Annotated in this window: 51 protein-coding genes (1 of these 51 only partly in view); 17 read left to right on the plus strand and 34 right to left on the minus strand. The window is 61.5% G+C overall.

What is annotated here, in order from left to right; genetic code table 11:
* The 5 genes from ACFOFO_RS10635 to ACFOFO_RS10655 form a co-directional block, all read right to left on the minus strand.
* Positions 1 to 532, minus strand: the 5' portion of a protein-coding gene (locus ACFOFO_RS10635) for a DJ-1/PfpI family protein (protein WP_390327730.1). 110 nt of this gene lie to the left of the window's left edge; only the first 532 of its 642 coding nucleotides appear in the window; the start codon lies at positions 530 to 532; its stop codon lies beyond the left edge, outside the window.
* Positions 533 to 629: 97 nt separating this feature from the next.
* Positions 630 to 1487 (minus strand): Rossmann-like and DUF2520 domain-containing protein, encoded by an 858-nt coding sequence (locus tag ACFOFO_RS10640; protein WP_390327732.1) that lies wholly within the window; start codon positions 1485 to 1487, stop codon positions 630 to 632.
* Between the two features lie 202 nt (positions 1488 to 1689).
* Complete coding sequence (locus tag ACFOFO_RS10645) at positions 1690 to 2283, minus strand: DUF924 family protein (protein ID WP_390327734.1); 594 nt, start codon at positions 2281 to 2283, stop codon at positions 1690 to 1692.
* A 385-nt stretch (positions 2284 to 2668) separates the two neighbouring features.
* Positions 2669 to 4483 carry an aminopeptidase P family protein gene (locus ACFOFO_RS10650; protein WP_390327736.1) on the minus strand — a complete coding sequence of 605 codons (1815 nt, stop codon included), beginning with the start codon at positions 4481 to 4483 and terminating at the stop codon, positions 2669 to 2671.
* 374 nt (positions 4484 to 4857) lie between these two features.
* Entirely contained in the window at positions 4858 to 5544 is a 687-nt protein-coding gene (locus ACFOFO_RS10655; RefSeq protein WP_390327738.1) for a Crp/Fnr family transcriptional regulator, read from the minus strand.
* A gap of 242 nt (positions 5545 to 5786) precedes the next feature.
* Here ACFOFO_RS10655 and ACFOFO_RS10660 point away from each other — a divergent pair, with 242 nt between their 5' ends.
* The 8 genes from ACFOFO_RS10660 to ACFOFO_RS10695 all read left to right on the plus strand — a co-directional run bounded on the left by ACFOFO_RS10660 (position 5787) and on the right by ACFOFO_RS10695 (position 16477).
* Complete coding sequence (locus tag ACFOFO_RS10660; protein WP_390327740.1) at positions 5787 to 7748, plus strand: AMP-dependent synthetase/ligase; 1962 nt, start codon at positions 5787 to 5789, stop codon at positions 7746 to 7748.
* Positions 7749 to 7916: 168 nt separating this feature from the next.
* Complete coding sequence (locus ACFOFO_RS10665) at positions 7917 to 8705, plus strand: ABC transporter ATP-binding protein (RefSeq protein ID WP_390331521.1); 789 nt, start codon at positions 7917 to 7919, stop codon at positions 8703 to 8705.
* A 219-nt stretch (positions 8706 to 8924) separates the two neighbouring features.
* Entirely contained in the window at positions 8925 to 9839 is a 915-nt protein-coding gene (locus ACFOFO_RS10670; RefSeq protein ID WP_390331522.1) for a branched-chain amino acid ABC transporter permease, read from the plus strand.
* Between the two features lie 780 nt (positions 9840 to 10619).
* Positions 10620 to 11696, plus strand: a complete 1077-nt coding sequence (locus ACFOFO_RS10675) for a branched-chain amino acid ABC transporter permease (protein ID WP_390327745.1) — start codon at positions 10620 to 10622, stop codon at positions 11694 to 11696.
* 58 nt (positions 11697 to 11754) lie between these two features.
* The gene (locus ACFOFO_RS10680; protein ID WP_390331523.1) at positions 11755 to 13077 is read left to right on the plus strand and encodes an ABC transporter substrate-binding protein; all 1323 of its coding nucleotides are present in this window, start codon (positions 11755 to 11757) and stop codon (positions 13075 to 13077) included.
* Positions 13078 to 13428: 351 nt separating this feature from the next.
* The gene (locus ACFOFO_RS10685) at positions 13429 to 14232 is read left to right on the plus strand and encodes an ABC transporter ATP-binding protein (protein WP_390327746.1); all 804 of its coding nucleotides are present in this window, start codon (positions 13429 to 13431) and stop codon (positions 14230 to 14232) included.
* Positions 14233 to 14437: 205 nt separating this feature from the next.
* Positions 14438 to 15703: a phenylacetate--CoA ligase family protein gene (locus ACFOFO_RS10690; protein WP_390327748.1), complete on the plus strand. Its 1266-nt coding sequence runs from the start codon at positions 14438 to 14440 to the stop codon at positions 15701 to 15703.
* Positions 15704 to 15904: 201 nt separating this feature from the next.
* Entirely contained in the window at positions 15905 to 16477 is a 573-nt protein-coding gene (locus ACFOFO_RS10695; protein WP_390327749.1) for a hypoxanthine-guanine phosphoribosyltransferase, read from the plus strand.
* A gap of 219 nt (positions 16478 to 16696) precedes the next feature.
* Here ACFOFO_RS10695 and ACFOFO_RS10700 read toward each other — a convergent pair whose 3' ends face one another.
* The 3 genes from ACFOFO_RS10700 to ACFOFO_RS10710 form a co-directional block, all read right to left on the minus strand.
* Positions 16697 to 17662: an NAD(P)H-dependent flavin oxidoreductase gene (locus ACFOFO_RS10700; RefSeq protein ID WP_390327750.1), complete on the minus strand. Its 966-nt coding sequence runs from the start codon at positions 17660 to 17662 to the stop codon at positions 16697 to 16699.
* A gap of 177 nt (positions 17663 to 17839) precedes the next feature.
* Positions 17840 to 18799, minus strand: coding sequence for an MBL fold metallo-hydrolase (locus ACFOFO_RS10705; RefSeq protein ID WP_390327751.1), 960 nt, complete (start codon positions 18797 to 18799; stop codon positions 17840 to 17842).
* A 5-nt stretch (positions 18800 to 18804) separates the two neighbouring features.
* A complete protein-coding gene (locus ACFOFO_RS10710; RefSeq protein WP_390327752.1) occupies positions 18805 to 19032 on the minus strand; it encodes a DUF1289 domain-containing protein in 228 nt (75 codons plus the stop codon).
* Between the two features lie 468 nt (positions 19033 to 19500).
* On the opposite strand from ACFOFO_RS10710, the gene ACFOFO_RS10715 reads away from it, so the two are divergent.
* Both ACFOFO_RS10715 and ACFOFO_RS10720 read left to right on the plus strand, forming a co-directional pair.
* Positions 19501 to 20949, plus strand: a complete 1449-nt coding sequence (locus ACFOFO_RS10715; protein WP_390327753.1) for a S41 family peptidase — start codon at positions 19501 to 19503, stop codon at positions 20947 to 20949.
* Complete coding sequence (locus tag ACFOFO_RS10720; RefSeq protein ID WP_390327754.1) at positions 20946 to 21344, plus strand: hypothetical protein; 399 nt, start codon at positions 20946 to 20948, stop codon at positions 21342 to 21344. The genes ACFOFO_RS10715 and ACFOFO_RS10720 overlap by 4 nt, the downstream gene beginning before the upstream one ends.
* 128 nt (positions 21345 to 21472) lie before the next feature.
* Here ACFOFO_RS10720 and ACFOFO_RS10725 read toward each other — a convergent pair whose 3' ends face one another.
* The 19 genes from ACFOFO_RS10725 to ACFOFO_RS10815 all read right to left on the minus strand — a co-directional run bounded on the left by ACFOFO_RS10725 (position 21473) and on the right by ACFOFO_RS10815 (position 42467).
* Positions 21473 to 21961, minus strand: a complete 489-nt coding sequence (locus ACFOFO_RS10725; RefSeq protein ID WP_390327755.1) for a YbaK/EbsC family protein — start codon at positions 21959 to 21961, stop codon at positions 21473 to 21475.
* Positions 21962 to 22876 carry a hydroxymethylglutaryl-CoA lyase gene (locus ACFOFO_RS10730; protein ID WP_390327756.1) on the minus strand — a complete coding sequence of 305 codons (915 nt, stop codon included), beginning with the start codon at positions 22874 to 22876 and terminating at the stop codon, positions 21962 to 21964.
* Between the two features lies 1 nt (position 22877).
* Positions 22878 to 23813: a 2-hydroxyacid dehydrogenase gene (locus ACFOFO_RS10735; RefSeq protein WP_390328312.1), complete on the minus strand. Its 936-nt coding sequence runs from the start codon at positions 23811 to 23813 to the stop codon at positions 22878 to 22880.
* A 317-nt stretch (positions 23814 to 24130) separates the two neighbouring features.
* The gene (locus tag ACFOFO_RS10740) at positions 24131 to 26152 is read right to left on the minus strand and encodes an acetyl/propionyl/methylcrotonyl-CoA carboxylase subunit alpha (protein ID WP_390327758.1); all 2022 of its coding nucleotides are present in this window, start codon (positions 26150 to 26152) and stop codon (positions 24131 to 24133) included.
* Positions 26153 to 26270: 118 nt separating this feature from the next.
* Entirely contained in the window at positions 26271 to 27311 is a 1041-nt protein-coding gene (bioB, locus tag ACFOFO_RS10745; protein ID WP_390327759.1) for a biotin synthase BioB, read from the minus strand.
* A 30-nt stretch (positions 27312 to 27341) separates the two neighbouring features.
* Positions 27342 to 28070 (minus strand): dethiobiotin synthase, encoded by a 729-nt coding sequence (bioD, locus tag ACFOFO_RS10750; protein WP_390327760.1) that lies wholly within the window; start codon positions 28068 to 28070, stop codon positions 27342 to 27344.
* Positions 28067 to 29305, minus strand: a complete 1239-nt coding sequence (bioF, locus tag ACFOFO_RS10755) for an 8-amino-7-oxononanoate synthase (RefSeq protein WP_390327762.1) — start codon at positions 29303 to 29305, stop codon at positions 28067 to 28069. The genes bioD and bioF overlap by 4 nt, the downstream gene beginning before the upstream one ends.
* A gap of 1 nt (position 29306) precedes the next feature.
* Complete coding sequence (bioA, locus tag ACFOFO_RS10760) at positions 29307 to 30662, minus strand: adenosylmethionine--8-amino-7-oxononanoate transaminase (protein WP_390327763.1); 1356 nt, start codon at positions 30660 to 30662, stop codon at positions 29307 to 29309.
* A 243-nt stretch (positions 30663 to 30905) separates the two neighbouring features.
* Positions 30906 to 31289 (minus strand): endonuclease domain-containing protein, encoded by a 384-nt coding sequence (locus ACFOFO_RS10765; protein WP_390327764.1) that lies wholly within the window; start codon positions 31287 to 31289, stop codon positions 30906 to 30908.
* 34 nt (positions 31290 to 31323) lie between these two features.
* On the minus strand, positions 31324 to 32109 hold the full coding sequence (locus ACFOFO_RS10770) for an enoyl-CoA hydratase/isomerase family protein (RefSeq protein WP_390327766.1): 786 nt from the start codon (positions 32107 to 32109) through the stop codon (positions 31324 to 31326).
* 31 nt (positions 32110 to 32140) lie between these two features.
* Complete coding sequence (locus tag ACFOFO_RS10775) at positions 32141 to 33763, minus strand: carboxyl transferase domain-containing protein (RefSeq protein WP_390327767.1); 1623 nt, start codon at positions 33761 to 33763, stop codon at positions 32141 to 32143.
* A gap of 92 nt (positions 33764 to 33855) precedes the next feature.
* Positions 33856 to 34260 carry a YchJ family protein gene (locus ACFOFO_RS10780; RefSeq protein ID WP_390327769.1) on the minus strand — a complete coding sequence of 135 codons (405 nt, stop codon included), beginning with the start codon at positions 34258 to 34260 and terminating at the stop codon, positions 33856 to 33858.
* Positions 34261 to 34375: 115 nt separating this feature from the next.
* Positions 34376 to 34981 carry a 2-hydroxychromene-2-carboxylate isomerase gene (locus tag ACFOFO_RS10785; RefSeq protein ID WP_390327771.1) on the minus strand — a complete coding sequence of 202 codons (606 nt, stop codon included), beginning with the start codon at positions 34979 to 34981 and terminating at the stop codon, positions 34376 to 34378.
* 229 nt (positions 34982 to 35210) lie between these two features.
* A complete protein-coding gene (locus tag ACFOFO_RS10790) occupies positions 35211 to 36353 on the minus strand; it encodes an acyl-CoA dehydrogenase family protein (protein WP_390327772.1) in 1143 nt (380 codons plus the stop codon).
* 194 nt (positions 36354 to 36547) lie between these two features.
* On the minus strand, positions 36548 to 37729 hold the full coding sequence (locus tag ACFOFO_RS10795; RefSeq protein WP_390331524.1) for an acetyl-CoA C-acetyltransferase: 1182 nt from the start codon (positions 37727 to 37729) through the stop codon (positions 36548 to 36550).
* Positions 37730 to 37743: 14 nt separating this feature from the next.
* On the minus strand, positions 37744 to 39633 hold the full coding sequence (gene aceK / locus ACFOFO_RS10800) for a bifunctional isocitrate dehydrogenase kinase/phosphatase (RefSeq protein WP_390327773.1): 1890 nt from the start codon (positions 39631 to 39633) through the stop codon (positions 37744 to 37746).
* A gap of 7 nt (positions 39634 to 39640) precedes the next feature.
* Positions 39641 to 40567, minus strand: a complete 927-nt coding sequence (locus ACFOFO_RS10805) for a pyridoxal-phosphate dependent enzyme (protein WP_390331525.1) — start codon at positions 40565 to 40567, stop codon at positions 39641 to 39643.
* Positions 40568 to 40663: 96 nt separating this feature from the next.
* Positions 40664 to 41848 (minus strand): isovaleryl-CoA dehydrogenase, encoded by a 1185-nt coding sequence (locus ACFOFO_RS10810; RefSeq protein ID WP_390331526.1) that lies wholly within the window; start codon positions 41846 to 41848, stop codon positions 40664 to 40666.
* Positions 41849 to 42035: 187 nt separating this feature from the next.
* Entirely contained in the window at positions 42036 to 42467 is a 432-nt protein-coding gene (locus ACFOFO_RS10815; RefSeq protein ID WP_390327777.1) for a MerR family transcriptional regulator, read from the minus strand.
* A gap of 131 nt (positions 42468 to 42598) precedes the next feature.
* On the opposite strand from ACFOFO_RS10815, the gene ACFOFO_RS10820 reads away from it, so the two are divergent.
* Together ACFOFO_RS10820 and ACFOFO_RS10825 are read left to right on the plus strand one after the other, a co-directional pair.
* Complete coding sequence (locus tag ACFOFO_RS10820) at positions 42599 to 43663, plus strand: MBL fold metallo-hydrolase (RefSeq protein ID WP_390327779.1); 1065 nt, start codon at positions 42599 to 42601, stop codon at positions 43661 to 43663.
* 138 nt (positions 43664 to 43801) lie between these two features.
* Positions 43802 to 44167, plus strand: coding sequence for an antibiotic biosynthesis monooxygenase family protein (locus ACFOFO_RS10825; RefSeq protein ID WP_390331527.1), 366 nt, complete (start codon positions 43802 to 43804; stop codon positions 44165 to 44167).
* 288 nt (positions 44168 to 44455) lie between these two features.
* On the opposite strand, the gene ACFOFO_RS10830 is transcribed toward ACFOFO_RS10825, so the two are convergent.
* Positions 44456 to 44821: an IS1/IS1595 family N-terminal zinc-binding domain-containing protein gene (locus tag ACFOFO_RS10830; RefSeq protein ID WP_390331528.1), complete on the minus strand. Its 366-nt coding sequence runs from the start codon at positions 44819 to 44821 to the stop codon at positions 44456 to 44458.
* A gap of 15 nt (positions 44822 to 44836) precedes the next feature.
* On the opposite strand from ACFOFO_RS10830, the gene ACFOFO_RS10835 reads away from it, so the two are divergent.
* Positions 44837 to 45250: a hypothetical protein gene (locus ACFOFO_RS10835; protein ID WP_390331529.1), complete on the plus strand. Its 414-nt coding sequence runs from the start codon at positions 44837 to 44839 to the stop codon at positions 45248 to 45250.
* 196 nt (positions 45251 to 45446) lie between these two features.
* On the opposite strand, the gene ACFOFO_RS10840 is transcribed toward ACFOFO_RS10835, so the two are convergent.
* On the minus strand, positions 45447 to 46046 hold the full coding sequence (locus ACFOFO_RS10840; RefSeq protein ID WP_390327785.1) for a glutathione S-transferase: 600 nt from the start codon (positions 46044 to 46046) through the stop codon (positions 45447 to 45449).
* 167 nt (positions 46047 to 46213) lie between these two features.
* Between ACFOFO_RS10840 and ACFOFO_RS10845 the strand changes: the two genes are divergently transcribed.
* The 4 genes from ACFOFO_RS10845 (at position 46214) to ACFOFO_RS10860 (ending at position 48881) form a co-directional block, all read left to right on the plus strand.
* Positions 46214 to 46813 (plus strand): cytochrome b/b6 domain-containing protein, encoded by a 600-nt coding sequence (locus ACFOFO_RS10845; protein ID WP_390327787.1) that lies wholly within the window; start codon positions 46214 to 46216, stop codon positions 46811 to 46813.
* 8 nt (positions 46814 to 46821) lie between these two features.
* Positions 46822 to 47592 (plus strand): molybdopterin-dependent oxidoreductase, encoded by a 771-nt coding sequence (locus tag ACFOFO_RS10850; protein WP_390327788.1) that lies wholly within the window; start codon positions 46822 to 46824, stop codon positions 47590 to 47592.
* Positions 47593 to 47652: 60 nt separating this feature from the next.
* Positions 47653 to 47952: a pentapeptide MXKDX repeat protein gene (locus ACFOFO_RS10855; RefSeq protein ID WP_390327790.1), complete on the plus strand. Its 300-nt coding sequence runs from the start codon at positions 47653 to 47655 to the stop codon at positions 47950 to 47952.
* 584 nt (positions 47953 to 48536) lie between these two features.
* Complete coding sequence (locus tag ACFOFO_RS10860) at positions 48537 to 48881, plus strand: DUF805 domain-containing protein (RefSeq protein WP_390327791.1); 345 nt, start codon at positions 48537 to 48539, stop codon at positions 48879 to 48881.
* A 36-nt stretch (positions 48882 to 48917) separates the two neighbouring features.
* Here ACFOFO_RS10860 and ACFOFO_RS10865 read toward each other — a convergent pair whose 3' ends face one another.
* The 5 genes from ACFOFO_RS10865 to argS all read right to left on the minus strand — a co-directional run bounded on the left by ACFOFO_RS10865 (position 48918) and on the right by argS (position 54183).
* On the minus strand, positions 48918 to 49736 hold the full coding sequence (locus ACFOFO_RS10865; protein ID WP_390327793.1) for a helical backbone metal receptor: 819 nt from the start codon (positions 49734 to 49736) through the stop codon (positions 48918 to 48920).
* A complete protein-coding gene (locus tag ACFOFO_RS10870; RefSeq protein WP_390327795.1) occupies positions 49723 to 50556 on the minus strand; it encodes an SDR family oxidoreductase in 834 nt (277 codons plus the stop codon). Before ACFOFO_RS10870 ends, ACFOFO_RS10865 begins: the two co-directional genes overlap by 14 nt.
* A gap of 110 nt (positions 50557 to 50666) precedes the next feature.
* Complete coding sequence (locus ACFOFO_RS10875) at positions 50667 to 51401, minus strand: thiol:disulfide interchange protein DsbA/DsbL (protein WP_390331530.1); 735 nt, start codon at positions 51399 to 51401, stop codon at positions 50667 to 50669.
* Positions 51402 to 51429: 28 nt separating this feature from the next.
* Positions 51430 to 52110, minus strand: coding sequence for an SPOR domain-containing protein (locus ACFOFO_RS10880; protein WP_390327797.1), 681 nt, complete (start codon positions 52108 to 52110; stop codon positions 51430 to 51432).
* A gap of 282 nt (positions 52111 to 52392) precedes the next feature.
* Complete coding sequence (argS, locus tag ACFOFO_RS10885; RefSeq protein ID WP_390331531.1) at positions 52393 to 54183, minus strand: arginine--tRNA ligase; 1791 nt, start codon at positions 54181 to 54183, stop codon at positions 52393 to 52395.
* Between the last annotated feature and the right edge of the window lie 386 nt (positions 54184 to 54569).

Here is a 54569-nt window from a genome sequence, read left to right on the forward strand (position 1 = left end):
GCAGCGCCTCCTTGGCTTCTGCCAATCCCTTCAATCGGGCAATCATCCATGCGGAAATGTATTGAGCGGATAAACATCCCCCTGCGGTTGCTAGATTGCCGTGCGCAAAAAACGCTTGATTCAAGATATTTACCCCAGCAGCCTGCACCCAAGGCTTGCTGGATGAGTCTGTGCATGCTGGAGTTTGGCCTATGAGCCCAAGCTTAGCGAGCAAAAATGTTCCGGAGCACTGCGCCGCTATTAGCTGCCTTTCCGGATTGAGCTGTAGTTGACTCAGGATGGATGAATCATTGGCGACTTCACGTGTTTTCATTCCGCTGCCTATCAATACGGCATCCGCCTTATTCGCGTCTTTCAGGTTGATGTGCGCGTCGATTGTCAACCCGTTCATTGACGTTACGCGTGCAGTTGGACTGGAAATACTTACCTTCCAATTGGCATCACCGAGCAATGAAATTCGGCTCAACATTCCATAGGCAATTAATGAATCCAGTTCGTTGAATCCGTCGAATGTCAGGATGGCTATGTGCATGAATACACTCCAAGTTTTGGTTAAAAAGAAAGCCTAACAACAAGGTGGGTGCTACGGATTCCGACGCGGTCGATCAGGCGGCCGATCGTGTGGCCGATCAGGCGCCCCCGCCGGCCAAGCCCGCTTTGCGCCGCGCCAGTTCCGCGGTCAGCTCGGCCATCAGCTCGTATAGCGCGCCCGCTTGCGGATCCCAGCTGTCGACCGCGCGCTGCTGTTTGGCGACCGTGGCCCAGTCGCCGCGCGCGATCGGGCCGCTCAAAGCCTGGGCCGGGCCGAGCCGGAAAACGTTGGCGACGGTTTCGGTCACCAGCGGCTGTGCCAGCTGGCGCGCCGCGTCGTCGGGGATGCCGGCCGCCGCATAGGTGCGCAGCGCGACATCCATCAAACTGACCAGATAATTGCAGGCAAACACTGACGCCGCGTGGTACAGCGTCTTGGCACTGGTGTCGATCGCGATCACCTGCGCGCCGCTGCGCTCGAGCGCCGCGCGCAACGCGTCGACCGCCGGCGCGTCGCCTTCGACGCTGCAAAAGGTGCCGGCGAACTGCGCGGCGACCTGCGCGACATCGGCAAAACTGCGCACCGGATGCACGCTGGCCAGCACCGCGCCGGGTTCGCGCGCGGCGGCCAGATCATGGGACGACAGCGCGCCGCTGCAATGAAATACGATGCTGCCCGCGCCAAGCAATCCGGCTTGCACCAGCTGGGCACAGCCGGCGACGATCTGGTCGTCCGGCACGGCCAGCATGGTGACGCCGGCCGGCCGCATCTGCGCGAGGGTGGCCACCGCGCGGCCGCTGCCGATGAAGTCGACCGCGTCCTGCGCGCTGGCCAGCGTGCGATTGCAGACATCCTGAATCCGGAACGCGCCAGCGGCCGCGAACTGGCGCCCCAGCACCTTGCCGACATGGCCGCCGCCGACGATATTCAGACTTGATTGCTTGGTGTCGCCCATCTACGCTCTTTCAGGCTCGGTGATAATTCAATACTGGTAGTACTTACGCTAACAAGAAAAATATCGCTTATCCGTTCGCCCTGAGTAGGGGCGCAGCACCGTATCGAAAGCTCGCCGAGGTCTGGGTATGCTTCGATACGCCCTAAAGGGCTACTCAGCACGAACGGTATTTTTTAGCTGGATAAGTTTGCGGAAGTCCTAACTAAAAACCGGAACCCGGCAAGCGCAGAAAGGCATCTTCTTCCGGCGTCGATACGCGGCCCAGCACCGCGTTGCGGTGCGGGAAGCGGCCGAAGCGCTGCACCACGTCGCGATGCCGGATCGCGTAATCGAGCGGGCCGGCGAATTGGTCGTCCTGCTCAGTATGCCCGTGCAGCGCGGTAAACAGCGCGACCGCCTGCTGCTGCAGCGCGCGGTCTTCGGCGTGCTCGAACGGCATGTAGACGAACCAGCGCTGGATCGGCGCCAGCTGCAGATGCGCGCCGCTGGCCACCAGCGCCTGCGCCGCCACCACCGCCAGCGCGTCGCCCGCGAACGCACGCGGCGTGTCGCGATAGGCGTTGCGGGACAATTGGTCGAGCAACAGGATGCGCGCCAGCGTGGCCAGCGGGTTCGAAGTCAGATCAGGTTCAGGCGCCGTCAGCGCCGCCTCGATCATGTCGTGGAAGCGGCTGCGGATTTCGCCGTCGAAGACCTTGTTCTTGCGGAACCATTCCGGACGCGCGCTGCCGTGGCCGAGGTTGCCGGCCGGCAGAAACCAGAAATCGAGTACCGCCTGCCATGCTGGGATGATCATCGGACCTCCTGTTGGTTGTTACTGCGTAATAAGGCAAACCCTGACGTAACTGTTCAGCCCGCTATGGTCCGCAGTGCCAGTTGCAGGCAGCAGACCCGTTCGCCCTGAGTAGCCCGAAGGGCGTATCGAAGGGTCTGCCGACCCGAGCAATCCTTCGATATGCTCCCTTCAAAACGCTCCCTTCGATACGCTTCGCTACTCAGGGCGGACGGACCTACTCAGGGCGGACGGACTTACTGAGGGCGAACGGACCTGCTCAGGGCGACCCGACCTACTCCGGACGAACAGCCTTTTGTGCATCATTCATTCAACCCACCACTGCGGACTGAACGGTTACAGCCTGCCTAACCCCGTCGCAAATCCGTCGCGCGCGGTCACGCTCCTCTTACAGCGCCTCGGTGCGTTGTTCCAGCCACGCCTTGGCGTCGCCGCTGACATGCGGCAGCAGCCGCTCGCGCACCGTCGCATGGTACTGGTTGAGCCAGACGATCTCGTCCGGCCGCAGCAGGGTCAGGTCGACGCAGCGGGTGTCGATCGGGCACAGCGTCAGTGTCTCGAAGCGCAGGAATTCGCCGAATTCGGTGCTCTCGGCAGGCTGGTTCAGCACCAGGTTTTCGATCCGCACGCCCCAGCGGCCGGGCCGGTAGATACCCGGCTCGATCGACGTGATCATGCCCGGCTCCATCGCGGTGTGCGCTTCCGGCATCGCGCTGGCGGCGATCACCTGCGGGCCTTCGTGCACGTTCATGAAGTAGCCGACGCCGTGGCCGGTGCCGTGGCCGTAATCGATGCCGGCGGCCCAGATCGGCGCGCGCGCGATCGCGTCCAGCATCGGGCCCTTGGTGCCGCGCGGAAAATGCGTCGCCGACAGCGCCATCATGCCCTTCAGCACCAGCGTGAAGTCGCGCTTCTGCGCTGCCGACGGGCTGCCGACCGGCATCACGCGCGTGATGTCGGTGGTGCCGCCCAGATATTGGCCGCCGGAGTCGATCAGCAGCAAGCCGTCGCCTGCGATGGTGGCGTGCGCCTCGGCAGTCGCATGGTAATGCGGCAGCGCACCGTTGGCATTGAAGCCGGCGATGGTGCCAAAACTGGGGCAGACGAAGCCGGGGCGGCGAGCCCGCGCGGCGCTGATTTTTTCATCGATGGTCAGCTCGGTGACGGTTTCCTGCTTGCCATCGAGCGCCTGCTGCAGCCACGCGAAAAATTCGCACAGTGCGGCGCCGTCCTGCTCCATCGCGGCGCGTACATGGGCCACCTCGGCGTCATTCTTCTTCGATTTGGCGAAGGTGGTCGGATTGATCGCCTCCACCACCTTGACCGCGGCCGGCACTGCCTGGCGCAAGCCGAGCGTGACGCGGCGCGGATCGAGCAGCAGCGTGACACCGGCCGACAACGCCGCCAGCCCTTGCGCCGCTTCTGCATACGGCGCCAGGTCGACGCCATCGGCCGCCAGAATCGCGCGCAACGCATCCGGCACCTTGCCCTCGGCCACGAACAAGGTGGCGCGCTGCGGTCCGACCAGTGCATGCGCGACAAACACCGGGTTGAAATTGACGTCGGCGCCGCGCAGGTTGAACAGGTAGCCGATATCGTCCAGCGTCGACATGAAATGCCAGCCGGCGCCATGGGCGCGCATCGCGTCGCGCAGGCTGGCCAGCTTGGCGGCGCGGCTGACGGTGGCATGCGGCGCCACGTGTTCATAGATCTTTGGTGTCGGCAGCGTGGGCCGCTCCGGCCAGATCTCGGTCAGCAAATCGGCATCGGTGCGCAAGTGCACGCCGGCGGCGTCCAGTGCCTGCTGCAACAGGCGCGCGCCGGCCAAGCCAAGCACCGCGCCATCGGCGGCCACGGTCTGGCCGGGCTTCATGTTGGCGGCCAGCCAGTCAATATGCTGCGGCACATTGGCGGCGATCTTCATCAGCACGATGCCGGTACCGGCCAGTTCGGCCTCCGCTTGCGACCAATAGCGACTGTCGGCCCACAGACCGGCGGAATCGGCGGTCACGATCAGGGTGCCGACCGAGCCATTGAAGCCGGACAACCATTGCCGCCCCTTCCAGCGCCCCGGCAGGTATTCCGAAAGATGCGGGTCGGCCGACGGCACGATATAGGCGTCGATTTGCTGGCGCTGCATCGCAGTGCGCAGCAGTTGAATGCGGGAACGAATGGTGGCGAGGTGGTTAGTCAGAGTGTCCATAGATCGGAGGGTGGTTGATCGGGATGATTGGGTTTGCCAGGACGGTAGTCTGGGCAAAGTGACATCATACAGCGCAGCGACGGGATCGTGGGACGCCGCCGGCGATTTTGGCTTTGGTGGGAGTATTGGCAAAAATCGGCCAATTGCGCCCTATTTCATTGCGGGAATTAAAATACAGGGGCCAGTATATTATTGCGTTCCGGGCGGGGAAATGCTCGTGCCGCGCTCGCCAGACCGGTTGCCGCGTGCAACGCAGCGACCACGCCGGCAATTTGCACGGCGTCCGGAGACCGGAGACCGGCTTCGATACGCCAGCGGCTACTCAGTCCGAACGAAGAACCGGACTTTGAGCGTGGGCTAATCGGCAACCGCGGTCAGGCACGGAACTGCCGCAAGCCATCCAGATCGAGAATCGTGATGCCGCCATAGTCGAGCTTCAGCAAGCCTTCCTTCTCCAGCACTTGCAGCGCCTGGTTGGCGCGCTGGCGTGAGGTGCCGGACAGGTAGCCGACTTCTTCCTGGGATATCTTCAGATGCATGCCATTGCCCGGATACAGGTGGGCGTTGAACAGGCCGGCCAGGCAGCTGGCGACGCGCGCATCGACGTCGAGCAGGCGATGGAATTCGACGGTGGCGATGAACTGGCCGAGGCGTTCGTTGAGCTGCATCAACAAGAATCGCGTGAACGGCAGGCTGGTGTCGAGCAGCCACATGAAGGTGGCGCGCGGCATGCGGGCGATGCGGCTGTCGCGCAGCGCGATCACGTCGTATTTGCGCAGCTCGTTCTTGAGTAAGGATCCCTCGCCGAACCAGCCGCCGGTCGGCACGCCGGTGAAGGTCACCGACTTGCCTTCCGGCGATAGATTATTGATCTTGACCAGACCGTCGATCACGCCCAGCCAGGCGTCGACCTCCTCGCCTTTGCGGCAGACGAATCCACCTTCCTGCACGATTTGCTCGGCGATATCGGCTTCCACCCTTTGCATCTGGACCGGTGTCAGCGTCTGCGCCCAGATGGTCTGGCGCAGCATGTCAATGAAATTGGAATGGGTGGTTGGCATGGTGCGGCGCAATATCGATAATTGATCAATTGTCCTTACGATGACAGAAGTTAAGGACCGGACGCACTAGTATCATCCACAACAGCTGATCGGTGTAAAAAGCATTACGCTAGTACACAGGCCAGCAGTCTGACCTTCAGCACCGATCGCAAGCCATACTTAGCGCAGACTAAGTGCACCTGGCTGACAATAAGAAACCATAATAAGAAAATCAGAACCATCACCTATCACCTAAAGGTTGGATGATTGTGGAGACGACACAAGCTAGCGCGGCGCAGACCTTCCCCAGATTGCTGCTGCAACACGCGCAGACGCGCCCGCAGCGCCCGGCGTTTCGCGAAAAGGATCTCGGCATCTGGCAGAGCTGGAGCTGGGCCCAGGTGAATGACGAAGTGCGCGCGCTGGCCTGCGGGCTGGCGGCGCAGGGCTTCCAGCGCGGCATGAATCTGGCGATCATCGGCGACAACCGGCCGCGGCTGTACTGGGCGATGATGGCGGCGCAATGCCTGGGCGGCGTGGCGGTGCCTTTATATCAGGACGCACCGGCGGCCGACATGGCTTTCGTGCTCAGCAATGCCGAAGTGGCGTTCGCGGTGGTCGAGGATCAGGAACAGGTCGACAAGCTGTTCGAGCTGAAGGCACTCTACCCCGGCATCGCACACATCACCTATGACGATGAGCGCGGCATGCGCCATTACCAGCAGCCGGAGCTGAACTCCTACGCCAGCCTGCAGGAAATCGGCCGCGCCTACGACCGCGCCCATCCCGATTTCTTCATGCAGCAGGTCAATGCCGGCCGGCCGGCCGATACCGCCGTCATCTTGTATACCTCCGGCACCACCGGCAAACCCAAAGGCGTGTGCCAGTCGCACGCGGCCCTGATCGCGGCGGCCACCGGCTGCGTCGGCTTCGACCATCTGACTGACCACGAAGACATCCTGTCCTATCTGCCGATGGCCTGGGTCGGTGACAACCTGTTCTCGTACGCGCAGGCGCTGGTGGCGGGCTTCACCGTCAACTGCCCGGAGTCCGGCGACACCGTGATGACCGACCTGCGCGAGATCGGACCGACCTATTATTTCGCCCCGCCGCGAGTGTTCGAGAATATCCTGACGACCGTGATGATCCGGATGGAGGACGCCGGCCGCCTGAAACGCAACATGTTCCGCCACTATATGGAGGTGGCGCGGCGGGTCGGCGCCGACATCCTCGACGGCAAGCCGGTCGGGCTGATCGATCGCCTGCAATACCGGCTCGGCCAGTTGTGCGTGTTCGGACCATTGAAGAACGTGCTCGGCCTGTCGCGGGTGCGCGTGGCCTACACCGCCGGCGCCGCGATCGGGCCCGATCTGTTCCGTTTTTACCGCTCGATCGGCATCAACCTGAAGCAGTTCTACGGCGCCACCGAAACCTGCGCCTATGTCTGCCTGCAGCCGGACGGCCACATCAAGTTCGACAGCGTCGGACCACCGGCGCCGGGGGTCGAGGTCAAGCTGGCCGACAACGGCGAAGTGCTGGTGAGGTCGCCCGCGATGCTGACAGAGTATTACAAGCGTCCCGATGCCACTGCCGAAGTGATCGATGCCAACGGCTATTTCCATACCGGCGACGCCGGCATCTTCGACAGCGAAGGCCATCTGCGGATCATCGACCGCGCGGCCGATGTTGGCAAGCTGGTCAGCGGCGACATGTTCGCGCCGAACTATATTGAAAACAAGCTGAAGTTCTTCCCCTTCATCAAGGAAGCGGTCGCGTATGGCAATGGTCGCAACGAGGTGTGCGCCTTCATCAATATCGATATCGGGGCGGTCGGCAACTGGGCCGAGCGGCGCGGCATCGCGTATTCGGGCTACACCGACCTGGCCGGCAAGGAAGAGACCGGCGAGCTGGTGGCCGAGTGCATCGAAAAGGTCAACGCCGATCTGGCCAGCGAAGCGCTGATGGGCGGCACCCAGATCCACCGCTTCCTGGTGCTGCACAAGGAGCTGGATCCGGACGACGATGAACTGACCCGCACCCGCAAGGTCCGCCGACCGTTCATCGCCGACAAATACGCGGCGCTGATCGAAGCGCTGTACAGCGGCAAGCGTTCCCAGTACATCGAGACCCTGGTCAAGTTTGAGGACGGACGGCAAGGCATGGTCAGCGCGGACCTGAAGATACGCGAGGCGAAAACCTTTGCCGCGGTCCGGCACGCCGCATGACGGGCCAGGATTGTCGACCGCCGCGTGGTGAAGGAATGGGCGGCACCGGCGAGCGCTGTTCCGGAACCGCTTGCGGCGCAGATACCGCAGATACTCATCACATCGGCGCCGAATTCCGTAATGAAATATTGGACACTTTCACAATACTGGCAATAATTCAAAGAATTTATGGCTGACACTCGACAAATCGGTGATGTGATCCTCGACCTGCAGAACATCTCGCTGGCGTTCGGCGGGGTCAAGGCGCTGACCGATATTTCCTTCAATGTGCGCCAGCACGAGATCCGCGCGATCATCGGGCCGAATGGTGCCGGCAAGAGCTCGATGCTGAACGTGATCAACGGCGTGTATCACCCGCAGCACGGCAACATCGTGTTCCACGGCGAGAAGCGGCGCGAGATGAATCCGACCAAGGCCGCGCGCCAAGGCATCGCGCGCACCTTCCAGAACATCGCGCTATTCAAGGGCATGACTGTGCTCGATAACATCATGACCGGCCGCAATACCAAGATGCGTTCCAGCGTGCTGGCCAATGCGCTGTGGTGGGGTCCGGCGCGCAATGAAGAAGTCGCACATCGCGCCAAGGTCGAGCAGGTGATCGACTTCCTCGAAATCCAGCACATCCGCAAGACCCCGGTCGGACGCCTGCCGTATGGCCTGCAGAAACGGGTCGAGCTGGCGCGCGCGTTGGCGGCCGAACCGAGCATGCTGCTGCTGGACGAGCCGATGGCCGGCATGAACGTCGAAGAGAAACAGGACATGTGCCGTTTCATCCTCGACGTCAACGACCAGTTCGGCACCACCATCGTGCTGATCGAGCACGACATGGGGGTGGTGATGGATATCTCGGACCGCGTGGTGGTGCTCGATTACGGCAAGAAGATCGGTGACGGCACGCCGGATGAGGTCAAAAACAATCCCGAGGTGATCAAGGCTTATCTGGGGACAACGCATTGATTTTCTCCTCCCTCTTCAAGGGGAGATTTGTGGGGTTTCGCAAAGCATGCTTTGCGCCACAAATATCTAAGCCGCTTGCAAGCGGCGCAGTGGAATGACCGGGTGGGGGATGGGTTTCCGTTGAGCGACTGCCGTATGCGCAAGCAACCCATCCCCACCCTACCCCTCCCCTTGAAGGGGAGGGAATTAGTTAGTCGCTTTACGCGAGGAGTCAGTAACATGCAATTCTTTTTCGAAATCGCGATCACCGGCCTGCTGTCCGGCCTGATGTATTCGCTGGTCGCGCTCGGCTTCGTGCTGATCTACAAGGCGTCCGGCGTGTTCAATTTTGCCCAGGGCGCGATGGTGTACTTTGCCGCGCTGGCGGTGGTCGGCCTGATGGACCAGGGCCTGCCGATGTGGGCCGCGATCGTCGGCGCGTTCGGCGTGATGCTGGTGGTCGGACTGGCCACCGAGCGCTTCGTGCTGCGCAAGCTGGTCAATCAGCCGCCGATCACCTTGTTCATGGCGACCATCGGCCTCGCGTTTTTTCTCGAAGGCCTGGGCCCGCTGCTGTTCGGCAACGCGGTGCGCCCGATCAATCTGGGCATCGTCGACGAGCCGATCATGGCGATCATGGACAAGATCGGCATCGGCATCTCCAAGTTCGATCTGTTTGCGTCCGGCACCGTGATCGTGCTGGTCACCTTGCTGGCACTGTTTTTCCAAAAGACCAAGGTCGGCCGCGCCTTGCGTGCGGTGGCCGATGATCACCAGGCCGCGCTATCGCTCGGTATCCCGCTGCAGCACATCTGGGCCATCGTCTGGGGCGTGGCCGGCTTCGTCGCGCTGGTCGCCGGCCTGCTGTGGGGTTCGCGCAACGGCGTCCAGTTCGCGCTGACCATGACCGCACTGAAGGCGCTGCCGGTATTGATACTGGGCGGTTTTACCTCGGTGCCGGGCGCGATCGTCGGCGGCCTGATCATCGGCGCGTCCGAAAAGCTGGCCGAAATCTATATCCCGCCGGTGATGCAGGACCTGTTCGGCGGCAACTTCGGCGGCATCGAAGGCTGGTTCCCGTATGTGTTTGCGTTGTTGTTCTTGTTGGTAAGGCCGGAAGGCTTGTTCGGCGAAAAGCATATCGACCGCGTGTAATGAATTGCAGCAGAAACCTGGTTTGATCCGTTGGACGCTGCCGCAGAATGGAAGTGCAAAGCAGCTTCGGTCTTTACATTTCATTTTTGCGGGGACCCGCGAAGGCGGCGTCTTTGGCGCTGGGGCGGTGCCTCAGCGTTTTTTTCCCGAATTCTTGGTGACCAGTAACTGGTAGTGCGGGTGGTTGAATCTGTTGTTGAACGTGTTTTTGAATTTGCTTTTGACTTTGCCGTAAAAGCCGCTTGAGACGCTGCCGTTTGCGCGCCGCAGAAAATGGATCAGAAATGTCCGTTGTTTGAGCCGAAGGCGAGTTTCGGACATTTCCCATTTTTTGCGGCGCGCAAACGGGCACCCGAAGGGCAAGTCTGCGCGGTCGCCTTTCTTTTGCTTACTTTTCTTTGGCGAAGCAAAGAAAAGTAAGTGGCCGCCGGGCCACCCCCGGCTTGGTAGCAAGAACGAAGACCGTAGCATGCGACGAAAGCCACTGGGTCCCAGCGTTCGCTGGGACGACAGAGTTAAGGGTGGCTGGAAAAATGTCGGCTTTCCAGCAGTTAAGAAGAACACTTAAGAAGAACAGTTAAGACGAACCGTTAAGAAGAACCATTAAGAAGAACCATTAAGAAGAACCATTAAGAAGAACAGTTAAGACGAACCGTTAAGAAAAGCGGGTAAGAGAAGCAGTTAAGAATTGCAGAAATTTGATCGAACAACATCAATCACCGTGACCCGATGCGTGCAGACCACCGCAAAGCCGCAGCAGATTGATCAGGAGAAGAATCCATGTTTTACCGTGAAGCCGGACAATTCAAGACCACCTATGTCGCCGACAGCCAGATTTTCCCGATCCGGCAAGACCGCGTCGGCATCGTCACGACGCTGGCGATCGCCTTCGTGCTGGTGCCGCTGATCGGCAGCGAATACTGGTTCTCGGCGATCCTGATCCCGTTCCTGGTGTTTGCACTGGCCGCGCTCGGGCTCAACATCCTGACCGGTTACGCCGGCCAATTATCGCTCGGGTCGGCCGCGTTCATGGCGGTCGGCGCCTACGCCGCCTACAACTTCCAGCTGCGCATCGACGGCATGCCGATCCTGCTGTCCTTCATCCTGGCCGGCCTCTGCGCGGCGCTGGTCGGCGTCATGTTCGGCCTGCCATCGCTGCGCATCAAGGGCTTTTATCTGGCGGTGGCGACACTGGCGGCGCAATTTTTCGTGGTGTGGGCGCTGACCAAATTTCCATGGTTCTCCAACAACAGTTCGTCCGGCGTGATCAGCGCCCAGAAACTGGAAATATTCGGCTACGCCATCCACACGCCGATGCAAAAATACCTGTTCGTGCTGGTGATCGTCTGCGTGATGGCGCTGCTGGCAAAAAATCTGGTGCGATCGTCGACCGGCCGCGCGTGGATGGCGGTGCGCGACATGGACGTGGCGGCCGAAGTGATCGGCATTCCCCTGATGAAGACCAAGCTGCTGGCGTTCGCGGTCAGTTCGTTCTACTGCGGCGTGGCCGGTGCGCTGTACGCGTTCTGCTACCTCGGCTCGGTCGAACCGGACGGCTTCTCGCTCGATCTGTCGTTCCGCATCCTGTTCATGATCATCGTCGGCGGCGTCGGCAGCATCCTCGGCGCCTTCCTCGGATCGGCCTTCATCCTGCTGCTGCCGATTTTTCTCGACAACTTGCTGCCGCCGCTGGCTGCCTTGCTGCATCTGCCGTTCACCAACGCCGCCGTGTCGCATATTCAGCTGATGGTGTTTGGCGGGCTGATTATTTTTTTCCTGATCGTCGAACCACACGGACTGGCGCGCCTGTGGCAAATCGGAAAAGAGAAGTTGCGCCTGTGGCCGTTCCCGCATTAGGTTTTACCGGTAGCACCTATAACAATGATTTACCCCGCATAACACGGAGACAAATACCATGAAACTGATCACACAACTGATGTTGACTGCCGCCACAGCCGCCGCGCTGCTGGCGCCGGTCGGCCAGGCACTGGCACAGGCGGATACCCAGTTCATCGCACTGCCGAGTTACCGCGTCGGTCCTTATGGCGCCAACGGCCAGGCGTTCTATGGCGGCTACGTCGATTACCTGAACTACGTCAACATGAAGGAAGGCGGCATCAATGGCGTCAAGTTGTCGTGGGAAGAGTGCGAAACCGAATACAACAACGCCAAGGGCGTCGAGTGCTACGAACGGCTGAAGGGCAAGAACCTGGTCACCAAGGGCACCGCCTACAACGTGATGGCGACCGGCATCGCTTACGCGCTGATCGACAAATCGGCCGAAGACAAGGTGCCACTGATGATGGTCGGCTATGGCCGCACCGACGCGGTCGACGGTTCCGTATTCCCGTACGCGTTCCCGCTGGTCACCACTTACCAGATGCAGGTGTCGGCGATCGTCAAATACCTGGCGTCGAAAAACGGCGGCACCCTGGCCGGCAAGAAAATCGCCTACCTGTATCACGATTCAGCCTACGGCAAGGAACCGATCGTGGCGCTGGAAGCGGAATCGAAGATCGGCAAGTTCAACCTGATCCAGATTCCCGTGGCCCATCCGGGCAACGAGCAAGGTGCGCAATGGCTGCGTATCCGTCAGGAAAATCCCGACTACGTGATTTTCTGGGGCTGGGGCGTGATGAACCAGACCGCACTGAAGGCGGCGCAAAAGGTCGGTTACTCGCGTGACAAGATGATCGGGTCCTGGTGGGCCGGTTCGGAAGAAGACACGGTGCCGGCTGGCGAAGCGGCCAAGGGCTATATGAGCGCCACCTGGAACGTCGCCGGCGACAAGGTGCCGGTGATCGCCGACATCGAGAAGGTCGTGTACGGCGCCGGCAAGGGCAACATGCAAGACAAGACCAAGGTCGGCACCATCCTGTACAACCGCGGCGTTTCGGTCGCGATCGCCACGGTCGAAGCGATTCGTACCGCCCAGGCCAAATACGGCAAGGGCAAAGTGATCAGCGGCGAACAGATGCGCTGGGGCCTGGAAAACCTGAACATCACCAATGCCCGTCTCGCACAGCTCGGTGCGACCGGTTTGCTGCCGGAGATCAAGACCTCATGCGACAACCATGAAGGCTCGGGCAAGATCAAGATCCAGCAATGGGATGGCAGCAAGTGGACCGTGATTTCGGACTGGATCGAAGGTAACAAGACGCTAATCCACCCACTGTTCAAGGCCAACGCGGCGAAGTTTGCCAAGGAAAAGGGCATTACGCCGGCTTGCATGAAGTGAGTTCGGTTTTTGCTTTTATCTTGACCAAGGTGTTCGGTAAAAGTAGCCGGGAATCCCCTCCCCCCTTGCAGGGGGAGGGTTAGGGGCGCAGCAGGGAATTCGGGAGGCATGCCTCCTGCCTGCGTAGCGGTATCCGCTTGCAAGCGGATACGCGCACTGCAAGTGGGGGTAGAGTCGTCGACAAACAGCATTCGTTGTCTAGCGACCACCCCACCCCCATCCTAACCTTCCCCCTGAGGGGGAAGGGACTAACAACCACATTCGTCCGTAATCACGAATCACGGACGATTTTCTTAAACCCATTTGCGCAATAAACGGCTTTAAGAAAATGGAAAACATGGCGGAGCAAACATGAGCCCAGCACTGAGCATCAACAATATCGAAGTGATCTACGACCATGTGATCCTGGTCCTGAAAGGCGTGTCGCTGGAAGTGCCGGAAGGCAAGATCGTGGCCCTGCTGGGCGCCAACGGCGCCGGCAAGAGCACCACGCTGAAGGCGATTTCGAATCTGCTGGCAGCCGAGCGTGGCGACGTCACCAAGGGCAGCATCGAGTACCGCGGCGAGCGGGTCGACCGGCTGACGCCGAACGACCTGGTCAAGCGCGGCGTGATCCAGGTGATGGAAGGCCGCCACTGCTTCGCCCACCTGTCGATCGAAGACAACCTGCTGACCGGCGCGTATACCCGCAATATCAGCCACGCCGAAGTGAAACACGCGCTGGAAAAGATCTACGCCTACTTCCCGCGCCTGAAGACCCGGCGCAAGTCGCAGGCCGGCTACACCTCCGGCGGCGAGCAACAGATGACCGCGATCGGGCGCGCGATGATGGCGAAGCCGTCGATGATCCTGCTGGACGAGCCGTCGATGGGCCTGGCACCGCAGATCGTCGAGGAGATCTTCGAGATCGTGAAAGACCTCAACAGCAAGGAAAAAGTATCGTTCCTGCTGGCCGAACAAAACACCATGGTCGCGCTGCGCTACGCCGACTTCGGCTACATCCTGGAAAACGGTCGGGTCGTGATGGAGGGCGCCGCCAGCGAGCTGGCCAGCAACGAGGACGTCAAGGAATTCTATCTGGGCGTGTCGGGCGCCGAGCGCAAGAGCTTCCGTGACATGAAGTTCTACCGCCGCCGCAAGCGCTGGCTGGCTTAAGAATGAATCCGCAACATCCATGCGCCTCGCAAGCCATTTTTGCGCTGCAAAGCGCATGGATAATGCGGTTTTTTGTAGGATGGGTAAAACCCATCATCGACGGCACGCTATACATGGCGGGTTTCACCCACCCTACGCGCCTTCATCCCGACGCCGCCGACCAAGAAGCTCCAAAGAGAAATAGGTTAAATCTGAAAGCACGACCATGAGCCATCAGCCTGAATATCTGGATACCCTGGAAACCCGCGACCCGCACACCCGTGAGCGGGACTTGATGGCGCGCCTGCCGCAGCTGATCGCGCACGCACAAAGCGCCAGCGGCTGGGCCCGCATCCTGAGCGGCGTGCACGCGGCCGACATCAACAGCCGCGCAGCGCTGGCGCAACTGCCGGTGACGCGCAAATCGGACCTGAAGGATCTGCAAAAACTCGACACCCCGTTCGGCGGCCTGACCACCACACCGGTGCGGCAACTGGGGCGGCTGTTCATGTCACCGGGACCTATTTTCGATCCCGAAGGGCGCGCACAGGACTGGTGGCGTTTCGCGCGGCCGCTGTATGCGGTCGGCTTGCGCGCCGGCCACATCGTGCAGAACTGCTTCTCGTATCACTTCACGCCGGCCGCCTTCATGGTGGAAGGCGCTTGCGCCAGGCTCGGCTGCGCCGTGATCCCGGCCGGCGTCGGTCAGACCGAATTGCAGGTGCAGGCGATGCTCACGCTAAAGCCGGACGCCTACGTCGGCACGCCGTCCTTCCTGAAGCTGATCATCGAGAAGGCAGCCGAGATGGGCGCCGACATTTCCAGCGTGCAGCGCGCGGTACTGGGCGCCGAAGCGCTGCCGCCGTCGCTGCGCACATGGCTGCAGGACCATGGCGTCGCGCACGTGGTGCAGATGTATGCGTCGGCCGACATCGGCAACATCGCGTATGAATCAGAGACCAATGGCCAGCTCAATCCCGGCATGATCGTCGATGAAGACATCCTGCTCGAGATCGTGCGTCCCGGCACCGGCGACCCGGTCGCCGCGGGTGAAGTCGGCGAGGTGGTCGTGACCTCGTTCAACCCCGACTATCCGCTGATCCGCTTCGCCACCGGCGACCTGTCGGCCACCCTGCCCGGCATCTCCCCCTGCGGCCGCAGCAATACCCGCATCAAAGGCTGGGTGGGACGCGCCGACCAGACCACCAAGGTGCGCGGCATGTTCGTGCACCCGTCGCAAGTGGCCGAAATCGCGCGCCGCCATCCCGAAATCCTGAAGGCGCGGCTGGTCGTGACCGGCGAAATGGCGAACGACGCGATGACGCTGCGGTGCGAAGTCGCCGATCCGGACGCCCACAGCGATCTGCTGATCGATAGCATCCGCGACAGCATACGCGACGTCAGCAAACTGCGCGGCGAGGTGCAGTTCGTGGCGCGCGGCAGCCTGCCGAACGACGGCAAGGTGATCGAGGATGCGCGCAAGTACGAATAGGTGGTCAAACGATAGCCAGCTCAGCGCGGTGGTCGGGCTGCCGCCCGGCGCCGCCAGCGCTCGACAACGGCGACCTTGGCCCGTCGGGTTGAGGCTGCTCCGGCAAAATTCCGGTGCCGTCGTGTGGCGAAAAACCAACGACCTCGACATCGGCGGCGCGCTTGCCCGATAATGGTGCAAACCCATTACCGATTGCATGACATGCTAGATTTTCACGCCGAACGCGCCCGCAGCCTGCTGGGCAAGGCCGAACTGATCCACGACCACGATGCAGTGCAGGCGGCCGTCGCCCGTGTCGCCGCCGCCTTGAACCAACGCTTCAACCAGCCGGACAGCCCGCCGTTTCCGCTGGTGCTGGGCGTGATGGGTGGCGCGGTGGTGTTCACCGGCCAGTTGCTGCCGCAACTGGCATTCCCGCTCGAATACGATTACATCCACGTCACGCGCTACGGCGACGACGCGCAAGGCGGCAAGGTGGTCTGGAAAGTAATCCCGCGTTCCAATGTCAAGGACCGCATCGTGATCGTGGTCGACGATATTCTGGATGAGGGCGAGACCCTGGCCCATGTCAAACAGCGTCTACTCGACATGGGTGCGGCCGAAGTGTTGTGCGCGGTGTTTGCCGACAAGGCAATCGGGAAACCAAAGCCGATCACGGCCGATTATGTCGGCGTCACGGTGCCGAATAAATTTGTGGTCGGTTTCGGCATGGATGCGCACAGTTACTGGCGCAATCTGCCGGAGATCTGGGCGCTGCAGTCCGAAGAGGAGTGAGACTGTTGCCGTGCAAATTGCGCTCGCTGCATAAACCGGCGCAATAAACTACGGGTCGTCCCAGCCCTTCGACACGCTCAGGATAAACTGGCCTGCGGCCACGCTGGGACCCAGCGGCGTTCGTGATGACGCGATATCGTTTGCAATCTGGCAATCCAAAAAATCCGGATTTCTGCAGTCAAGGAATGACTTTCAAGTTGGGCGCGCGCCATTTCCCCTTCAAATGCCGCAGATGCGCCGTTTGGCGACGTCGTATTCCGCCTTCAACCGTGCCACCATTTCTGCCACGCTGGGCACGTCTTCCATCATGCCAACGCCCTGCCCTGCGCCCCAGATGTCGCGCCAGGCTTTGGCCTTGCTGCTACTGCCGGAGCCGAAGTTCATCGCGCTCTTGTCGGCCACCGGCAGATTGTCGGGATCGAGCCCGGCCTGCACGATCGATTTCTTCAGATAATTGCCGTGCACACCGGTAAACAGATTGGTGTACACGATATCGGACGCCGCCGACTCGACGATCGCCTGCCGGTACGCGTCGTCCACATTCGATTCCTTGGTCGCCAGCCAGCGCGAACCGATGTATGCAAAATCGGCGCCCATGGCCTGCGCCGCCAGCACCGCGTCGCCGGTCGCGATCGAGCCTGACAGCGCAATCGGGCCGCTGAAAAACTTGCGCACCTCACCCACCAGCGCGAATGGCGACAGGGGACCGGCGTGACCGCCGGCGCCCGAAGCCACCAGGATCAGGCCGTCGACGCCGGCTTCCAGCGCTTTCTGCGCATGGCGGATCGAAATCACGTCGTGCAGCACGATCCCGCCATAGCCATGGATCGCGTCCAGCATCTCCTTCGGCGGCGCGCGCAACGATGAAATGATGATCGGGATCTGATGTTTGACGCACATCTCGACGTCGTGCTGCAACCGGTTATTCGATTGGTGCACGATCTGGTTGACCGCGATCGGGCCGACCTTGGCATCTGGATTGGCAAGTCGATAAGCGGCCAACTCGGCCTTCAGGTCGGTCAGCCAGGTGTCGAGCAGGTCCGCCGGGCGGGCATTGAGCGCAGGGAACGCACCGACGATACCGGCCTTGCACTGGGCCGCGACCAGCGCCGGTCCGCTGGCGATGAACATTGGTGAACCGATCACTGGAATACTCAGGTTTTGCAACGCAACAGGCAATGTCATGACAAGCTCGCGAAGTGGGTGGGACAGCGAAGAGGCTTGATTATAAGAGAAAAAAGAACGAGCGTGCTAGATTGTCAGCTCTAGTCGCGCAGCCGAGCGCCCGCCGTCGCGTCGGCGCTGCGCCTTGCATGACGCCGGTCCCGTGCGCCGTCAGTGTGATCGATTCCGCTGCGCCGATCAGCCGCGGTCGACCAGCTTGCCGTCCACCAGCTCGGCCGCGCCGGCCCTGACCAGTTGTGCCACCACCCATTGCGCCAGGTCCGGCATCGAATGGCCGAGATAGCGCCGGTTCGATTCGGCGATCAGGCGGATTCCGGACAGCAGTTGCGGCAGTTCCGTGACGGCGATGACCTGGCGCTCCAGCAGCAGGAACTTGAGCAACACCTTGACCGCATTCTGGGCGTTGCGCACCGGGTCCGCCGCCAGGTAGTCGAGACGCGAGCGTGCCCGCTCGAGTGCCGCCTCGATCCCGGCAAACGGCGCGCCATGGCCCGGAATCACCAGCCGCACGTCGAGCCCTGCAATCAAGTCCAGCGTGGCGCCGGTCTCGGCGAAACCGGACTCACCCTCCAATTCCGGAAAAATCACGCCGAAGCCGTTTTCCCACAGTGCATCGGCCGAGATCAGGATGCGTTCCTGAGGGCAATACAGGATCAGCGAATGCGGATCGTGGCCCGGCGCGCCCAGCACTTGCCAGTCCAACTCGCCCAGCACGATCGCGTCGCCCGATGTGAGCGTGTCGTCGAAACCGAAGCGCGGACACTGCTGGCCGGTCGCCGCGAAACTGAGCGCGTCCGGATCCCAGTCCCGCACCTTGGCGGCCTCGGCGGCCGGGATCGTGGTGCGGCACCCGTATGCGGCCTGCAGCGCCGCATTGCCGCCGCAATGATCCGAATGCAGATGGGTGTTGATCAGCCGGTCCAGCCGCCGCCCCTGCAAGCCGAGCCGCACCAGGGCCAAGGTCTGCGGCGCATGCGACGCATAGCCGCTATCGACCAGCGCGGTCTGTTGGCGGCCGAGAAACAGGATATTGTTGGCGGACAGCCAGCCGCGCTCCAGTACGCGCATGGTTGGTGGCAAGTGCAGCGACAAATACGGCGCCAGATTCGTCGCAGGAAGATTCGTAAAATCAGCCATACTGGTTAGCCACCCCGCTTGTTGTCGCCGTAACGGCGCTTGATCTCGCGCCATACTGCCAGTTTTTTGTCTTCTGTCGCGGCGCTCCAGGCAATGATCTCGCCGATGTTGCGGTAACAACCGATGCACAGACCGCTGTGCGCATCCATCTGGCAGATGTTGACGCAGGGCGAAGGCAAGGGACCCCGATGCGCATCGGGGTCGAACGAGTGGATCCGGATTTGCTGTGTCATATTTTCGCTGCCGTATTTAGCTGCGGCACGGTGGCGCGCGGCGGGACCGTGTAACGCCATTCGAACTGGATGCCGGCTTGCAGGTCTGGGCGCATGTGGTGGGTGTCGGGAAAACCCACATTATGCCGTCTGTTCGGCCGTCCTGTGGCTTGCCGCATCTGCCATTGTCGCGGCAAGCGCCAGCACCGCGGCCACCCATGTTTCAGAAAAGCATTGACCCTGGTGGTGCAACTTGGTGTAATTCAGTCGGCCCGTCTGCGCCTCATGGGCAGCCCGGCAGCGTCTGAATGGTGAACCAAATAGGCCGAAACATTAATGCTAGTGATTATGAGAATGCGCGCTGAAAAGTTGCAATAAATGTATTATCGCAGCACAAACATTGCTAGTGATTGCTAGTGCCCGAAAAGTTTGGGATGGGCACGAATGATACGTTCGGTCGACCTGACTCTGAAATTAACCCGGCTACCCATGAAAAAAATCATCTTGTTCAGCGCTGCAGTCCTGTCGCTCGCCAGCTGCGGCGGCGGTGGCTCCGACAGCGCAGTCGTCGCGCCGGTGTCGACCTTGGCGGCCTCCAGCACCCTGCAAAATCTGTGTGCGGCGCCGCGCCCCGGCAGCGTCGACACCCAGGGCACGCTGGACAATGAAAAAGCCTATCTGCGCTCATTCACCGATGAAACTTATCTCTGGTACAAGGAAGTGCCAACCACCCTCAATCCGGCCGACTATGCGACCCCGGCGGCCTATTTCGACGTGCTGAAAACCGCGGCCAAGACGGCGTCCGGCCGCCTCAAGGATCAATTCCACTGGTCGGTGACCCAGAAGGAATTCGACCAGCAGACGTCCGGCATCACCGAGGATTATGGAATTCAATGGGCGGCCCAGGCCAGCGCGCCGCCGCGCAAGTGGATCGTCGCCTCGGTGGTGCCGGCATCGCCGGCGGCGCAGGCTGGCATCAGGCGCGGCGACTTGCTGACGTCGGTCGATGGCGTCGACTTTGTCAGCGGCAGCGACATTACCACGCTGAACAATGGCTTGTTCCCGTCGGCCATCGCGCCGCATAGCTTCGGGTTCACCAGCCAGGGCATCGCGGTGACCGCCACGCTGACGCCGGCCACCATCGATCATGTGCCGGTGCAAAACGTCAAGACGGTGGCAACCCCGAGCGGCACGGTGGGCTATTTCTCGTTCGACGAACACATTGCGAAATCGGAACCGATGCTGATCGATGCGATCAACCAGCTAAAGGCAGCCAATGTCACGGACCTGGTGCTGGACCTGCGCTACAACGGCGGCGGCCTGCTGTATATCGCCAGCCAGCTGTCCTACATGATCGCCGGGCCCACCACCACCAGCGGCAAGACCTTCGAGAAGCTGATGTACAACGACAAGCTGAGCAGCAAGAACGAGATCTATCCGTTCTACACCATCACGTCCGGTTATGCCGGTCCGAGCGGTGTCGCACTGCCCACCCTCGGCTTGAAAAAAGTGACGATCCTGGCCAGCTATGGCACCGCCTCGGCCAGCGAATCGATCATCAACAGCCTGCGCGGGGTCGATGTCAACGTCACCCTGATCGGTGACGCGACGCGCGGCAAGCCGTATGGCTTCGTGCCGCAGCCCAACTGCGGTTACGTGTACTACGCGATCCAGTTTGCCGGCGTCAATGACAAGGGCTACGGCGATTATGCCGACGGCTTCCTGCCGACCTGTTCGATGCCCGATGACTTTACCCACCAGCTCGGTGACCCGGCGGAAAACCGTTTTGCGGCGGCACTCAGCTACCGCACAAGCGGTGTCTGCCCGCCGGTTCCAACGGCTGTCGCCAGCCTGAACGGCGGCGGCCTGAACCTGAACTATCAGCTGGTGCGCTCACAGTTGAAGGAAATGCGCACCCTGAAGAAGCCGCAGCCATGAATCACCGGCTGACGTGCTGTGCCGGCCGGTTCGGCTTATGCGGCCTGTTACCGGCGCTGCTGCTCGGTGCTTGCCAGGCAGTGGCAGTGACGCCTGAAAAGGATGCGCTGTTGCTCAATCCCGGCATCGAAGCGCAGCAAGAATTGCGCGCTACCGTGGCCCGCCTGATCAATCACGAGTCGGTCAAATTGTCCGACAAGGACTTGACCGAGAGCAGTTATCTCGCGGTCGAACGGGTGCGGCTGCGCGACAAGAACGGGGAACTGATGCAGGGACGCGAGACCGAGAAACCGCACACCTTCCACTTGGTCAAGCAAGGCGATGCCTGCTGGCTGGTGTATGTCAATACCGGGCAGCGCAGCGTCCTGTCCAAGGCGCAGTGCCGCGAAAAATAGCCCTCGGCGATCATGAACACCCCCGCCTTGCGCGAGTCGGGGGTGTTTTTTTATCCGGACTGAGAGTGAATTTGCGGCAGATTGGTGGACGCCGCACTGCCGCCCGCGCCTGCTGGCAAACGCTCGAATCAGCGCAGCGCCACGTCCGCCACCGGTGCGCCGGTCATCGCCAGCAGTTGCGCCGGGGTCAGATTGAATACTGCGTGCGGATGGCCGGCCGCGGCCCACAGATTGCCCAGCTTTAACAAATCGGCATCGACCAGCATGATCGTTTTTTCAAGATGTCCGATCGGGCACACGCCGCCGATCGTGTAACCGATACGCTGCTTGACGAACCGGGCGTCGGCCCGGCCGACCGGTCCGACGATGGCCGCGACCTTCTGTTCGTCGACCCGGTTGACGCCGCTGGCGATCACCATCACCGCAGCGTCATCGGCCAGGCGCCGGAACACGATCGATTTGGCGATCTGCGCGACGTCGCAACCGAGACCGGCGGCGGCCGCCGCCGAGGTCTTGCCGGTTTCCGCCAGCAGCACTATCGGCTGGTCGTGGCCGAGCGCGGCCAGCAAGCCGGCCACCCGTTGCGCGCTGTCGGGCAGCTTTGGTGCCGACCGCAATCAGGCCGCCCGCTTCGCGACGATCGCATTGCCGGCGCGGCTAACCGCCTTGCGCCCCAGATGCTGCGAGATGAACTGGCCGGCATCGACCACCGCGTTCAGGTCGATGCCGGTTTCGATGCCCAGACCCTGCATCAAAAACAGCACGTCCTCGGTGGCGACGTTACCGGTCGCGCCCTTCGCATACGGGCAGCCGCCGAGGCCGGCGACCGACGCATGGAAGATCGCGACGCCGACTTCGAGGCTGGCGTAGATGTTGCCGATACCCTGGCCGTAAGTGTCGTGGAAATGGCCGGACAGTTGCGCCAGTGGAAATTCCTGCGCGGCGCGCTGCATCACTGTGTGGACCTGGTGCGGGGTGCCGACGCCGATGGTGTCGGCGATATCGATCTCGTCACAGCCGAGGTCGCGCAGGCGCCGCACCACGTCGGCCACCACATCGGGTGACACTTGCCCCTGATATGGACAGCCGAACGAGCAGCTGATGCTGCCGCGCAGACGCTTGCGATGCTGCTTGGCCGCTTGCGCCACTTCACGAAAACGCTCGATCGATTCGGCGATCGAGCAATTGATGTTTTTTTGCGAGAACGCTTCCGACGCCGAGCCGAAGATCACGACTTCGTCGGCGCCGGCTGCCAGCGCTGCTTCGAAACCCTTCATGTTCGGCGTCAGCACCGAATACACCACGCCGGGCTTGCGCGTGATGCCGGCCATGACCTCGGCCGAGGTCGCCATCTGCGGCACCCATTTCGGCGATACGAAGGAGGCCGCTTCGATGTTGGCGAAACCGGCTTGCGTCAGGCGGTTGACCAGTTCGATCTTGACCTCGGCCGGAATGGTTTCCTTCTCGTTCTGCAGGCCGTCGCGCGGCCCGACTTCGACGATTTTTACGTGTTTCGGCAACGTGGCGTTCATCTCAATATCCTCGGTTTCGGTCAACCAGACCGGCTATCGGTTCACCGCGCTGCAGGGCGCGGATCTTGTCGGCAATCTGCCGGATGCTCTCGTCGCGCAAGGTCAGCGCCGCGACATGCGGCGTCAGGGTGATGCGCGGCTCCTGCCAGAACGGATGCGTCGGCGGCAGCGGTTCCTTGCGCACCACGTCCAGCGTGGCGCCGGCAATATGACCATTTTGCACCAGCGCCAGCAAATCTTCCTCGACCAGATGGGCGCCGCGCGCGACGTTGATCAGGTAGGCCGCGTGCGGCAATTTTTCCAGCGTGCGCCGGTCCAGCAAATTGGTGGTTTCCGGCGTCAGCGGCAAGGCACAGACCAGCACCCGGCTGTCGCACAGGAATTGGTCGAGTTCGTCGCTGCCGGCATAACTGTGGACGCCGGGCACGACCTTGTGATTGCGGCTCCAGCCGTTCACCCGGAAGCCGAAGTGCTGCAAGGCCGCCGCCATGCGGCTGCCGAGTACACCCAGACCCAGAATCCCGACCGCGAAATCCTGCTTGTCGTATGGCGGCAGAAAGCGCCATTGGCCGTCGCGCGCCTGCAGCTCGTACTGATCGAAACGACGGAAATAGCGCAGCACCGCATGACTGACATATTCGGCCATCTGCAGTGCCATGCCGGCATCTTCGAGACGCACGATTGGCACGCTGGCGGGCAAGGCCGCACCCAGCTGCAGCACCCCATCGACGCCGGCGCCGAGGTTGAACACTGCCTTCAGGTCGCTGCGCCCTTGCAGCAGCGCCGCCGGCGGCTTCCACAACACCGCGTAATCGGCCGGTATCGGGGTGGCATCGTCCTCGCGCCAGACCTGCAACTGTGCTTCGGGAAGGGCGCGGGCGAAACCCTCGATCCAGGGTTCCGGCTTGCCGTCGGGGCTGTAGAACAGGATGTTCAGTGGCATGGCTTGTCTCTCAAAATATGCCGGCTTGGTTGCCAAGCGTATGGCAATACTGATGAATTCACAAACTGCCCGGTCAGTCCCTTCCCCTTTTTAGGGGGAAGGTTAGGATGGGGGTGAGTTGTTCGCTCAATAGCCGACCGTGTGTCCGACCGTACTACCCCACGTCCAGTCGTATCCGCTTGCGAGCGGATACCGCTACGCAGGCAGGAGGCACGCCTCCTGAATTCCCTGCTTCGCCCCTAACCCCCTCAAGAGGGAGCGAGTTAAGCCCCGGATCGATTGACGCATTGGGCATGTGCCCCATCAAAAAATCAAGCCGCCTTGAACGCCAGCAACGGCGCGCCATCGGCGACTTGATCGCCGACCGCGTACAGAATATCTTCGACCACGCCGTCGCGGGGCGCCGCGATCGTGTGTTCCATCTTCATCGCTTCCATGATCACCAGCGGGTCGCCTTTCTTGACTTCCTGCGCCTTGGCCACCAGCACCGCGACCACCTTGCCCGGCATCGGCGCGGTCAGGCGCCCGCCTTCGGCCTCGACTTCGCCGGCATGCGCCATCGGGTCGTTGTACTTCAGCACCACATGCTGGCCGCCGCTGAACACGTGCAGCGCGTCGCCATCGCGTTTGACCGTACCGCGCACCATGTGGTCACCCAGCTTGATGCCGAGGTCGACACCATGCCGCTCGACCAGTTGCGCAGTCGCCTGCTGGTCGCCGACAGCGATGCGCCAGCCATCGGTCAGGTAAGCGACCGTCACTGCGTAACTATTGACTTCATCGGCAAATCCGAGCTGACGATGCAGCGTGCTGTTCATGCGCCAGCCATAGGCGCCCAGCCACGGGTCGCCGGCATGGCCGTGGTTCGGGTTCAACGCCGCCTGTTCGGAGCGGATCAGCGCGACCGCCGCCAGCGCCAGCTGCGGCAAGCTGGCCAGCGCCGCGGGCGGGAACAGGCTGTCCTGATTGCGTTCGATCAGGCCGGTATCGAGCGCGGCGCTGGAAAACGCCTGGCTTTCGATCAGGCGCTTCAGGAACGCGATATTGCTGGCCACCCCGACGATCTGGTATTCGGACAGCGCCTGCGCCATCCGTGCCAGCGCTTCCTGACGGTCCTTGCCCCAGACGATCAGCTTGGCGATCATCGGGTCGTAGAACGGCGAAATGGTGTCGCCCTCACGCACGCCGCTGTCGATGCGCACCGCGGCCGGCGCCGCCGCGCCACCACCGAGTTCAAACGAGACTGCCTGTGGCGCGCGGTTGTGGTGCAGCGTGCCGATCGCCGGCAGAAAGCCTTTTTCCGGGTTTTCGGCATAGACTCGGGCTTCGATCGCGTGGCCGTGGATCCGCAGTTCGGCCTGCGATTGTGGCAACGGCTCGCCGGCGGCGACCCGCAACTGCCATTCGACCAGGTCGGTGCCGGTGATCATTTCGGTGACCGGATGCTCGACCTGCAAGCGGGTGTTCATTTCCATGAAGTAGAACGAGCCGTCCTGATTGGCGATGAATTCCACCGTGCCGGCGCCGACATAGCCGACCGCCTTGGCGGCAGCCACCGCGGCCGCGCCCATCGCGGCGCGGCGCTCGGCGGTCATGCCGGGCGCCGGCGCTTCTTCCAGCACTTTCTGATGGCGGCGCTGCACCGAGCAATCGCGCTCGAACAGGTAGACGCAGTTGCCGCGGCTGTCGGCGAACACCTGGATCTCGATGTGACGCGGCCGGCTCAGATATTTTTCGGCCAGTACCTTGTCGTCGCCGAACGAGCTGATCGCCTCGCGCTTGCAGGATGCCAACGCGGCCTTGAAATCGATCGATTTCTCGATCACGCGCATGCCTTTGCCGCCACCGCCGGCGCTGGCTTTCAACAGCACCGGATAACCGATCTTGTCGGCCTGCGTTTGCAGGAAATCGGCGTCCTGATTGTCGCCGTGATAGCCCGGCACCAGCGGCACCCTGGCTTTGTCCATCAAGGATTTGGCCGCCGACTTGGAACCCATCGCCCGGATCGCCGAGGCCGGCGGCCCGATGAACACCAGGCCTGCCTTGGCGCAAGCGTCGGCAAAATCGGAATTCTCGGACAGGAAGCCGTAGCCCGGATGGATCGCCTGCGCGCCAGTCGCCAGCGCGACTTCGATGATCTTGTCGCCACGCAGATAACTTTCCTTGGCCGGCGCCGGACCGATCAGCACCGCCTCGTCGCACACCGCGACGTGCTTGGCGTTGGCATCGGCTTCCGAATACACGGCCACCGTCTTGACACCCATCTTGCGCGCAGTTGCGGCGACACGGCAGGCGATTTCGCCGCGGTTGGCGATCAGGATCTTGGCAAACATGGCATCTCTTTCACTTGTCGAATCGAACTCTCGAATACAGTCCCTTGCACACAGGACACACTCTGCCGCGTCATGCCGGCGCAAGCCGGAACGCGCTCAGGCAAGCAACTGGCGCGACTTATTTGCAGCCACCGGCTTCCACCACGCCGCGCGTTTTCAAACCCAGTTTCGCCAGCAACGCCCGATCGTCTTCCGCATCCGGGTTGCCGGTCGTCAGCAGCTTGTCGCCATAAAAAATAGAATTGGCGCCGGCCATGAAGCACATCGCCTGCACCGCCTCGCCCATCTGACGCCGCCCCGCCGACAGCCGCACGCGCGCCTTCGGCATCGTGATGCGCGCGACCGCGATGGTGCGCACGAATTCGAGCGGGTCGAGCGGGTCGAGGCCGTGCAGCGGCGTGCCTTCGACCTGCACCAGATGGTTGACCGGCACCGATTCCGGATACGGGTTCAGGTTGGCCAGTTGCGCGATCAGGCCGGCGCGCTGGCGGCGCGATTCGCCCATGCCGACGATGCCGCCGCAGCAGACCTTCAGGCCGGCGGTGCGCACATGGCCGAGCGTGTCGAGCCGGTCCTGGTAGTCGCGGGTCGAGATCACGTTGCTGTAGAACTCGGGCGCGGTATCGAGGTTGTGGTTGTAGTAATCGAGGCCGGCATCCTTCAGGCGCTGCGCCTGCTCCTCCTTCAGCATGCCGAGCGTGGCGCAGGTTTCCAGCCCCATCGCCTTGACTTCGCGCACCATGGTTTCGACTTTTTCCATGTCGCGATCCTTCGGTGAGCGCCACGCCGCGCCCATGCAGAAGCGGGTCGCGCCGTTATCCTTGGCGGCGCGCGCGGCAACCATGACTTCGGTGATATCGAGCATCTTCTTGGCTTCGACGCCGGTGTCGTAGCGCGCGGCCTGCGGGCAGTAACCGCAATCCTCTTCGCAGCCGCCGGTCTTGATCGACAGCAAGGTCGCCAGTTCCACATCGGCCTGCGGGAACTGCGCGCGGTGTACTTGCTGCGCCTGGAACATCAGATCGTTGAACGGCAGATCGAACAGCGCCAGCACGTCGTCGACCGGCCAAGTGGCGGCCTCGATCGGCTTAATCGGCGGCTGAAAATTGAGCGCTTGCGATCCGGTTTGGGCTTCTGCCAGTGTTTCTGTGTGCGACATGAACTATTCCTTTTACATCAACAAATAAAATCAGTGAGATCCGTCGGGCCATCCCGGCAGACAAGAAAAATCAAGGTGAGCGGCTGCCGCCGCAGCCGACGCCACCGCCAGCCGCGGCACACAGCCGAGCAGCGGCGCCGGTAGCCGCGCGCGCAGCGCTGCGACATTGTCGGTTGCGTACGGCATCTCGGCGTCGACAGTATTGGCGACCCATCCGGCCAGCTGCAGGCCGCGCGCGGCGATCGCCTCCGCCGTCAGCAAGGCCTGGCTGAGACAGCCGAGCCGCAAGCCGACCACCAGCACCACCGGCAGCGCCAATTGTTGCGTCAGGTCGGCGGTATCCGTGCTGTCCGATAACGGCACACGAAAGCCGCCGACACCTTCCACCACCACCGCATCGGCGGCGCCAGCGATCTGTCGGTAACAGTCCAGAATGTGCGCCAACTCGATCTGCACGCCGTCCTGGGCGGCCGCGACATGCGGCGCGGTGGCGGCGCGCAGCAGATACGGCGTGGTCAACGCCGGCGCCAGTTGCAGCGTGCTCTCGGCGGCCAGGCTGTCGGCGTCCTCATTGTGCCAGACGCCATCGCGCAGCTCGGCGCCGGCGGCGACCGGCTTCATGCCCACCGTGCGGCAGCCCCGTTGTTGCGACAAACGGTGCAGCAGCGCGCTCGACACCAGCGTCTTGCCGATTTCGGTATCGGTACCGGTGACGAAGCAGGCGAAGCGCGGCGCGGTGGCCGTAGTTAAATTCATCATGCGGCACGCTCGGTCGAATTCGGCGCGTCCGGCGCGCTCAGTGTGTGCAACGCTTCCAGCGCATGCACGGCATCGATCAATTGCGCCACGTCGTCGCTGGTGTGCGCGGCCGACAGCGTGATGCGCAGACGCGCCGTGCCGGCGGGGACCGTCGGCGGCCGGATCGCCGGCACCCACAGGCCCTGCTGGTATAACGCGGCGGCCGCTGCCAGCGCCTGCGAATTATCGCCGATCACGATCGGCTGGATCGCGGTGCTGGACGCGATATGCTGCCAGCGCCGCAGCCGCAAGCCGGAGCGAAGCTGCGCAATCAGCGCCTGCATGTGGGCGCGACGGGCCGCGCCTTCGGCACCGCCGATCAGGTCGAGGCTGGTCAGCAGCGCATGCGCCAGCGCCGGCGCGGCGGCCGTGGTGTAGATGTAGGGACGGGCCCGTTGCACCAGCCATTCGATCACGCTGGCATGGGCCGCGACGAAGGCGCCACCGACACCGGCGGCCTTGCCCAGCGTGCCGACATACACCAGATGCGATGAGCGCAAGTTGAAATGCTCCAGCGCGCCGCGGCCATGCGCGCCGAGCATGCCGAAACCATGCGCATCGTCGACCACCAGCCAGGCGCCATGCCGTTCGCACACGGCCAGCAATTCGGGCAGCGGCGCCAGATCGCCGTCCATGCTAAATACGCTGTCGGTGACCACGATCTTGGTGACCGCGCTGCTGGCGGCCAATAGCGCATCCAGTGCCGCGGCGTCGCGATGCGGATAGACCTTGACCGTGGCGCGCGCCAGCTTGGCGCCATCGATCAGCGATGCGTGGTTGAGCGCTTCCGAAAAAATTTCCGCCTCGCCTTGGCTGTCGGCAGCCGCCAGCGCGGTCAGCACCGCCAGATTGGCCATGTAGCCGGTGCAGAAATACAGTGCGCGGGCCGATTCCAGATGCGGTGCGACGAAACCAGCCAGCGCCTGTTCCAGCTGCGCATGCGCCCGCGAATGACCGCTGATCAGATGCGAGGCGCCACTGCCGACACCATACAATGCAGCGCCCTCGCGCAACGCCTCGATCACGCGCGGATGCGCGGCCAGACCGAGGTAATCATTGCTGCAAAATGCCAGCATCGCGCGGCCGTCAACCTGCACCCGCGGCGCGCAGGGCGTGTCGGCCACGCGCCGGCGACGGCGCAGGCTATGCTGGTCGAGCGCCTGCAGTTGGCGCTCCAGTTGGTCGAGTAGTTCCATACTATTCCGCGATCACTTTCTCGAACACCGCCTGGGTGCGCGTCGCCAGGCCATCGATCTCGTCGTCGTCCAGCACATACGGCGGCATCAGGTAGACGCTGCGGCCGATCGGCCGCAGCAGCAATTCATGTTCCAGCGCGGTGCTGAAGAAACGCCGTGAGAAAGTCGCGGCGGCCGCGGCGTCATCGGGTACGGCGTCGAACGCCCAGATCATCCCGCGCTGGCGGAAATGCTGCACCTTGTCGTGCGTCGCCAGTGGCGCCAGCGCGGCGCTCAGTTTTGCCGCGCGCTCCCGATTGCGCACCAGCACATCGTCTTCTTCGAAGATCGCCAGCGTCGCCAGCGCCGCACGGCAGGCCAGCGGATTGCCGGTGTACGAATGCGAGTGCAGAAAGCCGCGTGTCACATCGGCGCTGTAGAACGCCTGATAGATATCGTCGCGCGTCATCACCAGCGACAGCGGCAGATAACCGCCGCTGATGCCTTTCGACAGGCACAGGAAATCAGGCCAGACCGGTTGACCATCCAGTTCGGCTTGCTCGCACGCAAAGAAAGTCCCGGTGCGGCCGCAACCGACCGCGATCTCGTCGAAGATCAGATGCACGTTATAACGATCGCACAGCGCCCGCACTGCGGCCAGATAAGCCGGGTCATGCATCGCCATGCCGGTCGCGCACTGCACCAGCGGCTCGACGATCACGGCCGCGATGTTGCCGGCGCGCTGCTGCAACAGCGACTCCAGATCGGCGGCGGCGCGCCGCGCGACGTCCAGCGCCGATTCGCCATCCACGGCTAGGCGCGCATCGGGCGACGCCACCACATGCGCCTGCCGCAGCAAAGGACCGTAGGCATCGCGGAACAGCGCAACGTCGGTTACCGCCAGCGCGCCGATGGTCTCGCCGTGATAGCCGCCCTTCAGGCAGACAAATTCCTGCTTGTCGCCGTGGCCGGCGTTGCGCCACGCGTGAAAACTCATCTTCAGCGCGATCTCGACCGCCGAGGCGCCATCCGACGCATAAAAACAATGGCCCAGCACATGGCCGGTGCGCGCCGCCAACTGTTCGGACAGTTCAATCACCGGCTCGTGCGTGAAGCCGGCCAGCATCGCGTGCTCCAGCCGGTCGAGCTGGTCCTTCAGCGCCGCATTGATGCGCGGATTGGCGTGGCCGAACAGGTTGACCCACCAAGAGCTGATCGCGTCGAGATAGCGCTTGCCGTCCTGGTCGTAGAGCCAGGCGCCACGGCCGTGGCTGACCGGAATCAGTGGCACAGTTTCGTGATGCTGCATCTGGGTGCACGGATGCCAGACACTGCGCAGGCTGCGGGCGACCCAGTCGGATTGTTGGTTTGCTGCCAAAGTTACTCCAAAAAATCTTGATGCTTTATGCAATGTGCAATGTGCAATGTGCAGTATGCAGTGTGCAGTGTGCAGTGTGCAAAACTTAACTAACGTATAACCGGTTCCCTCCCCCTTGCAGGGGGAGGGTTAGGGAGGGGGTAGTGCGGTCGCTAAACGACACTGGTTGTTCATCGACCGCCGCACCCCCATCCCAACCTTCCCCCTCACAGGGGGAAGGAGCCGACCGTTGCGGGGCGATGGTTACGCTGGATGAATACCATTCAAAGCATCCACTACTGTTGCTAACACCCCGTCCAAATTATTCAACACATCGTTGTTCCAAAACCTCACAACCTGCCAGCCCTGCAATTGCAAAAACGCAGTCCGCCGCGCGTCATACGCTATCCGATCCTGATGCTGGCCGCCATCCAGTTCAATCACCAGCTTCTTATCAAGACAGGCAAAATCGGCGATGTAAGGCCCGATCGGATGCTGGCGTCGGAAGCGGCTATGTTCCAGCTGCTTGCCGCGCAATGCGCGCCACAACATGCGTTCCACGTCCGTCATGTCACTGCGTAGCGAGCGGGCGTTGGCCGTGGTTTGTTCTTGTATGCGCCGCATCCTGATTGACCGCTCTACCCCCATCCCAACCTTCCCCCTCAGAGGGGGACGGAGCTAGTTAAGCTAACCAGCTCGGCTTGCGTTTCTCCAGGAACGAACGCACCCCTTCCCGGCCCTCGTCCGACGCGCGGATCTGCGCGATCCCTTCCACCGTGGCGGCGATCAGGGCCTCGGTCAGCGGCATGCCACCAACCTCGCGCACCAGTTTCTTCGCCTCTGCCACCGCATTCGGGCTATTCGACAGCAGCGCTTTCACGATCTCGGCGACCTTGGCATCGAGCGCGTCGGGCGCCACCACTGCATGCACGAAGCCGATGCGCTGCGCTTGCTGCGCGTCGAAACGTTCGGCGGTGAGGAAATAACGGCGCGCCGCATTCTCGCCCATCGCCTTGATCACGTAAGGCGAGATCGTGGCCGGGATCAAGCCGAGCCGCACTTCGCTCAGGCAGAAATTGACCTCTTCGGCCGCCACCGCGATATCGCAGGCCGCCACCAGTCCCATGCCGCCGGCGTAGCAATCGCCCTGGATTTTTGCGACCACCGGCTTTGGACACAGATAGATGGTGCGCAGCATCTCGGCCAGCAGCGCCGCATCCGCACGGTTCTCGTCGTGCGTGTAGTCGGCCATCTGCTTCATCCAGTTCAGGTCGGCGCCGGCACAGAAGGCCGGGCCGCGCGCCGCCAGCACGATCGCGCGCACCTCCGGGTCCTGACCGAGCGCGCGGAATGCTTGTGTGAGCTCGGCGATGGTGGTCTGGTTGAATGCGTTGCGTACCGCCGGCCGATTCAGCCAGACGGTGGCAACGCGTTGTTCCTGTTGAATCTCGAGGGTCTGATAGTCCATGGTGCCGTCCTTACTGCCGTGCTTACCTGCATTACATCCGGAACACGCCGAACTTGGTGTCGGCAATCGGCGCATTCAACGCCGCGCTCAAACCCAGGCCGAGCACGGTACGGGTATCGGCCGGGTCGATCACGCCGTCGTCCCACAAGCGTGCGGTGGCGTAGTACGGATGGCCCTGGTGCTCGTATTGATCCTTGACCGGCTGCTTGAAGGCTTCTTCTTCTTCGCGGCTCCAGCTGCCGCCCTTCTGTTCGATGCCGTCGCGCTTGACGGTGGCCAGCACGCTGGCGGCCTGGTCGCCACCCATTACCGAGATCCGCGCATTCGGCCACATCCACATGAAGCGCGGCGAGAATGCGCGCCCGCACATGCCGTAGTTGCCGGCGCCGAAGCTGCCGCCGATGATCACGGTGAATTTCGGCACCGACGTGGTGGCGACCGCAGTCACCATCTTGGCGCCGTTGCGCGCGATGCCTTCGTTTTCGTACTTGCGCCCGACCATGAAGCCGGTGATGTTCTGCAGGAACACCAGCGGGATCTTGCGCTGCGAGCACAACTCGATGAAGTGGGTGCCCTTCAGCGCCGACTCCGAAAACAGGATGCCGTTGTTGGCGATGATGCCGACCGGCATGCCGTAGATATGGGCGAAGCCGCAGATCAGCGTGGTGCCGTAGCGCGCCTTGAATTCATCGAACTCGCTGCCGTCGACGATGCGGGCGATCACCTCGCGCACGTCGAACGGCTTGCGGGTGTCGGTCGGGATCACGCCGTACAGCTCCTGCGCCGGATATTTCGGCTCGACCGGTTCGCGCAGCACCAGTTGCTGCGGTTTCTGACGGTTCAGGTTGGCAACGATGCTGCGCGCGATCGACAGCGCGTGCAGGTCGTTCTGCGCCAGGTGATCGACCACGCCGGACAGGCGGGTATGGACGTCGCCACCGCCGAGATCTTCCGCGCTCACTACTTCGCCGGTAGCGGCCTTTACCAGTGGCGGGCCGCCGAGAAAGATCGTGCCCTGGTTCTTGACGATGATCGACTCGTCGCTCATCGCCGGCACATAGGCGCCGCCGGCGGTGCACGAGCCCATCACCACCGCGATCTGCGGGATGCCCTTGGCCGACAGGTTGGCCTGGTTGTAGAAGATGCGGCCGAAGTGGTCACGATCGGGAAACACGTCGTCCTGATTCGGCAGATTCGCGCCACCACTGTCGACCAGGTAGATGCAGGGCAGATTGTTCTGCTCGGCGATTTCCTGTGCGCGCAGATGCTTCTTCACCGTCATCGGGTAGTAGGTGCCGCCCTTGACGGTGGCGTCGTTGCAGACGATCACGCACTCCTGCCCGGCCACGCGGCCGATGCCGGTGATGATGCCGGCCGCCGGCGCGACGCCGACGCCGTGATGGTCCTTGTACATCGCGTAGGCTGCCATCTGCGAGAATTCCAGGAACGGCGTGCCCGGATCGAGCAGCAGCTGGACCCGCTCGCGCGGCAGCAGCTTGCCGCGCGCCACGTGTTTCTTGCAGGCCGCTTCGCCGCCGCCCTGCGCCAGCGCGGCGACCTTGGCCTTCAGATCGTCGACGATCAGCTGCATCGCGCCGAGGTTTTGCTTGAAGTCCTCGCTGCGGGGATTGAGTTTGCTTTCGAGCTGCGGCATGAATGCTTCCTTCCTGTTTCAGGCTGGGCCTGGATTCTTGTTCTGTATTGCTGTTGAATGCGGGTTCGCTGGCGGCGACGTCCGGCCCGGGTTCACTGCCCCGGAAAGCTGCCATCCAGGTAGCGCCAGCGAGCGCCCGGTTCACCATCGCGGACAAACCGACTGACCTCGTGCAGGCGTTGCGCGCGCCCGTTCACCTTGTAGCGCGCGACGAATTCAACCGTGGCGTGCCGGCCGTCGCCATCCTCTTGATGCCGCAGCAACTCCAGCCCGAGCCACTTGATGCCGTCCTCGCACAGCGGCCCATCCGGGCAGGTGTCCGGATGCCAGCTGGCGCGCAGGTAGGCCTCGTCGCGCAGCACGAACGCGGTGTAGCGCGAGCGCATCAGCTGCTGGGCGTTGGCCGGCACCTGTGCGCCGCCGAGGTAGCGGCCGCAGCACTGCGCGAACGGCCCGAGCCCGCACGGGCAGGGCTGCGATGGCGATGGACGCGTCATCTTGAATCGCGCCCTGCCGGGAGTATGCTCAAATTCATGCTTGATGCGGGCGAATTGATTGGGCCTTTAAAAATACTGGGCATAGTATATTTAAGCATCGCATGCGCCCCGCGGCTCAGATCTTGCCGTTTTTCAGCATCGCGTCGACTTGGTCGAAGCGGTCGAAACCCCAGAAGCCTTCATTGTCGACGATCACGTACGGCGAGCCGAACACGCCGCGCGCCATCGCCAGATCCATCTCGGCCCGCAGTTGATCCTTGACCTGCGCGCTGTTGATGCCTTCCGCCATGCGGCTGGAGTCGAGTCCCATGCCGGACGCGATCTTGGCGATATGCACCGGGTCACCGATGTTGACGTCATCCACGAAATACGCCTTGAACACCGCCTTGGCGAATTCGATTGCACGCTCGTCGCCATACTTGTCCTTGACCCACAGCATGGCGCGCGCAGCCGATTGGGTCGGCAGCGGAAATGCCTGCGGCAGCTTGTAGGCGATGCCGTGAAAGCGCGCGCTTCGTTCAAAATCGCGCACCGAGTATTCGCCCTTCATCGGGATCATCGGCAACGGCATGCCGCCGGTGGTCTTGAACACCACGCCCAACAAGATCGGATGCCATTCGACATCGCGTCCATATTTTGCGGCCAGTTCGTCGATGCGGGTGGAAGCGAAATAGCCGTAAGGCGAGGCGAAGTCGAAATAAAAATGGATGGCTGCGGCCACATTGTCTCCTGTTGGTTCAATAAGTCTGCGAAGCGATTTTAATTCCCTCCCCCTTGCAGGGGGAGGGTTAGGGTGGGGGTAGTGTCGTCGCTTAACGACACTGGTTGTTCATCGACCGCCGCACCCCCATCCCAACCTTCCCCCTCAAAGGGGAAGGAGCTGTCCTTGCCTTTTTTGACTTTACTCTGCGCGTCACCGTTGCTGAGTTGGCGTCGATTCAACCAGCGGCTTACGCCAACGCGCGCCCAATCAAGATTTTCTGGATATCGCTGCTGCCCTCGTAAATCTGGCAAACCCGCACATCGCGATAAATCCGCTCGACCGGGAAATCGGTCACATAACCGTAACCGCCGTGAATCTGGATCGCATCGGAACAAACCCGCTCGGCCATCTCGGACGCAAACAGCTTGGCCATCGCCGCCTCTTTCAGGCAAGGCTTGCCGGCATCCTTCATGCTGGCCGCGTGCCAGATCAACTGACGCGCCGCCTCGATCTGGGTCGCCATGTCGGCCAAGCGGAACTGCACCGCCTGATGCTCGAAGATCGGCTTGCCGAAACTCTCGCGCTGCTTGGCGTACTGCAGCGCGGCCTCGAACGCGGCGCGCGCCATGCCGACTGCCTGCGAGGCGATGCCGATGCGCCCGCCCTCGAGACCGGACAGCGCGATCTTGTAGCCTTGCCCTTCTTCGCCGATCAGGTTGGCGGCGGGGATGCGGCAGTTCTCGAACAGGATCTGCGCAGTATCGGACGAATGCTGGCCGAGTTTTTCTTCCAGTCGCGCCACGATGTAACCGGGCGCATTGGTCGGCACCCAGAATGCGCTGATGCCTTTCTTGCCGGCCGCCTTGTCGGTCACCGCCATCACGATTGCCACATCGGCGTACTTGCCGCTGGTGATGAATTGCTTGACGCCGTTCAGCACGTAATGCTCGCCGTCGCTGTCAGTTTCTTTTCTTGCCGTGGTGCGCAAGGCCGCGGCGTCGCTGCCGGTGTGCGGCTCGGTCAGCGCGAAGGCGCCGAGCATCTCGCCGGCCGCCAGCGGTCGCAGCCATTGCTGCTTCTGGGCGTCGTTGGCATACATCATCGCGATGCTGCAGACCGGGCAGTTGTTGACCGAGATCACGGTCGAGGTGCCGCCGTCGCCGGCCGCGATCTCTTCCAGCACCAGCGCCAGCGCGACGTAATCGAGGCCGGCGCCGCCCAGCGCTTCCGGCACCGCGACGCCGAACGCGCCGAGCGCTGCCAGTTCTTTCAGTTCGTCTTGCGGGAAATGGTGTTCCTTGTCCCAGCGCGCCGCCGATGGTGCCAGTCGCTCCTGGGCAAATGCGCGCAACGCGTCGCGGATCATTTCATGCTGTTCGGATAAAACCATGTTGTTCGTTTTCTGTGACGGTCAGCCGTGCTGCATGGCCTGGCATTGGCCGCTAGCCTGCGTCTGGTCACGCTCAATATTCACGATAAAAAGATGGGTTGCGGATCGCGCAACCCATCCTGTTGCTGTTCGACTAGCGTTGTTCGGCTACCGATCTTCAGTGACTGGTCGCCTGTTACAACGCTGCCAAGCCATCACACCAGTTCGATCGCGATCGCCGTGCCTTCACCGCCGCCGATGCACAGCGATGCAACACCGCGCTTGCCGCCGGTTTTTTGCAGCGCGCCGATCAGCGTCACCATAATGCGGGCGCCGGAGGCGCCGATCGGATGACCGAGGGCGCAGGCACCGCCGTGAATGTTGACCTTGCTGTGCGGAATGTCGAGTTCCCGCATCGCCGCCATCGGCACCACGGCGAACGCTTCATTGATTTCGAACAGGTCGACGTCCTTGGCGGTCCAGCCGACTTTCTTGAACAGCTTCTGCATGGCGCCGACCGGTGCGGTGGTAAACCAGTTCGGTTCCTGCGAATGCGTGGCGTGGCCGAGCACCTTGGCGATCACCTTGCAGCCGAGTTTCTTGGCGGTCGATTCACGCATCATGACCAACGCCGCAGCACCGTCGTTGATCGACGACGACGACGCGGCCGTGATGGTGCCGTCCTTCTTGAACGCCGGTTTCAGCGACGTGATCTTGTCGAGCTTGGCCTTCATCGGGCCCTCGTCCTTGTCGATCACGACGTCACCGCCGCGACCTGACACCGTGACCGCCGCGATCTCGTTCTTGAACGAGCCGTCGGCGGTCGCCGCCTGGGCGCGCTTGACCGATTCGATCGCGAACGCATCCTGCTGCTCGCGCGTAAAAGTGTACTTGCCGGCGCAATCTTCGGCGAAGGTGCCCATCGCGCGGCCCTTGTCGTAGGCGTCTTCCAGACCGTCGAGCATCATGTGGTCGTAGATGGTGGCGTGGCCGATGCGGTAGCCGCCGCGTCCTTTCGGGATCAGGTACGGGGCATTGGTCATCGACTCCATGCCACCGGCGACGACCACTTCGTTGGTGCCGGCGACGATCGCGTCATACGCGAACATCGCGGCCTGCATCGCCGAGCCGCACATCTTCGACATCGTGACGGCGCCGGTGGACACCGGCAGGCCGGCCTTGATCGCGGCTTGGCGCGCGGGCGCCTGGCCTTGACCTGCCATCAGGCAGTTGCCGAAAAATACGTTCTCGACCAGCTCCGGCTTGATGCCGGCGCGCTCGACTGCAGCCTTGATCGCGACTGCGCCCAGCTCATTGGCGGACACTGAGGCGAAATCGCCCTGAAAAGCACCCATCGGGGTGCGGGCTGCGCCAACAATAACAATAGGGTCGTCCATGGTAATTCTCCAGATTAGGCAGCTTGCGCCGCAGGGTTTACGATGTTTAATTGCGTCGGAGTAGAGGTCTGATCGCCCACTTCATTGCTTGCTTGGTGGCTAAGCTGAGTGCTCAATTGATCGGTCGACTGGTACCCGGCCTGATAACTGAAACGACATTCCTGCGGGTAGGGAAACACGTCGTCAACATACCCTTCTATTATGCGCTGTTTGCGGGCCTGCCAAAACTGCGCGGTCAGCAAATCGGCGTGGTGCTTCATGAAAAAATGACGCACCTTGGTATTTCCCAAAAGAAACGTGCCGAGTTGCTCCGGGAACACGTCATTCTTCGCAATCGGATACCAAGGCTCGGCCGCCATCTCATCCTCTTCATTGTGCGCTTCGGGGATCGTGCGGAAATTGCAATCGCTGATGTATTCGATCTCATCATAATCGTAAAAAACGACACGGCCGTGACGCGTGACGCCGAAGTTCTTGTACAGCATGTCGCCGGGGAAAATATTGGCCGCCATCAACTCCTTGATCGCGTTGCCGTATTCGATGATGCCGCGTTCGATCGCCGCATCGTCATCAATAGCCTCGGCCGCGGCCAGATAGATATTCAGTGGCACCATGCGCCGTTCGATATACAGATGGCGGATGATGATCTGATCGCCGTCTTCTTCCAGCATCGACGGCGCATGCTGCTTCAGTTCGGCCAGCAGGGCTTCGGCGAAACGGCTGCGCGGGAACGCGACGTTCGAATATTCGAGCGTATCGGCCATCCGCCCGACCCGGTCGTGGTGTTTCACCAGCAGGTATTTTTCCTTGATCAGCGCCCGGCTGGTGTCTTTCGGCGGCGGGAAGAAATCCTTGATCACCTTGAACACGTAAGGAAAGGACGGCAGCGCGAACACCACCATCACCAGCCCGCGGATGCCGGGGGCGCTTTCGAAGCGGTCGGACGAATTCCGCAGGTGATGCAGGTAGTCGCGGTAAAACAGCGCCTTGCCCTGCTTCTGCAAGCCGAGGACCGTGTAAATCTCGCTGCGCGGCTTCTTCGGCAGCAAGGTACGCAGGAACTGTACGTAGGCCGACGGCACTTCCATGTCGACCTGAAAATAGGCCCGGGTAAACGAAAACAGCACCGTGATCTGTTCCTGGTCGAACAGCACCGTGTCGAGCACCAGCTCGCCCTTGCGGTTGTGCAGGATCGGCACGATGAACGGGTATTCATGGTTGCCGTTGATGCCCTTGCCGACGAGGTAAGCGCCCTTGTTGCGGTAAAACAGGCTGGCCAGCACCTGGATCTGGTGGTTCGGCTCCAGCGGTTGGTCACCGAGCATGGCCTTGAGCCGGGCCTCGACCGCCTCCACATCGCGCGTCAGGTCGGCGAACGTGGCCCGCAGCTGGAAGTTGGTGATGATGCGCTTGAGCGTAAAGCGCAAACCGTCGCGCGCCGGATAATAGACGCGGTAAGTCGGCGTCGCTTCGGCATTGTCGATGTACTCGGTCGAAATGACCGGCCGCACGAAGATGAAATCGTTATTGAAATAGGTGCGGTGCAGGATGTTGCAACAGACCGAATTGAAAAAGGTTTCGGCCAGTTCCGGCTGCTTGTGATCCGACAGCATGCCGATGTAGTGCAACTTGACCTCACGCCACACGGCATCGGTCAGGTCGCTCGGGTCGTATTCGTCTTCCAGCGCCGTCACGCACTCATGCACCCGCCGATCGTAAAAGTCGATCCGTTCGCGTGCCGCGAGCTGCCCGACCTTCCAGTCGCCGTCCTCGAAATGCCGCTTGGCAGCCTGACTGATGGCACGAAACAGCCGGTAATGCTTGTCGAAGCCGTCCAGTATCGTGCGCGCAATATCGAAAGCGATTTGCGACGACAACAGTTTAGGGAAGGCGGCTTGCGTCATAGTGGTATCAGGCAGGTTCTAGGTTATTCCAAGCCTGTAGTTTAACCAAATCCACACCGATGCCGCCACACACCACGATCAGCGGCTTTTTAAATTCCGTGAGCAGGTCCGGATACTGATACGCCACTGCCAGCGCTGCGCCGCAGGCCGGTTCGACCAGCGTGCGCATGTCGTTGGCAAAACGCAGGCAGGCATCCACTGCTTGTGCATCGCTCACGGTGATACTGCGGATGTCGTGCCGGCGGGTCCAGTCGAACGCCTGTTGCGCCACACGGCGCGCACCCAGGGTGCTGGCAATCGAGGTAATCGCCGGCAGGGTGACCAGCTCGCCGGCTTGCATCGCGGCTTGCAGCGAGGCTGCGCCTTCGGTTTCCACCGCAATCACCGGCACATGCGCCAGACCGTTGCGGTGCAGCCCCTGCACGATGCCGCTCAGCAAGCCACCGCCACCGACCGAGCAGATCACGACATCAAACTGACTCTGGCTGGCCGCTTCATCAATTAGGGTTGCGTTGCCATCCCAGATATCCGGATGATCGAAAGGCGGGATATAGACCGCGCCAGGCTGATCGCAAAGACGCAAGGCGGCCTGATTGGTGTCATCCCAGACGCCGCCTTCCACGATCAGCTCGGCACCGATGGCGCGTATCGCCTGCCGCACGGTTTCGGGTGTGGTCTGCGGCACCAGGATCGTGGTACGCACGCCCAGCGCCGCGCCGGACACGGCAGCCGCAAACCCGGCGTTGCCGCCAGAAGGACAGACCAGGTGCGTCGCGCCTTTGGCCACTGCGCGCTGGCACAGCACACCGATGCCGCGCAGTTTGAAGGAGCCGGACGGCTGGCTGCTTTCCATCTTCAGCCAGACTTGTTTGTCCAGTTGGGCAGACAGACTGCGGTGCTCAAGCAAGGGGGTTTGTATATGCAGTGTGGTCATGAGGTTAAATGTCAGAGCGCATACCCATGCGGCTTTCAAGCCAAAAGCGGCTGAAAAGGCGCATGCATGCTGCGAAACGGCAAGGGTCGAACATGCTTATTTGGTTTCCGCGAACAATTCGCGCCCGATCAACATGCGGCGAATCTCGCTGGTGCCGGCGCCGATCTCATACAGCTTGGCGTCGCGCCACAGGCGGCCGACCGGGTAATCGTTGATGTAACCGTTGCCGCCCAGGGTCTGGATCGCTTCGCCCGCCATCCAGGTCGCCTTCTCGGCCGCATACAGGATCGCGCCGGCGGCGTCCTTGCGCAGCGCGCGCACCGCTTCCGGCGTGGTGGCGCGGTCGCAGGCCTGACCGACCGCATAGACATAGGCCTTGCAGGCCATCATGGTCGAATACATGTCGGCCAGCTTGCCCTGCATCAACTGGAACTCGCCGATCGGCTGGCCGAACTGCTTGCGGTCGTGAACGTACGGCAGCACCGCGTCCATGCAGGCCTGCATGATGCCGAGCGGGCCACCCGACAGCACGGTGCGCTCGAAATCGAGGCCCGACATCAGCACGTTGACACCCTGGCCGAGACCGCCAAGCACGTTTTCGGCCGGCACTTCGCAGTCCTGAAATACCAGTTCGCCGGTGTGCGAGCCGCGCATCCCGAGCTTGTCGAGCTTTTGCGCGATCGAGAAACCCGGGTAGCCTTTTTCGATCAGGAACGCGGTCATGCCGCGCGGGCCGGCTTCGAGGTCGTTCTTGGCGTACACCACCAGCGTGTCGGCGTCGGGGCCGTTGGTGATCCACATCTTGGAACCGTTCAGCACCCAGCGGTCGCCCTTGAAGTCGGCGCGCAGCTTCATGCTGACCACGTCCGATCCGGCGTTCGGCTCAGACATCGCGAGCGCGCCGACGTGTTCGCCGGAGATCAGCTTCGGCAGGTATTTGGCTTTTTGTTCGGGCGTGCCGTTGCGCTTGATCTGGTTCACGCACAGGTTGGAATGCGCGCCGTAGGACAGGCCGACCGAGGCCGACGCGCGCGAGATTTCTTCCATCGCGATGATGTGGGCCAGATAACCCATGTCGGCGCCGCCATATTCTTCGCCGACCGTGATGCCGAGAATGCCGAGGTCGCCCATCTTTTGCCACAGGTCCATCGGGAACTGGTCGCTGCGGTCGATCTCGGCAGCGCGCGGCGCGATTTCGGCCGCGGCAAATTGCTGAATGGTTTCACGCAGGGCGGCGATGTCTTCGCCGTGGTCAAAGTTCAAGCCAGTGAGATGCAGCATGTCGTCCCCAGTCGGTCAGTTGGTGCGGAGTGATTATAGTTGCTCAATTGCCAATTAATTGCCAATGATGTCGAAGCAAAATAATACGCTTAATTGACGTTTACGTAAACGTCAAGTGAGCATCCAGCAAACGTTCGGCAAACGTCCGGCAAACATCAGGCCCACGCCGCTAAACCTGGCACAAACCTCAAGACGCCCGACGCAAGACGTCGGCCGCCGGCATCTCCTGTGCCGCCTTGCTGTGTTCGCCCAAGGTGCGCCGACAAGTCTCTTCGTGCGCGCTGATTTCCGTCAGCGCCATCTCGATGTCCTCGCGCTGCTGCTCGAGCTTTTCGCGGTGTTCGGCCAGCACCAGCAGAAAGCGCTCGATCTGGGCACTGGTGTCCTTCGGCGATTCGTACATGTCGACCAGGCTCTTGATCTCCGACAGCGTCAACCCGAGCCGCTTGCCGCGCAAGGTCAGTTTCAATCGGGTGCGTTCGCGCGCAGTATAGACGCGGCTGCGCCCGCCCGGCCCGTCGCGGGTCGGGCTGATCAGACCCTGGTCTTCATAGAAGCGGATCGCGCGCGCGGTGATGTCGAATTCACGTGCCAGTTCGGTAATGGTATAGGTTGCCATGCTGTGCGGTTACTGTGCGCGCGCCGCCACTACAGCAGCGCGCCGGGTTTGTGTTTAGAATTGCGGTTTACGTTAACGTCAATCGCATTGTAGCGCGACCGCTGCCGATGTGAACTTTTTTGGGAACCCGCATGAATCTGCTCGAAGCCGAACTCGATTACCCGCTGGCCGACCTGCTGCCGGAGCCCGGCAGCGTGCACCAGGTGGCGCCCGGCGTGTTGTGGTTGCGCATGGGGCTGCCGTTCGCGCTAAACCACATCAACCTGTGGCTGCTGGAAGATCAACGGGAGACTGCCGACGGCCCGCAACGCGGCTGGACCGTGATCGACTGCGGCATCGCGAGCGACGCGACGCGGGCGGCGTGGGAGACCATCTTCGCGCAGCATCTGCGCGGCCTGCCGGTGCTGCGGGTGCTGGTGACGCATTGCCATCCGGATCATGTCGGCCTGGCCGACTGGCTGTGTACGCGCTGGGACGCGCCGCTGTGGATGACGACCGGCGAATACGGCTTCGCGCGGATGATGTCGGCCGCGCTGCCGGGGGTCGATGGCACTGCGATGCTGCCGCATTTCCGCCAGCATGGACTGGTCGATCCGGCCATGATCGAACAACTGCAGGGCCGCAAGAGCTATTACCCGACCCTGGTGCCGGCCGTGCCGCACGGCTACACCCGGATCCAGGACGGCCAGCGCGTCGAGATCGGCCAGCGCGGCTGGCGCGTGATCACCGGTTTCGGCCATTCGCCGGAGCACGCGGCACTGTATTGCGCCGAGCTCGGGCTGTTGATCTCGGGTGACATGGTGCTGCCGCGAATTTCAACCAATGTGTCGGTGTTCGCGGTCGAGCCGGAAGCCAACCCGGTGCAGCAGTATCTCGATTCGCTGGCCAAATTTGCCGACCTGCCGGCCGATACGCTGGTACTGCCGGCACACGGCAAACCGTTTCGCGGCCTGCATACGCGCATCCGTCAGTTAAACGAACATCACGCCGAGCGCCTGGCCGAAGTGCTGGCCGCCTGCGCCGCGCCGCAGTCGGCGGCCGATATCGTGCCGCTGATGTTCCGCCGCGAACTGGACGCGCACCAGCTGACGTTCGCGCTCGGCGAGGCGCTGGCGCATCTGCACCAGCTGTGGCTCAACGGTCTGCTGCGGCGCCGGCTGGACCGCGATGGCGTATTCCGGTTTCAGGCCACGTAAGCTTGCCGGCCGCCGACGCGCGCCGGCAATTTAATATTTTGCGGGAGTATAGGTCAAAACCAGCCTGTTGCCCGCGGATTTATTGCGGAATATTTAAATACACCATGCAGTATTTTCCACCCCACAAAAACGTCTGCAATGCAGATCCACCGTTCTGACCGACCACTCGCCACCGCCATGAGCCTGATCGCCGACACCCCGCCCGCCCCGTATTACGCCGTGATATTCAGTTCGATCCGCAGCGCCGACGAGCGCGGCTACGCCGAAATGGCCGAACGCATGATGACATTGGCGGCGCAACAACCAGGATTTCTCGGCGTCGAATCGGCGCGCGAGGAACTCGGCATCACGGTGTCGTACTGGGCGTCGCTGGACGCGATTCGTCAGTGGAAGGCGAATGCCGAACATCTGCAGGCACAGGCGCAAGGCCGGCGCGACTGGTATCAGTGCTACAAGACGCGGATCGCCAAGGTCGAGCGCGATTACGGTTTTGACAGTCTGTAGCTGGCCGCCGGCGGCTGTGACGGCCAAGCCTGACGCGCTCGCGCGGGCGCCCGTCAGCACTCAAGATCTGCCGTAATGCCTGAGTGATTTTCTTTTTTGATACCCCGTCGAGCACGACATCATGCTCGATTCTTGAGCAGCGCTGCAATGCCACCAGGACAGGAATCTTCTCTCCTTCTTTGGCATCCTTGGCCACACCGCCCCGTTTCTTTGCCAGCCGTGGCGTGGCCTTCCGTTGACCTTTGAAACTGCGGCGAAAGAAGGTCTCGTCGGCTTCCACCACGCCGGTCAATCCGGTCGGCTTTTGCTGTTGCAAATACGCCAGGAAGCTGTGTCTCCATCGAAACGCACGATCCCGGTGAGGCCAACCCGTTCTGCTGATTTGCGGATGGTGAGCCCTTCTGCCATACACGCTGCTTGCTCCAGCAACTTGGACTTGTCGTGCAGATACACGAAGGGGGTGCCCGTTAAGGCGATAAACGTGCGCAGGCAGCTTTTGCAGCGATAGCGTTGCTGGCCGTGCGTTTGTCCAAATTTCACCACCTGGTCCCCATGGCAATGTGCATGCTGGCCCAGACGCTCTTCAATCACTCTTTGGTTGTTATCACGCCCTGTCATATTTGTCAGTAGCGATTGACTCTCATGCAGTGACATGAAATAGTCCGTCCGATGAATGGATCCAGAGAACGTGAAGGCTTTAGCGACCGCCTGCAACAAGCGCTACGCAATGCTCACTACCAACCCGACAGCCCGACCAAACTGGCGCGGGAATTCAACATCCGCTTCTCCGGTCGCGCGGTCACCGTCCACGCCGCGCGTAAATGGCTGGTAGGCGAGGCGATCCCGACCCAGGAAAAACTGCGCACCTTGGCGCAATGGCTTGGTGTACCTGCAGACTGGCTGCGTTTCGGCGCCGGTGCCGATGCGCTGCAAGACGATGCCGCGGACAATGCGGATGGTGCGCCGCGTTTCGCCTCGGACGACGTCAAGCTGTTTGCCGATTTTCAACTGCTGGATGATCATCACCGGCAAATTGCGCGTGAATTCATCCGCATGCTGCTACGAGTCGGCCGCAAGAAGTAAATCACCCGCTTGTAAGTCACCAAGTTATAAGCCACCAGCTTGTAAGTGACAAGTTATAAGCCACCGTCAGTAAATCGCCCCTGGTAAGTCACCACTTCAGCAGCGAGCTGCGCAGCGCCGATGCAGGACCCGATCGGGGATCGCTGGCGCCGCCCGTCGCGCGCTTGCGACGGCTTCCGCCGCTCTTGTTCCGCCCTTATTTGCGCATTACCGCGACAAACAGCGGCGACGCCAGCAACTGGTCCAGCCAGCGCCGCAGATGGCCGTAGGGCGATTGGCCGAACCAGTTCGGGTCGACGCCGGCAAACTGCCGGATAAACGGAAAAATCGCGAAATCGGCAAGTCCGGGGCGCTGGCCGCCCAGCCACGGCTGCAGCGCCAGCCGGTGTTCCAGTTCGGCCAGAAAGGTCTCGGCCTGGCGGCGATAAATCACCGCCGGCTGCTGCGGGAAGCGTTCCGCATATTTATACCGATCCAGATCCTGCTTGAACTGGCCGTCGTTGCGCGCGATCAGTGCCCAATCCTGCTCCGTGACACCATCCTGCCCGAGCCATGCCTGCGGATCGTTGCGCGCGAGCGCCCAGCGCATGATGTCCAGGCTCTGGTCGATGACCGTGCCATCGGCCAGCCGCAATACCGGCACCGTGCCTTTCGGCGAGCAGTCCAGCAGTGCCTGCGGCTTGGCGCGCAGGCTGACTTCGTGCATTTCGACCTCGACGCCGCTGACTTTGAGCGCGAGGCGCGCCCGGATCGCGTACGGGCAACGGCGGAAGGTATACAGGATCGGTGTCGACATGGCGGCTTGGGCTCTGGAGAAGCCGCATTCTAACAATCTGGCACGCCGCGGCGCGAGGCCGCCCGCCAGCGCCTTCGCGGGCCGCGAATATTTTTTTATTCGGTTTGTAATTTGGCGCGGCTTTACTAGACTAACTTGCAAAACCATCATTCTCGGGTCGACCAATCATGGACCACGCAGGTACTGCAACGATACACCCCGGCTGGCTGCGCATCACCCACTGGATCAATGCAGTCGCAGTGGTCATCATGGTGCTAAGCGGCTGGCGCATCTATAACGCGTCGCCGATCTTCGCCTTCAGCTTCCCGGCCGGGATCACGCTCGGCGGCTGGCTGGGCGGCGCGATCCAGTGGCATTTTGCCGCGATGTGGTTGCTGGCGGTCAACGGGCTAGTGTATCTGGCGCTCAACCTGCTGACCGGACGCTTGCGCAGCAAGTTCTTTCCACTCAGCATTAGCGGCTTGTTGCAGGACATCAAGGCGGCGCTACGCGGCCATCTGGCGCACGACGATCTGCGCCACTACAACACGGTGCAAAAGACCGCCTACCTGCTGGTGATGGTCGACGTGATCGTGCTGGTGCTGTCGGGACTGGTGGTATGGAAGTCGGTACAGTTCCCGCTGCTGCGTGAGCTGATGGGCGGCTACGACAGCGCACGCGTCGTGCATTTTTTGGCGATGGCCTTCATCGTGCTGTTTTTCATCGTGCACGTGGGGATGGTGGCGCTGGTGCCGCGCACACTGGTCGCGATGCTGCGCGGACATTAGGAGCTGCCATGGTGCTCAAGAAAAAGATCGTGACGCTGGACCAACAGCAGATCATCAAGGACGCGGCCAAGCTGCTCGACATGCCGTCGCGCCGCCGCTTCGGCCGGCAGTTGCTCAGTCTCGGCGGCCTGTCGCTGCTGAGCGGTTGTTCGCTCTCCGACGGCAATTCGATTGAAGCCATGTTGATGGCGGTGTCGCGCTTCAACGACGGTGTGCAGGGCTGGTTGTTTGACCCGAACCGGCTGGCGCCGACCTATCCGGAGTCGATGATCACCAAGCCGTTCCCGTTCAACGCGTTCTACAGCGAGGACGAGGTGCCCGAGATCGATGACGATTACACGCTGACAGTGAGCGGCCTGGTGACCCGGCGCGCCGACTGGACGCTGCCGGCGCTGTACGCGTTGCCGCAGACCAGCCAGGTCACCCGCCATATTTGCGTCGAGGGCTGGAGCGCGATCGGCAAATGGGGCGGCGTGCGCTTTCGCGATTTTCTGCAACGGATCGGTGCCGACCTGGGCGCAAAATACGTCGGCTTCCGCTGCGCCGACGACTATTTCACCAGCATCGACATGGCGACCGCACTGCATCCGCAGACCCTGCTGACCTTCACCTATGCCGATCAAGTCTTGCCGGCCAAGTACGGCTACCCGATGAAGCTGCGGATGCCGACCAAGCTCGGCTACAAGAATCCGAAGCACATCACCGAGATCTTCGTCACCAACGCCTACCCCGGCGGCTACTGGGAAGATCAGGGATATAACTGGTTTGGCGGGTCATGATTCCATGCCCGCCGGCGCCCGGCACCGCGTAGCGTGCATTTTTTAATCTCAGGAGAAAAAATGAAAAAATTAATCACGTTGGCGCTGGCAGTCGCGATGATGTTGGCCGGCACAACGGTCCTGGCACAGGACACGATGAAGAAAGACGAAATGGCTAAACCGGGCATGGCGAAGGACCAGATGGTCAAGCCGGGCATGGCCAAAGACGATATGGCCAAGCCGGACATGGCGAAAGACGAGATGGGCAAGGAGGCGATGCCGAAGAAAAAGCACTACAAGAAACACATGAAGAAGCACGAAGGCATGGAGAAGGATGCGATGGGTAAGGACGCCATGGGCAAGGACGAGATGAAGAAGTAAACGCCCGCATCACCCCGGCCGCGCCGTCAGGCGCGGCACATGCAACCGCCCAGCACCGAATCCGACTGCGCGGGCCACCTGCCCGTCGACAGGAGTATTCACAAACATCACTATGGCGCCCATTGATTCCATTGGGCGATAAAAAATACAGACTGTAGTCTCTGCAAGCGTTGGCAATGGTCCGAGATGAGGGCTTAGTGCAACCTCACGCACGTGGTGGACGATTCATCGCTCCAAGGTTTCGGTTCATCAGGATCTTGGATCGAGCACCAATACCCGCCCTCTCCCCCGGCCACGCCATAATCTTCAGCCTCCCTTTCGCAGCAATAGCGAAGCCGTCACAACATGGGAATGCATGAACGCGCGGGCGCTGCAGTGGCCGATGTTGCAGCCGAATCCGGCGCGATCATCTGGAAGCGTCAAAAGGATTTCAGCGCGTTGATATTGCCGGAATCCTGGAGGACGGCTATATTTCAATCCTGACAAGAAATGATGGTGGGCCCACTCAGACGACGCATCGAAACCAGGCTGCGGCGGCGATTGGTTAACTTATCAGCAAACAACAATAAATTGAGGGCAAAAAAATGACATTTGGCGATTCAATCAATACCTGCTTTTCCAAGTACGCTGACTTCAAAGGGCGGGCATCGCGGTCGGAATATTGGTGGTGGGTCTTGTTTACCTTCTTGGCATCGATTGCGATCAGCATGGTTAGCCACAACGTGTCAGGCTTCTTCTCGCTGGCAACGCTGCTGCCGAGCCTGGCGGTAGGCGCGCGAAGGCTACATGACACGGACCGCAGCGGATGGCTGCAACTGCTGTGGATGGTGCCGGTGATCGGTTGGATCTTGTTGATCGTCTGGTTGGCACAGGAAGGCAAGGAATCGAGTCGCTATGCTTCCCTTGAGCCGGCGACGGGACCGGACTAACTTGCCAAATTAGCTTGGCGGTCATCGCCTGGCCGCTTATGCTGCGCTCGCCAGCTCGCGCAAATAGCGCAAGCCGGCAATCGCACGGCTGCCGTACCACGACAGCATCTCGCCATCGACCAGTCGCACCGGCTTGCCGATCTGTCGTTCCAGCGCATCGAGATGGGTGTCGGTAAAGCGGTAGGGTTCGGTCGACAGCAGCACCTGATCGATCTCGTGCACCAGCGCATCGGACCAGCTGAAGCTCGGATAGCGCGGCGCCGGAACCGCGTCGCCACCCTTCGGTGCGGCGACCCAGACTCGCCACCCGATCAGCGCCAGCATATTCGCGATATACGTGTCCTGCGACACGCTCATCCATGGATCTTTCCATATACAGTATAGCACGGTCTGTGCTACCGCTTGAGGGATCTGCGTCAAGGCAGCATACTCCTGCTCAAACGCGCTGCACAGGGTCTCGGCCCGTGGTGTCGCGCCGAAGATCCGGCCCAGCAGCCGGTACAACGCCAGGTTATCGCGCGGCGTCAGCGGATGGGTGACGATGACATGCGGTATGAACTGCGCCAGCTGGTCCACGGTCGGCTTCACGTTTTCGTCGATATTGACGATCAGATGGGTCGGCGCCAGTTTCCGTATCTTGTCGATATTCACATCCTTGGTGCCACCGACCTTCGCGATCGCGCGCACGCTATCGGCCGGATGGATACAGAATCCGGTACGCCCGACCAGCCAGGCAGCCAGCCCGAGATCGCACAATAGTTCGGTGATCGACGGCACCAGCGACACGATGCGCGGCGCCGGTGCGCCTGGATCGATCGCGTGATGCGCGTTGCCGATGGCATCAGTCAGCGTCATTTTTTCCCTCCTCCGATGCGGCGCCCGGGATCTCGGCTGGTGCGCTCTGTCGCGCCTTGTGCGGCGCCTTGGCGAACGCCAGGTCGTACCACCGGTTCGGCATCAAACGCAACAGCGTGGCGACGACGCCCATCTGCCACGGGATCACGCGATAGCTGTTGCCGGCCGCGATGGCGGACGCCGCAGCCGCGGCAAATTTGTCGGCCGACAGCAGAAACGGCATCGGGTAATGATTGATCGCGGTCATCGGGGTATCGATGTAGCCGGGCACGATGGTCACGACCTTGATGCCGGACCCGCGCAGTTCGACCCGCAGCGATTCGCAATAGCGGATCACCGCCGCCTTCGACGCGCTGTATGCGCCGGCGCCGGGCAACCCGCGAATGCCGGCCACACTGGCGATGCCGACCAGGCGGCAATCGCTTTGTCCGGCACGCACCTGCGCCTTCATGCGCGCGATGAAAGGGGCAAAGGTCGCCACCGTGGCGCACAGATTGGTGGCCACGATGCGTTCGAACACGACCAGGTCTTCCGCGTACTCGGTGCGCGTGCCCAGCGAGATGCCGGCATTCGCGATCACCACCTCGATCCCGCCGGTGGCCGCGATGAAGTCGGCCGCTGCCGCGGCCAGTGCGGCGTGATCGGTGACGTCGAGCGGGTAGATCCGATGGCGATCGGGATTCGGCAGGCTGGTCGCGAGCTGTTCCAACTGCACGCGCCGGCGCGCCACCAGCGCCACGGTTGCGCCCTGCGCCGCATACTGTCGGGCCAGCGCCGCGCCCAGCCCGCTGGAGGCGCCGGTGATGAAAACACGTTGCATGATGCTCCAATTATGATGCGCCAATAAAAAAGCCCGCCCTCTCGCGAGTGACGGACTAGTGTAGCTGCTGCAGGCATCACGGCGAACCGCCTGCCCGTGCTGCGCCGCGATTATTGCTTTTTCACGACCGGCTTGACGCTGCTGCTGACTGCCGCCGGCTTGACTTCCGCGCCGTGCTCCTTGCCCGCCTTGGCCACCAGGAAGTCCATGACCTGCAGCGCCGCGACCTGCATTGCCGCTTCGTTCTGGCCGCGCGGCATGGCGTTGTTGGCGATCGACGGCGAGGTGATGTAACGACCGTCAATGGCGATGGTCGGGACGCCGTCGATCTTGTACGCGGCTTGCATCTGCGCCGCGCGCAACGCCTTGGTCTGGACCCCGAAAGAATTGAATATTTCGGTGAATTTCTGCTTGTCGACGCCCTGCTTCGCGACGAAGTCGATGATCTCGGCATCGGTGTTCAAGGACTTGCGCTCGAGGTGAATGGCGTTGAAAATTTTCTTGTGCAGTTCTTCGGTCTTGCCCATCGCCTCGATCGTATAGAACAGGCGCTGCTGCGGCACCATCGCTTCACCAAACGCGATATGGACCCGCTTGAACGCAATATGATCGCCCTGCTTCTTGACCCAGTCGGTCAGCAGCGGATCGAACGCATTGCAGTGCGGGCAGAAGTAGCCGAAGAATTCGGTCACTTCGATCTTCTTGCCGGAATCGGTCTGCTGGGCCTGGCTCAGGGTCAGATAATCGGCGCCGTTTTTCGGATCGGCCGGCGCGGCGCCGGCGGTGGCGGTGGCGGCGATCAGGCCAAAACTGGCAATCGCGAGCAGATGACGAAGCAAACGCATGGTATTCCTTTCAGTGATTACTCAGTAATTATTTGGGACTGCGCACAACGGCGACATCGACGCCGCTTTCAGACAATTTGCCACGGATACGATTCATGGTTTCGATCTGGCCGAACGGACCGATCCTGACCCGGTACAGGGAACCGCTATCGGATGGACGCTCGCTGATCTGGGCCTCGAAGCCGAGCAAGGCCAGCTTGGCGCGGGTGTTTTCAGCGTCGGATTGGTCACGGAAAGCGCCGGCCTGCAGATAGTAAGTCCACTTGTCGTCGCTGGCGGCTGGTTTGGCGACGCTGTCCTTGCTGTCGGCCGGCTTGTCGACCTTGGCCGTCTTGTCGACCGCGGTCTGATCGGCGGTCTTGGTGTCCGGCTTGGTCGTGTCGGTTTTCAGATCGCTCCTGCCGACCGGCTTTGCGTCCGCCTTCCGATCCGTGCTGACGGCATCGGGCTGCGGCAGGTTTTGCGGCGGCTTCACAAAATCCTTCGCTACTTGCCGGGTCGCATCCTTGTTGCCATACAGCGGTTTGTTGGGGTCACTGACGATTTCCTGATCGGTGGATCTGTCCGCCTTGCCGGGCTTGTTGCTGAACGGCAGCGAGGTCTTGGTAATCGCCATCGCCACGACTACTGCGATCGCCAGGCCGATGATCAGGCCGATGATCAGGCCGAGTAAGGTGCCGCCCTGTTGCTGCGTGTTTTGTTTGATCATGCTTCCTCGATTGCGGCGTCGGTTACATCGCCAGTCACTACTGACTACATCTTGTTCGGGGCAGAAACGCCGATCAGCGCCAAGCCATTAGGCTATACCTGCCTTGTTGTGACCATTAACGCCAGCCGAGCCATCCTGGTGGACGGCGTCGTCGACCAATATCCGTTCCGCATTGTAGTAGGTCGGCTCCGATTTTGCCAAATCGTGCGGCATTATCTGATCAGACTCGGCCAAAATACAAAATACCGGCGCTCCACCCCTTGCGGGAGTGACGCCAACTGTTCACATTTCTTCCAATACCTCGATACCCAATAGATCCAGCCCTGTCTTCAATGTGCGGGCGGTCAATGCGGCCAGTTGCAGGCGGCTGGCGCGTACCGCGCCCTCGCTTTTAAGGATCGGGCACGCTTCATAAAAGCGCGAAAATAATGTGGCGATTTGATACAAATATTGGCACAGGTGATGCAGATAGCCCGCTTCCGCAACGCCTAACACCACATCTTCGAACTGCGCCAGAGCGACCGCCAACTGTTTCTCAGCGGGCTCCAGGATCAGGATCGACGCATCGGCATCGTAGTCGTCTACTTTGCGAAATACGCTCTGCACGCGCGTGTAAGCATATTGTAAATAGGGCGCCGTATTGCCTTCAAACGACAACATGCTTTCCCAATTGAAGATGTAGTCGCTGGTGCGACTCTTGGACAGATCGGCATATTTCACTGCGCCTATCCCGACCACGTGCGCGATGTGTCTCTTTTTGTCCTCGGGGAGCTCCGGATTTTTTTGCGACACCAAGGTGTATGCGCGCTCATCGGCTTCGTCCAGCAGATCGGCAAGTTTGACGACGCCACCGCTGCGGGTCTTGAATGGCTTGCCATCATCGCCCATCATCGTGCCGAAAGCGATGTGCTCGAGCGCCATGTCGGCCGGAGCGAAGCCGGCACGACGGCAGATCGTAAACAGTTGCTGGAAGTGCTGGCTTTGACGCGCGTCGACCACGTAGATCACGCGCTGGAGCCCGAGCATACGATGGCGGTAGCGGATGGCGCTGATATCGGTGGTGGTGTATAGGTAGCCACCGTCTTTCTTTTGGATAATCACGCCCATCGCCTGGTTTTCCTGGGTACGGAATTCCTCCAGATAAACCACCTTGGTACCATCGTTGTCAGACAGGAGAGCAGCGTCTTGAAGATCGGACACCACCATCGGCAAATCAGCGTTGTAGGCCGATTCACCGCGTACATGTTCCCGCTTCAATCCCACGCCTAGCTTGTCGTATATGTCCTGGGCGTGCGCAATCGAGACCTCGACAAATTGCCGCCACAGGGCCAGCACCTCAGGATCACCACGCTGTAGACGGACCACGTAATCGCGCGAACGATTCGCGAAATCCTCGCTTTCATCGAATCGTACTTTTGCATTTCGATAAAATGTTTCCAAATCGCTTAGCGCCATCGCCACATTGTTGGCGTTACCGGTCTCCAGCAAATATGCGGTCAGCATGCCGAATTGGGTACCCCAGTCGCCGACGTGGTTTGCGCGCACGACATCATGACCAAGAAATTCCAGCACTCGCGCCAACGCGTCGCCGATGATAGTGGAACGCAAGTGCCCCACATGCATTTCCTTGGCCAGGTTGGGGGAAGAGTATTCCACCATCAGCTTCAAGGGAGGCGGCAGCGTCACCCCTAAATGCTCATCTTTCAGGGCCGTCTCATTGCGGCGCGCCAGGAACGCCGAATCGAGGTGAATATTGATGAATCCTGGGCCTGCTATCTCGATCTTGTTCGCGACACCCTTCAGATCCAAAGCGGCGACCACTTTTTGAGCCAGTTCCCGCGGGTTCATGCGCAAGTTTTTAGCCGCAGCCATGACACCGTTCGCCTGGTAATCGCCGAATTCCAATTTAGAGGACAGTTGGATGATGGCGGGCGCACCCTGCGCGCCAGCGGCATTCAAGGCGGCTTCCATGCGGTCGTTGATAAGCTGCAAAATTGTCATGAACATCCTTATTTTTTGTTCGGAACGAGATCGCATCTCATCCCACACGACTTTTGGTTGCTGGTGATGCAATGAAGATCATGCCCATCGAAAAGAAATTTCGTGGAGTGGACACGTGCATCGCTCACAAAATACTTAAATACAGGGAAAAACACTGCCGGTCTTGGCGGCATCGGCATCCGATATTTTTTCAAATGGCACGACCGAGCAATTATCCTAGAAATAGCGGCGGGATAGTGCGCATGCGTTTGATAATTTCAAACCAGAAAATTGCAAGCTGGTTAACACCTGTACGCCTAAGCGCGCACTGAAATTTGCATTCAAGACAGCATTTGTTTTAAAAAACTTGTTTGGCGAAATCGATTCTTCAAAGCAAAAACCCTCCGGCACATGGCACCGGAGGGTTTTTGGGAATAACAAGCCTGACGATAACCTACTTTCACATGCGAATACACACT

This window comes from Pseudundibacterium arcticum (assembly GCF_042646465.1).
GTDB classification, from domain to species: Bacteria; Pseudomonadota; Gammaproteobacteria; order Burkholderiales; family Burkholderiaceae_D; genus Undibacterium_A; species Undibacterium_A arcticum.

What these genes read in the sequence shown, in the direction of transcription:
- ACFOFO_RS10640 (WP_390327732.1), bottom strand. Translation starts at nt 1,487, where the DNA reads ATGGGCGACACCAAGCAATCAAGTCTGAATATCGTCGGCGGCGGCCAT.
- ACFOFO_RS10645 (WP_390327734.1), bottom strand. Translation starts at nt 2,283, where the DNA reads ATGATCATCCCAGCATGGCAGGCGGTACTCGATTTCTGGTTTCTGCCG.
- ACFOFO_RS10650 (WP_390327736.1), bottom strand. Translation starts at nt 4,483, where the DNA reads ATGGACACTCTGACTAACCACCTCGCCACCATTCGTTCCCGCATTCAA.
- ACFOFO_RS10655 (WP_390327738.1), bottom strand. Translation starts at nt 5,544, where the DNA reads ATGCCAACCACCCATTCCAATTTCATTGACATGCTGCGCCAGACCATC.
- ACFOFO_RS10660 (WP_390327740.1), top strand. Translation starts at nt 5,787, where the DNA reads ATGATTGTGGAGACGACACAAGCTAGCGCGGCGCAGACCTTCCCCAGA.
- ACFOFO_RS10665 (WP_390331521.1), top strand. Translation starts at nt 7,917, where the DNA reads ATGGCTGACACTCGACAAATCGGTGATGTGATCCTCGACCTGCAGAAC.
- ACFOFO_RS10670 (WP_390331522.1), top strand. Translation starts at nt 8,925, where the DNA reads ATGCAATTCTTTTTCGAAATCGCGATCACCGGCCTGCTGTCCGGCCTG.
- ACFOFO_RS10675 (WP_390327745.1), top strand. Translation starts at nt 10,620, where the DNA reads ATGTTTTACCGTGAAGCCGGACAATTCAAGACCACCTATGTCGCCGAC.
- ACFOFO_RS10680 (WP_390331523.1), top strand. Translation starts at nt 11,755, where the DNA reads ATGAAACTGATCACACAACTGATGTTGACTGCCGCCACAGCCGCCGCG.
- ACFOFO_RS10685 (WP_390327746.1), top strand. Translation starts at nt 13,429, where the DNA reads ATGAGCCCAGCACTGAGCATCAACAATATCGAAGTGATCTACGACCAT.
- ACFOFO_RS10690 (WP_390327748.1), top strand. Translation starts at nt 14,438, where the DNA reads ATGAGCCATCAGCCTGAATATCTGGATACCCTGGAAACCCGCGACCCG.
- ACFOFO_RS10695 (WP_390327749.1), top strand. Translation starts at nt 15,905, where the DNA reads ATGCTAGATTTTCACGCCGAACGCGCCCGCAGCCTGCTGGGCAAGGCC.
- ACFOFO_RS10700 (WP_390327750.1), bottom strand. Translation starts at nt 17,662, where the DNA reads ATGACATTGCCTGTTGCGTTGCAAAACCTGAGTATTCCAGTGATCGGT.
- ACFOFO_RS10705 (WP_390327751.1), bottom strand. Translation starts at nt 18,799, where the DNA reads ATGGCTGATTTTACGAATCTTCCTGCGACGAATCTGGCGCCGTATTTG.
- ACFOFO_RS10710 (WP_390327752.1), bottom strand. Translation starts at nt 19,032, where the DNA reads ATGACACAGCAAATCCGGATCCACTCGTTCGACCCCGATGCGCATCGG.
- ACFOFO_RS10715 (WP_390327753.1), top strand. Translation starts at nt 19,501, where the DNA reads ATGAAAAAAATCATCTTGTTCAGCGCTGCAGTCCTGTCGCTCGCCAGC.
- ACFOFO_RS10720 (WP_390327754.1), top strand. Translation starts at nt 20,946, where the DNA reads ATGAATCACCGGCTGACGTGCTGTGCCGGCCGGTTCGGCTTATGCGGC.
- ACFOFO_RS10730 (WP_390327756.1), bottom strand. Translation starts at nt 22,876, where the DNA reads ATGAACGCCACGTTGCCGAAACACGTAAAAATCGTCGAAGTCGGGCCG.
- ACFOFO_RS10740 (WP_390327758.1), bottom strand. Translation starts at nt 26,152, where the DNA reads ATGTTTGCCAAGATCCTGATCGCCAACCGCGGCGAAATCGCCTGCCGT.
- bioB (WP_390327759.1), bottom strand. Translation starts at nt 27,311, where the DNA reads ATGTCGCACACAGAAACACTGGCAGAAGCCCAAACCGGATCGCAAGCG.
- bioD (WP_390327760.1), bottom strand. Translation starts at nt 28,070, where the DNA reads ATGATGAATTTAACTACGGCCACCGCGCCGCGCTTCGCCTGCTTCGTC.
- bioF (WP_390327762.1), bottom strand. Translation starts at nt 29,305, where the DNA reads ATGGAACTACTCGACCAACTGGAGCGCCAACTGCAGGCGCTCGACCAG.
- ACFOFO_RS10765 (WP_390327764.1), bottom strand. Translation starts at nt 31,289, where the DNA reads ATGGGGGTAGAGCGGTCAATCAGGATGCGGCGCATACAAGAACAAACC.
- ACFOFO_RS10770 (WP_390327766.1), bottom strand. Translation starts at nt 32,109, where the DNA reads ATGGACTATCAGACCCTCGAGATTCAACAGGAACAACGCGTTGCCACC.
- ACFOFO_RS10775 (WP_390327767.1), bottom strand. Translation starts at nt 33,763, where the DNA reads ATGCCGCAGCTCGAAAGCAAACTCAATCCCCGCAGCGAGGACTTCAAG.
- ACFOFO_RS10780 (WP_390327769.1), bottom strand. Translation starts at nt 34,260, where the DNA reads ATGACGCGTCCATCGCCATCGCAGCCCTGCCCGTGCGGGCTCGGGCCG.
- ACFOFO_RS10790 (WP_390327772.1), bottom strand. Translation starts at nt 36,353, where the DNA reads ATGGTTTTATCCGAACAGCATGAAATGATCCGCGACGCGTTGCGCGCA.
- ACFOFO_RS10795 (WP_390331524.1), bottom strand. Translation starts at nt 37,729, where the DNA reads ATGGACGACCCTATTGTTATTGTTGGCGCAGCCCGCACCCCGATGGGT.
- aceK (WP_390327773.1), bottom strand. Translation starts at nt 39,633, where the DNA reads ATGACGCAAGCCGCCTTCCCTAAACTGTTGTCGTCGCAAATCGCTTTC.
- ACFOFO_RS10805 (WP_390331525.1), bottom strand. Translation starts at nt 40,567, where the DNA reads ATGACCACACTGCATATACAAACCCCCTTGCTTGAGCACCGCAGTCTG.
- ACFOFO_RS10810 (WP_390331526.1), bottom strand. Translation starts at nt 41,848, where the DNA reads ATGCTGCATCTCACTGGCTTGAACTTTGACCACGGCGAAGACATCGCC.
- ACFOFO_RS10815 (WP_390327777.1), bottom strand. Translation starts at nt 42,467, where the DNA reads ATGGCAACCTATACCATTACCGAACTGGCACGTGAATTCGACATCACC.
- ACFOFO_RS10820 (WP_390327779.1), top strand. Translation starts at nt 42,599, where the DNA reads ATGAATCTGCTCGAAGCCGAACTCGATTACCCGCTGGCCGACCTGCTG.
- ACFOFO_RS10825 (WP_390331527.1), top strand. Translation starts at nt 43,802, where the DNA reads ATGCAGATCCACCGTTCTGACCGACCACTCGCCACCGCCATGAGCCTG.
- ACFOFO_RS10830 (WP_390331528.1), bottom strand. Translation starts at nt 44,821, where the DNA reads ATGTCACTGCATGAGAGTCAATCGCTACTGACAAATATGACAGGGCGT.
- ACFOFO_RS10835 (WP_390331529.1), top strand. Translation starts at nt 44,837, where the DNA reads ATGAATGGATCCAGAGAACGTGAAGGCTTTAGCGACCGCCTGCAACAA.
- ACFOFO_RS10840 (WP_390327785.1), bottom strand. Translation starts at nt 46,046, where the DNA reads ATGTCGACACCGATCCTGTATACCTTCCGCCGTTGCCCGTACGCGATC.
- ACFOFO_RS10845 (WP_390327787.1), top strand. Translation starts at nt 46,214, where the DNA reads ATGGACCACGCAGGTACTGCAACGATACACCCCGGCTGGCTGCGCATC.
- ACFOFO_RS10850 (WP_390327788.1), top strand. Translation starts at nt 46,822, where the DNA reads ATGGTGCTCAAGAAAAAGATCGTGACGCTGGACCAACAGCAGATCATC.
- ACFOFO_RS10855 (WP_390327790.1), top strand. Translation starts at nt 47,653, where the DNA reads ATGAAAAAATTAATCACGTTGGCGCTGGCAGTCGCGATGATGTTGGCC.
- ACFOFO_RS10860 (WP_390327791.1), top strand. Translation starts at nt 48,537, where the DNA reads ATGACATTTGGCGATTCAATCAATACCTGCTTTTCCAAGTACGCTGAC.
- ACFOFO_RS10865 (WP_390327793.1), bottom strand. Translation starts at nt 49,736, where the DNA reads ATGACGCTGACTGATGCCATCGGCAACGCGCATCACGCGATCGATCCA.
- ACFOFO_RS10870 (WP_390327795.1), bottom strand. Translation starts at nt 50,556, where the DNA reads ATGCAACGTGTTTTCATCACCGGCGCCTCCAGCGGGCTGGGCGCGGCG.
- ACFOFO_RS10875 (WP_390331530.1), bottom strand. Translation starts at nt 51,401, where the DNA reads ATGCGTTTGCTTCGTCATCTGCTCGCGATTGCCAGTTTTGGCCTGATC.
- ACFOFO_RS10880 (WP_390327797.1), bottom strand. Translation starts at nt 52,110, where the DNA reads ATGATCAAACAAAACACGCAGCAACAGGGCGGCACCTTACTCGGCCTG.